Genomic DNA, 57671 nt, shown 5'->3' with positions numbered 1-57671 from the left:
CGCCGAACCTCGGCAACCCGATATCGGTAAGGAGATGCGCCTCCCATAGCCGGTCGAATCCTTCCGAAGACGCGCCGGCGGACAGGCTGACGATCAGGACAAGGATGAATACAGGCGACCGTTTGGCGAACGAAATCCCCTCGTTGAAGGTCGCTTTCATTTGTCCCCATGAATTCCGGTCCGCTTGCGGGACGGGACGGTAATTGGTTTCCCGCATGGCAGCGGCCAAGTAGATCGCCAGCGCGATATAGAGCGCCCCGCCCGTTACGTACGGCAAATTCAGACTGACGGAAGACAACAGCACGCTGGCGACGATGCCCGCAACGGAAGCCGCTTGCTGTACCTGGCTTGCGCGAAGGAAGACTTTGCCGATCCGCTCCTCGCCGAGCTCGTCGGTCACCCACGACTGCTCCGCGCCGCTCAGGAACGTTTCGCCGACGCCGCGGATCATTTCCGAAATGACGACCAGCGCGAACAGCGAGACGGCGCCGTTCAACAGTCCGTGCGAAATCCACATCGCTTGGCCTTCGATGATGTAGGCGACGCCCATAATGAAGAACGCGATGATCACGGACAGACGGCGGCTGTACGTGTCGGCCAGCACCCCTGTCGGAATTTCGAATACGAACACGACGATTTCGAGGAAGGAGCCGACCAAGACGAGCTGAAACGGGTTAAGTCCCAATGCCTGAATGTAATACAGGGCGTAGGTGGTGAACATGATAGCGTTCGCGAGCGCGATAACGGCGCTCATCGCGTAGTAGACGCGTTCGGTTTGACGTGAATGCAGATGTATCGTCCTCTCTTGGGCATATTCAAGTTATCGATTGCGGTTGAACGCAAAAAAACACAGACCGCGCGGGCCTGTGTCTCCAGATAAAAAGAATCGTATTCCAAAGGTACGGACGATCATTACGAAGACATCGGAACGACTGGCTTGCGCCAGCGGACTGATAGTCGTAAAATCGCTCGGTTACGATCATTCTTAAACGAAGTCCCAACGAGGCCGCGCAACGCAAATAACCGACGTGTTCTTCATTACGGCCGTGCTGACTCTCATGTGTGGACCTCCTCGGAATGAAATGGCTTACATGCATCATTTTGCCACAGACATCCGGAGCGTGTCAATCATGAATCGCTGCCGGACTGCGCGCCTCTGATCATGTTCGATGATCAAGGCCGGCGAGAAGCCCGCGGGCTCCGGACGGCCGTGGCTATACGGCTTACCGCAAATATTTCCCCGTGATCGACTGCTCCGCTTGAGGAATCTGCGAAGGCGTGCCCTCGAACACCACCTGGCCTCCCTTGCTGCCTCCGTCCGGTCCCAGATCGATGATCCAATCCGCTTGGCTAATGACGTCGATATTATGCTCGATGACGATGACCGTATTGCCGGCGTCCACGAGGCGATTCATGATGCCGAGCAGCTGGCCGATATCCGACATATGCAGGCCGGTCGTCGGCTCGTCCATCACGTAGATGCTGCCGTTCTTATGCAGCTCGCTCGCCAGCTTGATGCGCTGGCATTCTCCGCCCGACAGGGTGCTAAGCGGCTGGCCGAGCGTGATATAGTTGAGACCCACGTCGCTCAGCGCTTGCAGCTTGCGCGACACTTCTTTGAGCTTGAAGAACTCGAGCGCTTGCTCCACCGTCATTTCCAGCACGTCGGCGACGGACTTGCCGTTCAGCTTGTACGCCAGCACTTCTTCCTTGAACCGCTTGCCGCCGCACGCTTCGCAGGGCAGCTTCACGCTGTCGAGGAAAGCGAGATCCGTGTACACGACGCCGAGCCCCTGGCAGTTCTCGCATGCGCCTTTGGAGTTGAAACTGAACAAGCCTTGGTTCACTTTGTTCTCCGCCGCGAACGCTTTCCGCACGTCGTCCATAATGCCCGTATAGGTCGCGGGGTTCGAGCGTGTCGATACGCCGACCGCCGATTGGTCGATGACGATGGCATCCGAATGCTCGCCGAGGAAGATATCGTTGATAAGCGTGCTCTTGCCCGATCCGGCGACGCCCGTAACGACGGTCAGCACGCCGGTCGGAATATCGACGCTGACGTTCCGCAGGTTGTGCAGCGTGGCGTTCTTGACGGACAGCTTGCCGGACGGCCGCCTGCAGTCGTGCTTGAGCCGAAGCGGCCGCTTCATGTAATTGCCCGTCAACGTGCCCGATTCCAGCAAGCCGTCGAAGCTTCCTTCATATACGATGGTTCCGCCCCGGCTGCCGGCGTGAGGCCCGACGTCGACGATATGGTCGGCAACCTTGATGACGTCGGGATCGTGCTCGACGACGATTACGGTATTGCCTTTGTCGCGCAGCTTCCGAAGCAGCTCGTTCAACCGGTGCACGTCGCGCGGATGCAAGCCGACGCTGGGCTCGTCGAATATGTACGTGACGTCCACGAGGCTTCCGCTCAGATGCTTCACCATCTTGACGCGCTGCGATTCGCCGCCGGACAGCGTATCCGTCTCCCGGTCGAGCGTCAGGTAGTCCAATCCGATATCGACCAGATGCTGCAGGCGTTCCGTCAGCGACTTGACGACCGGCGCGGCGGCCGAATCGTCGATTTCGCGCACGACGCGAATGAGCTGGCCGACTTCCATGGCGGACAGTTCCGCGATGTTGAAGCCGTTAATCCGGCAGTTGAGCGCAGCCTGACTGAGTCTCGCCCCGCGGCAGCTGTTGCACGGGCCTTCGGTCATGTACGGGGCAACGGTCTTCTGCGTGCGCTCGGACATCGTCTTGATATCCCGCTTGATGTATTTGTTGGTGAACTTCTCGATGACGCCTTCCACGGTAAGATTGATCGTTTTCCCGCCGAACTGAGTCTCGAACTTCCGCGCTTTGCCGTACAGCAGCAGCTCCAGTTCTTCCGGCGAAAAGTCGCTCAGCTTCTTGTCGGGATCGAAGGAGCCCGACTGCACGACGAGCGACCAGTCCATGCTGTCTACTTTGAAGTCCGGCAGCATGACGGCCCCTTCGCTCAGCGACTTCGACATATCCACCGCTTTGCTCATATCGATGCCCAGGCTGCGCCCGATCCCGCTGCACTCGGGACACATGCCGAGCGGATCATTGAACGAGAACATGTTCGCCGATCCGACATGCGGCTGGCCGACGCGGGAGAAGAGCAGCCGGAGAATGGGCGAGATGTCGGTGATCGTGCCCATCGTGGAATGGGAACCGCCGCCGAGGCGTCTCTGGTCGACGATGACGGCCATGCTCAGGTTCTCGATCGCATCCGCGTCCGGCTGAGGCACGCGGGGAAGAAAGGTTCGCACGAATATGCTGAAGTTCTCGTTCAGCAGCCGCTGGGACTCGGCGGCGATCGTATCGAAGACGATCGATGACTTGCCGGAACCGGATACCCCGGTGAAAATCGTGATTTTCCGCTTCGGTATGCGCAAGGAGACGTTCTTGAGGTTGTTCTCCCTCGCGGCCGAGATGACGATGTATTCCTGATTTGCTTCGCTCATGCCTCGCATCCTTCCATAGATCGTATTCCGAAAGCAGGCATAACCGGCTGCATAGCGTCGCAGCCGGTTATGATGATTCGGTCGGTCTGAAATCTCTCTTCAAGCGGTCGCTTTCGTTCGTCTCGCAGCGCGCTTCGGTTATTGGGCAAGCAGCTTCTCAAGCTCGCCGCCCATGGCGTTCCAGCCGTATTTGGCGCCGTGAAGCGCTTGTACGTTGGAGATGCCGGATTGCTCAAGATGTAAATTCACCTTGCCGCCCCCCAACTCCTGCAAGGTCCAGACGACCGTGTGCTTCTCGCCCGCGCTCCCCCACATATAGGACAGCTTGTTCGGCTCGTCCACGATCAGCACTTCGCCTTCTACGATGCCGTCCCACCATTCGGTCGGCTTCTGGCGGAACTGAAAACGGTAGCCGACTTCGGGCTTGAAGTTGTTCTCCATCCCCCATTTCGCCAGCTTCTCCGGGTCCGTCAAGGCGGCCCGCAGCTTCTCGATCGTGGTCGCCGCGTATTGGAAATCCAGCGTCAGCGTCATCCTCATAGCTCATCCTCTTCGAACAGTTGGTTTAACGAAGCATGTTCGCGCTCCAGAATTTGCCGTAGAAGGAAACCCAATCCTGAATTTCCCGAAGCGGTTCGGCGTTCAGCCTGAATCGCGTTTCCCGGCCGACTTTGCGGTCAAGAACCAATCCGGCTTCTTTCAGTATGGTCAAATGTTTGGACACTGCCGTCCGGCCCATATCGAATTGTGGGGTCAATTCATGAAGCGGCAGCTCCCGGGCTTCTGCTAACAGATGGATCAATCGGCGCCTGGTCGGATCCGCTATCGCTTCAAATACATCCCGCGGCTGGCTGCTCTCGCTCACAACACCCTCTCCTAGATCTATCGATTGCTCCCATTGGACACCATTTAGTGACAGTTTCATTATAGGACACCTTTTGGTGTCGTGTCAATGAGTCATAGTATGCCCAAGCCCGGTATCAGGTATGTCTTGCTTGGTTCCGCGCCGGCTTCTTCCCGTATGGGCTTCCTTAGACAAAAACATAGACGGCCCCCGAGCTGTCGGCTGCAGGAACCGTCTATCCGTCATTCGGGTATTGACACGGAGAATGATCCCGTGGCAGCCGCATCGCTGATGTTCAGCAGGCCGATCGTCTGGATCTGATCGATGCTGACTCCGTATTCATTGCCTCCCGGCACGTCGAGCTGAAAAGGCGGCAGCCCGTTGTAGCGGGTGATGACCAGTCGAACGGGCCCAGTCAGACTATCCGTGCTAAGCGTCACCAGCCCCGATGCGCCGGGTGCTGCCACCGCGGAATAATACCCTTGTCCGACGCCTGCGTCCAGCGTATAAAACGTGAAAAATCCTAACGACATTCTCGTCCACCTCCCTCAATCCAGTTAATGAGAGAATGTGAGAATGCGTAACGGCAGTTGAACCCGGTTTACGATCCGATCGTCCGAAAATCGATCGGCGCGGGCGGCGGAAACAGCAGCTTCGCCTCCGCCAGAAGCGCCGGCGTAAGCGCAATGCCTCGACTGCCCGCTAGCTTCTTCGCGTTATACGCATACCAGAGCTCGATAACGAGCGTTTCGCCTTCGCGAATGACGGCGAATTCCGCGGCGAACAGCTTCTCCATGAACGCGTCATGCCCGAGTTCCAACGCTGCGGCGCCGACGATGATCCGAATGCGGTCGCTTCCTTGATCCGCCGGAGGCAGCGATTCATACAAGCGCCATGCAAGTTCATGCCGCTTGCGTTCGATCAGCAGGCTTAAGTACTCTTCCGCGAACGCGCGGTCCGGGAAGGCGCCGGAGACGGCATACGCTAGCTCGTAATGCGACAACGCGCGATCCGGCTCGCCTCGCCGCTTCATCGCGACGGCAAGATTCCGGTAAGCCCAGGCTGACGGGGCAAGGCGGAGCGACGTCTCCCAAGCCTCGATCGCTTCCGCTTCAAGACCATGCTCGTACTGCATGACACCGTAATGAAGATAAGCCGTCCACGTCGGGCCGCTCTCGCGAGACTGCCGGATGACGGAGCCCAGCCTGTTCATCCACTCGTCCTGGATCATCCAGGATACCGGGACATCCTCGACGGCATGGGCCGGCAGCATGCCATCCCGAAGCAAAGCCAGCCATGGCTGCTGCTGCGCGCCGAGCGTCGCATCGGCAAATTCGAAGCCAAGCGGAATGCCGCGCTCTCCCTCTTGCGCTCTGCGCAGCCGCTCCAATGCTCCCCATCCGGACCCGTCGTGCAGCGAAGCTTCCGGGGACCGGTCTGCCAGCGCCCGGTGCTTCGCATGCGCGTAATAAACCGCTTCCTCGCTTACCGCCTGATTGATCCGGCCTTCGATATATTGACGGGCGCTGTCCCAGTCGTCCCGATAGACGCTCGTCGTATCGGCATCCAGCAAGCCGATGACCTGCGTGAACGCCCATTCGGTATCGGCGGGCATCTCGATGCCGTGAAGCTGCGTCGGCGCAAGACCGGCCTGAACCTCGAGGTACCGGCCTTCGCCGGGCCTGGACAGGAAGTCGCACCAACGCCGGCCGCCGGCATGATGACCCCAGCAGAACATTTTCCGGTAACGAAGCATCGCGGTCGAGCGTTCGAAGAACACGCGGCCGTCCTCGTAGGCGACCGCTTCCCATGGGGACTTGGCGCGCGCTGGCGTCTGGAAGAAATATTCGCTCGCGTAAGGGAACGCGCTCGGATACGAGACGTCCGCGTTCGGCACGGCCGGGAGGACGGGCAGATCGCCGGCCCCGTAGCCGTTCTGGAGAGGATCGATATAAATTACCTCGGCGGTGCCAGAGAACACGCGGGCTCGTTCCGTCTCTTCGACGGCCGTATTCGTCCACCAGTACATCGGCACGGCCATCTGACGATCGTTCACGATGCGAACATAAACGCTCAACTGCCGCGCGCCGGGAGGCAAATGAAAATCGACCTGCCAGAATACGTTCTTGCAGCGCTCATATTCATAGATCCGCAGAAATTCGTTTCCTTCGTCATCGCGCATCCGCGCCGCATGCACGGGCGAGCATGTCGTGAACGCATGACCCAATTGACCGATGTTCCATTCAATGCCCCCGGAGAACCAGGCATTCAGAATCGCCAGGTTCGCCGGCTGAAGCACGGGATTCTTGTACAGCAATTCCCTGCCTGTCGGCTTCTCTTGCAAGGCGTACAGCCTTCCCCCGTATTCGGGCAGGAACACGGCTCTGAGCCTGTCGTTCTCCAGCACGATCGTCTTCAATTCCATCGTTTCGCGTTTTCTTGAATAGCGGTCCTGCATACGGTAAGGCAGAAACCGCTCCCCCGCGTTTTCGCCCATATGCGCCTTCAGCTCCGGCGTCAGGCTGCCGTTGTCGACCGCATGGCGGTGTTTGTTCCGGTTACGGAACATCGGCAGCGGATTCTCGCCTTCCAGGGCAGCGCCTTCGATCTGCATGTTCGCCACAGTCACTTTCATGCCGCGCACGATCCTCTCCGCTTATTGTCCCAGCGTAAAGCCAGCGGGTGAAGTCAGGATGATTCGTCGTCATGCAAGATTTACGCCAGCTAGTACTTGAAGACTTATTTCGGTTATGCGCTTCCGAATCCTGCATATGGAGGGAGAAGTATTCCGGTTAAGCGATTTCTAATCTTTTTCTAATAATCAGGGCGAATGCGAGTCTATGAGCGGGAAAGGCCGGCCGCTAGCAAATGATGGGTCAGAAAGGACATGCTATAGTAGTTGCAGGCGAACAACGCTCAGCCAAACAAGCTTAAAGGGAGGACATCATGAACAACAACTTCAAGCTTAATGGTCGTGCCAAGCAGACCTTCGCAGGCGCAGCGCTCTCGATCGCGATCGCGTTCACGGGGGGCTTGCTCGCCATGCCTCAGACGATGCACGCCGCTGCGATAGATTCTTCAAATAAGCAAACGACTATTACAGACACGCAGATGTCTACTACAGACAAGCAAACGACGACTACAAACAAGCAAACGACGACCAGCGCGAAGCAAGAGACCGCTGCCGACCGCGTCATTGCAACCGGCAAGCAATTCCTCGGCGTTCCGTATCATTTCGGCGCGGATGCCGGACGTACGGACATGTTCGATTGCTCCTCGTTCACGCAATATGTATTCGGACAGAACGGGATCGATATCCCGCGCTCGTCGAGACAACAGGCGAAGACCGGCACGGCAGTGGCCAAGGACGACCTGCAGCCGGGCGATCTCGTGTTCTCGGATACGAATCACGACGGCGTGATCAATCACGTGAGCATCTATATCGGCAACGGACAGTTATTGCACACGTACCGCGTCGGTGTCGGCGTCGCGATATCCGAGTTCGACGGCAGCGCGTGGGATCGCGGCTTCGTGACGGCGCGCCGCGTCATATCCGATAACGATCAGCCGGTCGTCGCCCCAGGCGAACCTTCGGCTTCGAATCCGGACTCCGATTCGGACGGACAAGCCGCTGACACGGGTCTCGATCGGCAGCAGGATGATTCGACAAGCCAGGATCAACAAGAATAGTATGTTCGAAACCGCAGCTCCTACGGCTGACGCTTCCTGCCAGCGGATCGTTCATGCGGGCCATACGAGAAATGGTCATACGAAAGCGAAGAGAACCCCGGTCCGGGGTTCTCTTGAGGCTGTCGAGAAAGTTCGATGCGGTGTATGCCGTATGTATGGAAAAAAGGATCCCCCTCAATGACCGGGCGGACAGAGGTTCCGTTATTTGGGAGAAATCAAGCTTTCGGGGGAGCGCACGGACACAGGATCCGTTAATGTCCCCGAATGACATCGCAAACAGGCTTGTCAGCCGATATAACGGATCTCCTGTCCGCGGGCACACGGAAAAACGTAATCAAGCAGCGACGGATCTTCTGTCCGCTTCCTAACTTCAACGGCCGGCGAAGCGGCAACAGGAGTTGTTCATGCGCCGGGGCGCGGTTTGCCACGAGCTCGCTCGAAGCAGCGTGTAATTCTCTACGACGTGTATTTCTCAACAACTTGTATTCTCAGCAACTTGAAATTCTCAATAACTTGTAATTCTTAGCAATCTGAAGGGAACCCCGAGCCAGGGTTCCCTTCTTGGCCGTTATGATCGTTTGCTCAGTAAGCGCCGCGAATATGGTCATGCACTTGCTCTTCATAGAATGTGCGCAGACGCTCATGCTCTTCCGCGCTGAACGGCTTCGCGGCGAGCACGCCGAGGTTGTCCTCGACTTGACGGACGTTCCTGAAGCCCGGAATGACGCATGTCACTTCCTGGAAATCCAGCAGCCAGCGAAGCGCCGCCCGCGTCATATTGCCGCGGCCATCCGCGATCCAGCCCAGCTGCGAGGCCAGCTCGACGCCTTGGGCGAACGGCAGGCCCGCGAACGTCTCGCCCACGTTGAACGCCGCGCCGTCGCGGTTGAAGTTGCGATGGTCTTCCGCGTCGAAGGTCGCGTTCGCCGTGAATTTGCCGGTCAGCAGACCGCTTGCGAGCGGCAGCCGAACGAGCAAGCCGACGCCGCGCTCGCTTGCCCGCGGAAGCAATTCGGCGATCGGCTTCTGCCGGAAAATATTGAAGATGATTTGCAGCGCCTGAACGCCGGACTGCTCCAGACAGAACAGTCCTTCTTCCACCGTTTCCACGCTGACGCCGTAAGCGCGGATCTTGCCTTCGCGTTGGAGCTTGTCCAGCACTTCGAACACGGCGCCCTGCTTCAGAATAGCAAACGGCGCGCAGTGGACCTGATACAAGTCGATCGTATCGCGCTCCAGCCGTTTCAGGCTATCCTCGCACCACCTGCGAATCTGCTGCTCCGAATAGGCCTGCGGGTCGTGAATATCCCCTTGCCGGCAAAACTTCGTAGCGACGTGAATGCGGTCCTCCTTGCCTTTCGTAGCGCGGGCGAGCAGCCGTTCGCTCTTGCCGCCGCCGTACACGTCGGCCGTATCGAAGAAATTGACGCCTTCCTCCATCGCCTTGTCCAAAGCGCGCAGCGACTCGGCGTCATCCGTCTGTCCCCACGAGCCTCCGATCGCCCATGTGCCGAAGCTCACTTCGCTGACCTGCAAGCCCGTCCTGCCGAGCGGACGTTTGTTCATCTCATCATCCTCCTAGTCTTGGCAACGATCATCCATCGCATGTATTGTAGCAAACATTCGCTTGAATGCGCTATCAGCGACCGAGTGGCGGTGCGGCGATCGCCTCGAACGAAGCGCGGCATCGCCATGAATAGGAAGCTTCCGCAGCCGCATACCATGGTATATAGCGTATGCCGTTCCAACGCCGGCCGGGCCATGTAACAAGCTGCATCCAAAAAGGAGGTTGCGCCATGCGTAACAATGAGAACCAGGCATCCGAATCCAACGAGGATCTGCTCGAGATCCAGGCTGCCAGGCTAGCCTATATCGGCGCATCGATTGCCGTGATCGGGGACGGCGTCTCCGCGATCGCCGCCCTGCTCGCGCTGCAGCTGCTCGAACGGCAAAAGGCGGAGGCGCAGCAAAAGACGCAGGCGCAGCAAACCGCGGCGTCTCAATCCCGTTACTACGGCTCCTTCAATCCGGGCGAAGTCAGGGACCAGATGAATTATTTCATCAATGAGCTGATCAAAGTAAAAAATACGATTTAACAACGCGCAAGCCCATTCTGCTCGCGGCGTTAGAAGCGATGCCGGAACCAGCTTTTACAAGCCGCCGCCGCTCGAAAACGAATGGCCTGAGCGGCAGGATAACGGCCTTTAATCAGGGATTCCGAGCAATTCCGGGATATCGTTCAGGAAGCGGCCGATCGGTTCGGCCGCGTAATCGTTCCAAGGCGCGTCGAAGCAGCCGTATTCGATAACCGCATGAACACTGCCGCGCCGTACGGCCGGCAGCCCCAGCCATGCCTCGCTCAAGGCGAGCCGGCGCCATGCGGCTTCCGCCGCTGCGCCCCCTTCCACGTGAACCAGGATGCGTTCGGCCTGAATGCCGGCAAGCTCGGAAGGCGTAATCTCCCGGTGCCACCCGGTGTCCCGCAGCTCGGGAGGCATCGCAATCTCCAGATCGCCGTACAGCACGCTGCCGGCTTGGCGGCCCCACACCGTTAACCGCTCCCCGCCGACTGATAGGACGAGCAGGCGGTCCGGCCCGATGACAGGCGCGATGCGCGCCCGGACGGCAGCCGCGTCCCGGTCGTATTTGCGCAGCCACGCCTCCGCCTCCTCCTCGCGCTCCAGAAACGCCGCCAGCTTGACGAGATGGGTGCGCCAATCGTCGTTCCAGCTCAAGAACAAGGTCGGCGCTAGCTGCTGGAGCTTCTTCTGCTCGGCCGGGGGAATGAGCTCGCCAATCGCCACGATGCCGTCCGGCTTGGCCTGTCGAAGCGCCTTCAGGTTGAATTCGTAATGATGGCTGAGCGGCGTTGCCACCTCGAATTCGTATTTATTCCGGTAACGGCTCGTCCAGTAGTGATCCATCGGCGCCGCGACGGGTATCGTCCGCAGCGCGAGCAGTTGACCGAGATTGATCCAGCTGTAGGCGGCGATTCTGCGCTGCCTGCTCCGCAAATACGCTGCCGGCGACATTCCGGTCTGCTTCTTGAACAAGCTGCTGAAATAGCTCTCGTTCGTATAGCCGATGCGCAGGGCGATCTCGGCCAGCGTCAAATTCGCGCTGCCCATAAGCCGTTTCGCTTCCCGCAGGCGCAGCTCCGTCCTGTATTCCACGACGCCTTTGCCGAAACGCTCCTTGAACAGCCGCATGAAGTGAAAACGGCTGAGTCCGGCGATCCGCGCCAGCGACTCGATGGCGATCTCGCTCGCATAGTGGCGTTCGAGCTCCAGACGGGCGAGTTCGAGCGCCATTTCGGTCAGCCGCTCCCGATGCGTCAAGGCATGGCTGAGCAGCTCCAGCAGCCCCGCTTCGCAACGCAGCCGCGCCGAATCGGTGCCCTGCTTCCAGCTCGTCTCGATGACGCCGAATAATTGGCTGGCCATCGCTGCCGAAGGGAGCAGCGCTTCGCCGAGAACCGGGAACGCCGGCTCCGTCCCCTCGGGCGGCATGTGCGCCGACGCTTGTCCGTTCGGCGTAACGAATGCCTGAAAATAGAGCATCAGCAGCTCCAGCGTCTGGCCGCCGAAATTCGTCACTTCGAGCAATTGGCCGGGCGCGCAGATGAACAGGCATCCGGGCTTCAGCACATGCAGACGCCCGTCGACGATAATACGGCCGTCGCTTCCGTTCGATAGCAGCAGGACATGCGACTTCGTCTCGATGAACGCCCGGTCCGACGGCGGCTGCTGCGCATCGTCCCGCAGCGCCTGAACGTCCAGCAGCCAATAACAAAGCCTGGCCGCAGCGGAAGGCTGCAGGCCAGGGAAAGGTCGATTATTCATGAACATCCTTCAGCACGTCGGCGATGATGAGTCCGTTCGCTATCGCGTTGGCATTGAACCAGTGGCCGGAATCGGCATCGAATACGCGGTTATTCTTGACGGCGGACAACGACTTCCAGAGCGTGTTGTCGACCGGCGGCTTGCCGCGGCCCGGACCGGAAATGACGAAGATGTAATCGACGTCCTTCAAATCCGCGAGCGACTCGATCGAATACGTATCGTAATCGCCTTTCAATACGGCAGGCTGCTGGAAACCGAGCGTCTTATAGAGCGTCTCGCCGCCGTAGAAGTTCGGGCCGAACAGCTTGAAGCCCTTCTCTCCGTCCGCTTGCATCAGCACCGCGGTCTTCTCGGACGGAAGGCTGCCGAGCGTGCTTTTCGCGTCGGCGACTTGCTGATCGTACGCGGCAAGCGCCGCTTTCGCGGCATCCTCGTCACCCAGCAGCGTTCCCAGCTTCTCGAGGTTGCCGCGCCAGTCCGCTTCATTGTCGGAGAGGACGAAGGTCGGCGCGATTTTGGCAAACTGGTCGTAGCTGCCGTTCGCAAGATAAGTCGGCGCCAGGAAAATAATCAAATCGGGCTTGTACGACAACGCCTCTTCCGGCTTCAACCCGCCTTCCATATTCAGGACGGGCACGTCCTTCAGCTTGTCTTGCAGGTACTGCTGCGGAACGCCGGCCGCGCCCCATTGCGCCACGGGCTGCATGCCGAGCGCCGCCAGCGGGTCTTCCATGAATGGCGCAAGAACGCGCTGCGGATGAGCGGGCACTTGAACTTCATGTCCCATGGCATCCTTCATGACGCGCGCCGCCGCGTCGTCTCCGGCGTTCTGCGCGGAAGAATCGTTCGACCCCGTATCGGCGCCGTTCGCGGCGCCTTCGTCCGTGGTTGTCTGCGACCCGTTCCCGTTGTTCGAAGCGGCTGCCGTCCCGCCGTCGTTCGAGGCGGCCGCGGTTCCGTTATTTCCGCCGTTGTCGGCATTGTTGCCGCTGCCGCAAGCGGCCAGCAGGGAAATCAGCAAGACGATGAGTGCGAGATGCGCAATGCGTGTGAATCGTTTCATGTTCGAGTAGCTCCTATTATTGAGATTGATTATCATTATCTATGAATAGTATAGTGCCTGGACCGCGCATTGTGAATCATCATTTGTGCTGTCTTTTTGACGATGGCAGCATTCTTGCTGAATCAGGAACAACGGCTGGTTACATTTGACCACGGTTTACTTTCACGTGCTTTAGCCAGGCGACGAGGATAACGCTGATAATGACGAGCAGGAACCATGAGCTGATTTTGCCGATTCCGACCGGATGCCAGGCTTGATGCTGGTTGGGATACGTCCAGGCGTGGAAGAACGTCGCGATATTCTCGGCCAGCCAAATGAAGAATCCGACGATGAGGAACGCGGCCGTCAAGGGCATCCGGTACGTTCTGTCCCGCACGCGATAGATGATCCACGTCCTCCGGAAGACGACAACCACAAGCAAGGTCAGCCACCACCGATAATCGGGGATATAATGATGCGTGAAGAAGTTCAAGTAAATGGCGGCGCCAAGCGATCCCGATTTAGCAAGTCCCGGCCAGCCCGTCATATCCATCCGCAGCCTGCGCCAGATCTGGCACAAATAGCTGGCTACGCTAGCGTACATAAATCCGCTGTAGAGCGGAACGCCCAACAGCTTCGTAAATCCGGGCTCAGGGTATGACCAGGAGCCGATCCGAACTTTATACAGTTCGAGCAGAAGGCCGATGAGATGAAACACGCCGATTACTTTCAATTCGTCGCGCGTCTCGATGCCGCAGCGATACATCAAGCCTTGCACGATCAGCAAAATCAGCAGCACGAAATCGTACCGATGCAGGAACGGCGGCGCGATGACATTCGACAGCGCCAGCGTTCCGAAGATGGCGACCGGGAACATGCAGCTCATTGCCTGATGATAGCCGAAGATCGCAAGCTGCGCGATCGGCTGATTCGCCTTACGCATGCGGCCGTTCATTAGCCCCTTCGCCTTCTCTGTATTCCAGAATATCGCCCGGTTGACAGTCCAGCGCCTTGCATATCGCTTCCAGCGTGGAAATCCGAATCGCTTTCGCCTTGCCGTTCTTCAAGATCGAGAGATTCGCCATCGTGATCCCCACCCTCTCCGACAGCTCCGTCACGCTCATTTTCCGCTTCGCCAGCATGACGTCAATATGAATGATCATCGCCATGGTTCACCTCAGACCGTCAAATCGTTCTCGGATTTAATCGCGATGGCATTCTGCAGCAGCTTCTGAAGGACGGCGGCGAACGCCGCGATGATTATCGATGCGAAAATAATAACCATGCCGATAATGATGAGGCCCGGGGCGTCGTCTTGATCCGCAATGAAGTACAAGAACGGCAGGCTTGCCGTAAACAGGACGGCGATCGCGATCGCGAACAGCTTAATTTTGCGCAATGCCAGCACGGAGCCATCGGAGAAAGCGTCGTTCCGGTCGATGAAGATCAGCAGCTTGAATGACTGGTACAGCGCCATGAAATACGGAATCGCGGACGCGTAAGCGATGACGATTAACGGATAGAGCCAATACGCCGGATACAGATCGGACGCGTTTCTCGCGAACAGGGGCAGCCCTACCAGGCATACGGCCAGAACCGGGAGCGCGAGCAGGCAGACTGTCGCCTTCAGCAGGAGTGTTGTTCCTCGTTCCACGACATGCACCTCATTTCATTAATCTCTGTTTGAATATACCATAAATTTATCGTTTTACAATATATTTTAATCGATAAATGGTTATTTCATATTGTTATCTTGATTCGTTCACTCCTCTATTCCGCTTTCGCTCCGGTCATGCAGCTCTCCATAACAGCAGCGAAATACATAGAATTCCCCTTTTATTGGCATGAATAAAGGATGCAGACAAGACGAAGGACATGAGGTGCTCGACCTTTGAATAAATCGACCAGCCAAATTAATTTTCTGCAATTATTCATGATGTTCTCGCTGATGAACGGACTGACCGATCACGTTATTATCAATCCGATGCTGCTCGGCAGCTCCGGCCGCGATGCCTGGATAACGACGCTGTCGACCGGCGCGATGTTCGTAGCGTGGTGCCTCGTGCTGTCATGGATCATGCGCAAGACCGGCCAAATGAACCTGCATGATTGGATATCGAAGAAGACGCATCCGGCGTTCTCCTGGACACTGCTCGTTCCGATCGCCGTCCTGTTGTACGCGATCGGCGCCACGACCGTGATCCATACCGTCAAATGGAACGCGGCCAATTACTTGCCGGCCACGGCCTCGCTCGGTACATCGTCGGCGCTGGTGGCGATCTGTCTCGTGCTCGCACTCTGGGGGATGAGCACGATCGCGATCACGTCCGGCGTGCTGCTGCCCGTCGTCACGCTGCTCGGCATCTTCGTCAGTACGTTCAATGCGCCGGAGAAGGATTTTCGGCTGCTGCGGCCGATGCTCGAACAGGGCTGGGGACCGGTATTCGACGGCGGGCTCTACGCGATCGGCGGCTACGCGGAAATAACGCTGGCGCTTCTGCTCCAGCATCGCCTGGTCCACAAGGTGAAGCCGTGGCATCTGCTGCTGCTGGGCTTGTACTTCGTCGTCATCATGACCGGCCCCGTCATCGGAGGCATCACCGAATTCGGACCGACCGAAGCCGCGAACCAAATGGCTTCTCCCTATGAGCAATGGCGCCTGATCAAAATCGGGCAGTATATCGAGCATGTCGATTTCTTCTCGATTTTCCAATGGCTGGCCGGTGCTTCCATCCGCATCAGCTTGGCGGTCTTCCTGCTTGCGGATCTGATGCCGTTCAAGAAGAACGCGCATCGCCAATGGATGATCGCGATCGTCATGTGCAGCTATCTCGTCTTCGCTATGATGCCGATGAACGATTACCTCTACTATCGCTGGCTGTATCATGTTTATATTCCCGTCTCGGTCGTTATCCTAGGCACGGTCGCTGCGGCATGGACAGCCGTAACGCTGTTCTCCAAACCGATCCGAAAGGAGGAATCGACATGAACGCGAACACCGAAGACTGGACGGAAGAAAGCTTGCGGCAGATCTACGGCGGTTCGGCGGACGTCTTCATCGAAGCTTGCCGGTATGGCGACCTAGAGCAGCCCGAGGCGCTGCTCATATATGCAATCGGCTTGTGCGACACGGCGATCGTGCACGAAGTCGTGCTGCCATCGCTCAGCCGGCATTTCGGAGCGGCGGAGCCGTCGTCCGCGCCGGAAGCGACGTCGCTGGATACGTTGATAACGCGGCTCTCGCTCGTGCCGATGGCTGGCAATTCATCCGTCCCATCGGTCGATACGCTGGACGAAATGATATTCGAAGGCAATCTCGTCCTCTTCTTCGTCCGGGACCGGCGCTGGTTCACGCTCGGCATCAACCGTCGGCCGCAGCGGTCTCCCGAAGAGTCCAACACCGAAATATCGATTAAAGGTCCTAAGGATGGATTCAACGAAGACTTGAGCACGAACGTCGCGCTCATCCGCAAACGCATCCGCAGCCATTCGCTGCACGTGGAATCGTTCACGCTCGGAAGGCGCACCAAAACGAAGGCGGCGCTGCTGTATTTCGACGACATCATCAATGTCAAAATATTGGCGGATGTCCGGAAGAAGCTGGCCAAGATCGATGTCGACGGCCTATACAGCATCAACCAGCTCGAAGAAATGCTGACGGGGTCGCGGCTGAAGCTGCTGCCGCTGCTCGATATGACGGGACGGGCCGATTATTGCGTCGCAGGACTGCTCGCCGGCCGGTTCGTCCTTATCGTGGACGGCAATCCGCTCGTCCTCATTGCGCCGGCAGGACTGAGCATCATCTTGAAATCGCCGGAGGACGTGCATTTCAATTATTCCTACGTGTCGTTCGCGCGGCTCATTCGGCTGTTCAGCTTGTTTCTATCCGTGTTTCTGCCGGCGATCTGGGTTTCATTGGTGGCTTTCCACCAGGATCAGATCCCGTTCCGGATCATGGCGACGATCTCCGTGTCCCGTCTCGGCCTGCCCTTCTCGTCGCAGATCGAGCTGCTCATTCTGATGATGATGCTCGAAATCTTCCGCGAAGCCGGCGTGCGCCTGCCAAGCGCGATCGGCCAGACGCTCACGTCGATCGGCGGTTTGATCATCGGCGACGCGGCCATCCGCTCGGGCCTGATTTCGCCTTCGGTCGTCGTCATCGGCGCCATAACGGCCGTATCGAGCACCACGCTCGTCAATCAATCGCTCAGCGCGGTCGTCAGTATCCTGCGCTTCTTCTTCTTCGGCCTGGCGTGTTATCTCGGGATGTACGGGGTGATTCTCGGCATCGTCGTGTTCATCGCCTATCTGTCCAGCCAACGCTCGTTCGGCGTCAATTATCTCGCGCCTTTGTCGCCGCTCAGCCTTCGGGAGATCATTACGTCCTTCCTGCGCGTGCCATGGTTCATGATGCGCCGCAGGCCTTCGGTCCTGCGGACGCAGGACGATGACAAATAAGGGAGTTGAGAGCATGTTCGACATGCGGCGGCGCCATCCGCTCACGCGCTTCGCGGCGGCATGCCTTGTGCTTGCCGCCGTGTGCACGCTGCCTGGCTGCGGGAGCGCGAAAGACATCCAGAGCTTGGCTTACGTGACGGCGATGGGGATCGATTACGTAGACGGCAAATACGTTACGTACGCGCAAGTGCTCAATTTCTCCAACGTCGCGCGGACGGAGAACGGCGAACTGGGCAAGAAAGTGCCGGTCTGGCTCGGAATCGGGCATGGCGTATCGATTACGGAATCGTTCTCCGATATGAACACGACGTCGCAGTTCCCGTTGTTCATGGGCCATCTGAAGACGATCGTCATGTCGGAGAGGGCGATGCGGCGAGGCGTCAAGGAACTGTATCTGACGTTGAACCGCTACCGCGAGATCCGGTATAACGTATACGTATACGGCACGAAAGACAACCTGTCCGACATCCTTACGCAGAAATCGATTTTCAACCTGTCCCCGCTGGATACGACCATGTTCTCGGGCACCCAAATGGACAGCGATCTGACGTTCCTGCTGCCGTTAAGCGGCAACCGAGGCATTGCGAACGTGAACGAACCCGGAATCACGGCGATGATTCCCGATATTTCCTCGTCCGACAAGACATGGCACGAGGACAAGCTTCCCCGGTCCATGTCCATGGTTAAAGGCGCTTTCTTCCTGGAGGAAGACCGCGCGTTCGCCTGGATGTCCGTCTCCGATCTGCAGGGCGTCAGATGGAGCAACAGAAACCTGAATCATACGCCGCTGCAGCTTCCCAGGGATGACGGATATAAGGATATGGTGATGTTCGTGCACCCGCGAATGAAGCTCAAGATTGTCAAGGCAAGCGGCGAACCGCGCTTCGACATTACCGTGCGGGTGAAAGGCACGGTTTATGAAATGCGCAATACGCCGATCGCCGAGATGGAACGGAGAGCGGAGAAGGCGATCGAGGACGAGATCCGCGAGACATACCGCAAGGCGCTGCGCAAGCGCTGCGATCCGTTCCAACTGGAGGAATTGCTGTATCGGAAGCATCCCGCCGTCTTTCGCAAGCTGACGAGCCGTGACCGCTTCTTCCTGGACGAAGCGTCGCTTCGCAGCGTGCACGTTCACGCGAGCATCACGAGCACGGGCAAGTACAACGGCAATATCAAATAAGCTTAAGCGGCGATGCGGCCAATCATGCCGCTGCCTTCATCGCTTGCCCGGTCCGTCCGCTTCTGCGTCGACAATCCATCTGTCCCGCAATCGAACGTCCGGCAGCTCGCATACATTTGAACCGCGGCCGCGACCGAAGATGCGGTAACGCGAGCGCGCGATAAGCTTGTAGACGCCGTCGCGGATGACAGCCGGCAGCATAACGGCCCCGTACATAAGCGGCCACAGGCCGTCAAGCTTGCGCAGCACCCGCAGCGCGCCCGTGGATCGGGTGAAACAACGCCCGTTCTCGATCAAGACGAACGTATCGGCAGCTTCTCCGCTCGTCGGACCGTCTGTCTCTCCATCGGCTGGATCCGCGAAGCCTCCGCTCATCCCGCATTCTGCCAGCAGTCTTCTTCCGGCCGTCGAACGGAGCGCGGCAAACCGGAATCGACCCGCGGCGTCACGCTTGCTGACGAACCGGGCCATTCGATGACAGAGCGGGCACTCCCCGTCTATGAGAATTACGCAATCGGTTTCCTCGCCGGAGCTTGTTCGTTTCATTGCGGTATCCCTCCTTCGCTTACCGATATTGTAAGCCGGGGAGCGGCGGCCGCTCAGTGCCAACTTTCATAGCCGGACGCCGAAGAAGGGTACTACGTGACGTAGTACCCTTCTTCGATAAGTGCAGTTGGAGCAGACCCCGCAGCTGTTCATCGCATGCGTCGTACTCAGCCGGCCTGATCCTGCGCGAATTGATTTCGGTACAGGCCGGCGTAGAAGCCGTCTTGCCGCAGCAGCTCGTCATGCGTGCCCTGCTCCGCAACCTGCCCGTCGTTGATGACCAGAATCATATCCGCCTCCCGGATCGTGCTCAGCCGGTGCGCGATCACGAAGCTCGTTCTCCCTTGCATGAGCGTCCGCATCGCTTCTTGAATATGGAGCTCCGTTCTCGTGTCCACGCTGCTCGTCGCTTCGTCGAGGATGAGAATCGCCGGGTTCGCCAGCACGGCGCGCGCGATCGTGAGCAGCTGCCGCTGACCTTGGCTCAAGTTGCCGCCTTCGGCGTTGACGGGGGTGTCGTAGCCTTGCGGCAGCTTCAGGATGAAGCCCTCGGCGTTCGCCAGCCTTGCCGCCTCCTCCACCTCATGGTCCGTGGCATCCAGCCGGCCATAACGAATATTGTCCCGGATCGTCCCCGAGAATACATAGGCATCCTGCAGGACAAGTCCGATTTGCCGTCTCAGCGTCTCCCTATCGATCTTCCGAATGTCCTCCCCGTCCAGGAGGATTCGTCCGGAGCGGATTTCGTAGAATCGCGTCAACAGGTTGATTACCGTCGTTTTGCCCGCCCCCGTCGGACCGACGAGCGCAATCGTCTGCCCCGGATGCGCATGCAGGTTGATGCTGCGCAGGACGTCCATATCCGGCTTATAGCCGAAATGCACCTGATCGAAAATCACCTCGCCGTTCAGACGGACATGCTTGGTCCCGGCCTCATCCGCATTTTCCGGCTCGAGATCCATGACCTCGAACACGCGCTCCGCCCCGGCAACCGCGGATTGGAACAGGTTGTATTGGTTGGCCAGCTGATTGATCGGTTGGCTGAACTGATTGGCATAGTTCAAGAAGCTGAGAATGACGCCGATCGTAATCCATTCGTGATAAGCGAACATGCCGCCGAATACCGCGATGACGACGAAGCTGATGTTGCGCATCGTGTTCATCATCGGCCCCATGGAACCGGAGAGGCTCTGCGCCTTGATGCCGATCGTGCGCAAGCGTTCGTTGATCTCATTGAAACGCTCGATCGACCGCTGCTCGTTTCCGAATACTTTCACGACCTTCATGCCGGAGATGATTTCCTGCACGTACCCGTTCGCTTCGCCGAGATGGCGCTGCTGCTCCGAGAAGTAATGGCGGGTATATTTCGTTATTTTCTTCGTGACGTAAGCAATGAGCGGTATCGTCAGCACCGTGATGAGCGTCATCCATAGGCTCAGGCTTAGCATCATCGCCACGCTGCCGACAAGCATCAGGACGCTTGAGATCAGCTGGATGACGGTTTGATTCAGCGTATTGGACACATTGGCGATATCGTTGGTCGCCCGGCTCATCAGTTCGCCGTGCGTTCGGCCGTCGAAGAACGACACCGGCAGCCGCTGGTACTGGTCGAACAAATCCTGCCGCATGTCCCGCACGCTGTTCAGGGAGAGACTGGAGGCAGCGTATTGCTGAATCCAGGTAAACGCCGCGCCGAGCGCATACACGCCGAGCAGCAGCATGCCCATGCGCGTGAAGCCGGCGTAGCGCTGCGGAACGATATAATCGTCGATCATCCTGCCGATCAAATACGGCGACAGCAGCGTGAGCCCCGTCGCAATGACCGTGCAGAGGATGACCAGCAGCAGCGAGCGGCGCTGCAGCTTCAGATACCCTCCGATTCTGCGCAGCGTGCCCGCGGTATTCTTCGACCTGACCTTCGGGGGTCCCCCAAGCTGCGGGCCGGGCCCTTGCCGGAAGCCCATCTGGTCCCAGTTGACCGCCGGTTTGTTCCCGTTAGCGGTTGGATTAGTGGTTGGAGTGGAATTGCCGCCCGACATGGGACACCTCCTGATTGCCGAATTGCGAACGATAGATATCTTGATAGACGTCGCACGAGCGCATCAATTCATCATGCGTGCCGCTGCCGGCGACGGCGCCTTCGTCCATCACCACGATGCGCTGCGCGCCGACGACCGTAGAGATGCGCTGGGCGATCAGGAACGTAACCGCGTCCTTCGTCAAACGCTCGAGCGCCGTGCGAAGCCGCCGCTCGGTGCCGAGATCGAGCGCGCTCATGCTGTCGTCCATAATGATGATCGGCGGCTTGATCAGCAGCGCGCGGGCAATGGCAATCCGCTGCTTCTGCCCTCCCGACAGGTTGACGCCTTTCTGTCCGAGCTTCGTGCCGTAACCTTCGGGAAGCTTCGCGATAAAGTCATGCGCTTGGGCGATCCTCGCCGCTTCCTCGATTTCTTCCTGCGTCGCATCGGGCTTGCCGAACGCCAGATTGTCCCGGATCGTGCCCGTGAACAGAAACGACTCCTGCAGGATCATGCCGATGCTGCGCCGGAGCTCGGCTAACGGAATGTCCCGAATATCCGTCCCGTCGATCCGAATGGAGCCTGACGTAACGTCATACAGCCTCGGAATAAGCTGGACTAGCGTCGATTTGCCGGAACCTGTGGCGCCGATGATGGCGATCGTGTCGCCGCGTTTCGCTTCGATGTCGATATTCCGCACTGCCAGCTCCTTCGGAGCGGACGAGCCGCCGTACGAGAACGATACGTCCTCCAGCTTGACGTGCCGGGCTGCGACAGCTGCAACGGAAGACGTCGCGGGATCCGTCATATGAGGCTGCGCGGTAAGCACTTCATCGATGCGTTTGGCGGATACGTTGGCCTGCGTGACGTTCATCAGCAATCCGCTGACCATGAGCAGCGAGGCGAGCGCTTGCAGGACATAGTTAACGAATGCGATCATGTCCCCCACCTGAACGGAGCCGAAAGAAACCGATCGTCCGCCGTACAGCAGGATAATCACGAGACACGCGTTCATAATGAGCGTGACGATCGGCGAATTCAGCGCGATCATGCGGGCCGCTTGAATGGAGCGATTCGTGTAATCCCGGTTCACTTCCCGGAAACGCCGTTTCTCGAAGTCGGACCTCGCGAACGCCTTGACGACCCGAATGCCGGCCACGTTCTCCTGGATTCGCGTATTCAACGCATCCAGCTTGGTTTGAACTTGCGCGAATAACGGCGATGAGTAGCGGATGAGGACGAACAGCACCGCCACGAGGATGACGAGCGTGCCGAGCAGAATGAGCCCTAGCCGCAGATTCATCAGCATCGCCATGATGACGCTGCCGACGAGCAGGCTCGGCGCCCGCACCAAGCCTTGCAGCAGGATTTGCACCAAGTTCTGCACCTGTACGACGTCGCTTGTCATGCGGGTAATGAGCGAGCCCGATTTGAAATGCTCCAAATTCTCGAAGGAGAAGGACTGCACCTTCGTAAACAACGCTTCGCGGATGTCCGCGCCGAAATTCTGCGAGGCCCGGCTGGCGAACAGGTTGCAGCCGACGCCGGTCGCCAGCGAAAGCAGCGCCACGGCGGCCATGATGAACGCCGTCTTCTCGATCACGCCGAAATCGCGCTCGACGACGCCGAAATTGACGATATGCGCGGCCAGCCGCGGCTGCAGCAAATCGAAGAAAACTTCCATGATCATGAACAGCGGCCCGAGGAGCACGAATTTCCGATACGGCTTGATATACGCGCTCAACGCCCACATAGGATCGGCTCCCCTTCTTCCGTTATGGACGGATGCTCCGCTGCGTCAAACCGTCTCATGCCATGCGCAACTTTCATGAATGCCCACTCCTTATGCATACAAATGTATACGAATATCGTATACGCTCGTATGCATTGTGTCAATTGCGAAAATACGAAAGCTCCCCGATTTCGAGGAGCTTAGCGTGTGGATAAATGCCAGCCGATTTTGGCATTCTTATTTTTATTTATGAAAACCGATGCGAGCGCGACTTTTCGAATGAACGATCGGCGATTTATAATTCTCTCAGGAAACATGGGGGTCTCTATGGCCTGCGGTCTGCTTGGGGGACCATTGATTGTCTTGGATGGGATCAATGGGCCATTGAAGCGGACAAGAGATGCGTTATTAGCCGGCGTTCCTTGTCATTCCGTGTGCTCGCGGACAGGAGATGCGCTATTTCACCCCACAGGCAGCCATTCGGCGCTATCCGGAGGCAATAACGAATCCTGTGTCCGATCGCCAGCCCAAAACACCGATTTCCATACAAATAGCGGCTCCTGTGTCCGTTGCCTATTGGGGGTTATCCCGTTCAGGCGGTGCGGCTTCATCTATTTACTCGACTGCCTGAGCCCCCGATTTCGTAATTGGGGAGCTTTCACTTTATTCGCTAGCGGGTCATGCCGGCTGCAATTCCTCCGGAATCCGTCCAAACCGTCCAGACCTGGGCCACATTCGTCCGTTAGGCGGCGGCGCCTGCTCCGCAGCTTGTCCGAGCAGGTTATTCCTTGTCCGGCAAGCTCCATACCTCGATGAAATTGCCGTCCAGATCGTAGAACGAGAAAGATTGACCTTGATAGTCGAACAATTGACCGACCTCGACGCCGCGCTGCCGCAGCTCGTTATGCACCGCCTCGGCATCGGCAACGATAAATCCCTGAACCGGAAACGGCCCGTCCGGCAGCTGCATATGGGAACGGAAGGGCGGATCATGCTTGCTCAGGCAGATGGTTACGCCTGTCTCGGTTAGCAGCTTCAGGAAGATCGGGTCTCGCGTGACGACCTTGAACCCGAAATGCTCCCCGTACCATTCGGCCGCAGCCTCCAGATCGCTCACGGGAATGCCTAGATAAGCGCTCTTCAACGTTACCACTGGAGCTCCCCCTTCCTCATCTTCGCGATGTAGATGATTTGCCCCAGATGGCTCGGCAAGTGTCTGAATTGATGCAGCAGCATCTCCAGTATGGTCGCATTGTTGTCAAGCCCGCCGTTGAAGGGCGGATAAGCGAGGTACGGCTTCTCCAGCAGCCTGTCGGGGTCGGCCTGCATCATCTCGAGAACCCGCACGATGCTGTCGTACGATCGCTCCGATAATTCCAACGCCTGCGCTTTGCTCATCGGCAGCCCGCGTTCGAACTCTTCGCTGCGATCCTCGATGTAAGCAGCGCCGAAATACGCAGCATCAAACCATTGGCGAGCGGCGCCCGCAATGTGCGCGACCAAATTGGCGATGCTGTTGCTCTCGGGGGTCGGCGACCACCGGATGTCTTCTTCGGATAACTGCTCAAGCACGATGCGCGTCCACTTCCGGTCCGCCTTGTACTTCCTTAACAGCAGATCAATTACAATCGTTGCCTGATCCAAGCGACTCACGCTCCCAATATTTTACTGCATGCTCATGAATCGATCATACCAAACGTACGTTCCCTCGTAAATAAAATTCTCAACAAAAAAGCGATGAACCCCGTTCACCGCCGCAAGCGCATTTTCATCGCTGTTCCAGTTCATTAACACTATTAATTAGTTGCATTAAATACATGTCCAATCGATCGGTCAATCAGAAGCGCGCAGCTACGATCGCCTGCAGCTCCTGACGATAAGCTTGCGGATCGAAGCAGGAATTGTTCACTGAAAGCTTACCGAAAGGGATGCTTTCGTAGATATCGGCTTCCAGCCTGCGCCTCGCTTCGAGCACTCGAATCGTGCCTTCCAGCCCTTCGCAGCCATGTTCTCGCCCATACCCTTGTCCGGTATAGTAGGCCATAAAACCGTCCGCCCATTCCTTCGGCCTCTCCGCGACGGCTTTGCGGAACGAATGGTCCAGATCGTCCTGATCGACGTACAGGAGCAGCGGATTTAACGGCTCCACGATCGAAGCCAATTCGGCCACGTAGCTCGCGACCTCTCCCGGGGCCTCGCCATGCTTGATCATGCCGACGGTGACGGGATTTTGAATGAAACAGCATTCGAACACGAACGTATTGTCCGGGCCGCCCATCGCGCGCTCGGCAAACGACCGCCAGCGATTCGTAATCAATGCGCGATTCTGCGCGAACGGCAGTTCATAGATGTCATTGGCCGATACGGCGGCCAGCAGATCTGCCGGAAATCCTCCCGCATGCTGCAGCTTGCGATACTCCAGCACGTAACCGCCGGATTCCTGCCGGGCATGGCGAGCCAGGAAGCCGCAGTGTTCCCCGCTCGACTGCAGCAGCCGTTCGAATGCTTGCGGTTCAAACCAGGCGGCGCCTTCATAATCGGCGGGATGATCCGGATTTCCTTCCGTATACAGCCGCGCCGGTATGCCCTTCTCGCCTAATAGCTCATGCACCAGCCGAGCGGTCGTCGATTTGCCCGATCCCGGCAGCCCTTCGATCAGCACTAACTTCGGATGCAAAGCAAGCCAACTCCTTTCCCGTATCGTTTCCGGCGGGCCCTTCGATCAGCACCGTACATAGCTGCGCTTGAAGCCGAGTCTGCCTTTCTCGATTTCCTTCTTCAAATTCTCGTATGCATCAATGAACTTGCTCTTCTTCTTGTCCTTGTTCACTTCGACAGGGCCTACGGCTCTCGCGGTCTCTACCGCTTTATCGTGAAGCGGAAGATACGATACCCCAACCGTGTAGATAAAGAAGTTCATCGCGTATTTGGCTCGTTCGGGCGCGTCATGAATCGTCTCGGCAACCTGATCCAGCATCCGGGACAGCTTGCTTTCGTCGAACTCGCCGTCCTTCCGGCTGCCGAGCAGCCAGCAGTAACAGTTCCACCCCGCGGACATTCGCAGTTCGTCGCCGCTCGCGATCCATTTGTCGGCGACCGCTTGCGCGATATCCGTCTCCGCCAGCGTCACCGCCACGACGTAATCGGACAGCATGTAGAAATACGCTCCCTCGATCCAACGCTCGAAATCGGCTTCGGTCATCGCTTTCGGATCCGCTATGACGCCCGCGAAATACATGGCATCGTAGTTCCCGGTCGCATACAACTCTTCGGCCAACGGCTGATTTCTCTTGATAAGCTTGGCTAGCGGCTTCATCGCTCCCGTCGCTACGCCGAAGAGAGGCTCCCGCGCGCCGTTGGAGCCGTACATCTTCTTGAGGCGATCCTTGCCGAGCGTTTCAAGCTCCTGCATGACCTCTGCTGCATTCATGGGCATGCCTCCTTATATGGATGATCGGTTATTTCGTTCGAAGAGTCCGTACGAGGACTCCCTTCAAATCATAACAGCGCCGGCACTGGAATAGCCAGCGCATCGCCGCATTTCCCGACTCCCCGTCTCCTTGTCTATTCATGAGCTGCCATGAGAAAGTGCGGCGCCCCGGCAAACGCTCTGCGCGATACATATCAATGCCCGCCTTCCTGCCGCAATTGCGCGAGATATGCCGCTGCTTCGCGATCCGACCGCAGCCGTATGATCCGCTTACCCGAACCCTCGCCTGCTAATCGCCGCAGCTTCCCTTCGATGCCGCTTGCCTTCGGGAAATTCCAAATAAAGCGGAGGAAGGCGACGAACTCGCGGTCGACGAGAAGCCGCTCGACGCAGTCGTCCCCCATATCCGAGCGCACCCGGCCGATAGCGGTGACTCTGCGTTTGATGACGCGCCACTCGCATAATAAGCGAGGCTTATCGAGCAAGATAACCGTATCGGCCGCCTGAATGCGAATGTCTAGCGTCCGTCCGTAATTGCCGTCGATAATCCACGCCGGTTCCGCGACCAGCCGCCGCAGCAGCTCGTCCCATTCCGCATTCGGCGTCTTCGCCCAGTTCGGCTTCCAATACAGCGCGTCGAGATGATACAGCGGCAAGCCCGTGAGCCGGGCCAATGCTTTGCCGAGCGTGGATTTGCCTGCGCCCGGCGAACCGATCACAAGAACTTTGCGCATGCGGTCTGTCTCCTTATTCCTCGGGATTGGCCGCCATGGCCCTGTATTCCTGCTCCAGGATGCTCATGATGATATCCGTCTCGAAGCGATCCTCAATGAAGGCGCCCTCCCGTTCCTTGCCTTCGATGACGAAACCGCATTTCTCGTAGCACCTGATTGCGCGGCGGTTATATTCCAGCACCTTCAGATCGACCCGGTGAAGGCGCAGCCGTGCGAACGCATAACGCAGCACCATCGTCGTTGCTTCCGTCCCGATCCCCTTGCTCCAGCAGCCGGGGTCGAAAATGCCGACCGCGTACCGGGCTTTGCGGTCCTCGGCTTCCACCGTCAGCCTCGCCTCGCCGATGCACCGTCCTTCCCATTCGATGCACCAGTTCAACGGCTGCGACCGGATACGGTCGATATAAGCCGTCGCCGTCTCCAGCGTGAGCGCCTTCAGCTGCCTGGTGTCTCCGCCATACATGCGCGTCAGCTCCGCATTCGTGCCGCATGCCAAGTAATCCAGAACGTCTTGCTCGATCGGCGGCCTTAACGTAATACGGCGCCCCGCGAGGACAGGAGATTCATTCCTCACCGTAATCCCTCCTTATGGATAACTGCATTCGAATGCCATGGCTTCAACAGAAAAAGCCGCCTTGCGGGCAGCCCTCTGTTAATTGATATGGAAAATAATAACACATAACTAATAGCGCAGCCAGACGTTCATTTCGCCCGTCTTCCGGTTGCCCCACAGATAATAAGGAATGGCGCGGAAGCGAACCGGCGCGCTCTCCTTGCGCAGCGGCCGATACGGCTGGTCCCCGGTCCATCCCGAAGCCGAAGGCGCCGCGGTAAGCCCCTCGCCTTCGACGACGACGCAGCCGCCGAGCAGCCCGTCATCGGGAATCGCCTGCAAATCAGGCGCCGCGGCCAAGGACAGCGAGGCGAGCGGCGCGCCGTTGTCCGCTTCTTCGACGCAGTACACGAGCGGTCCCCGCTGGATCGCGGCTTTGCCCGCGTTCGCGCGGATGAGCGGATTGGCCGCGATCAAGGCGCTCTCCAGCGGCAGCAGCCATTCGGCGGCATCGCCGTCCGACCAGCTCCGCGCGATGAGCGCATAGCCGTTCGCCACGCGGTAATCCTGCGGCTCTCCGTTGATCTTCAAGACGGGACGGCCGTGCTGATACCAGTTCGGCACGCGCAGCGCGAGCTCGAAGGCGACGCTCTCTTCGCCGTCCGGCAACGACACCGAGAACGCGACCCGGCCATCCCACGGAAGCGCGGACCGCTGCCGCAGCGCGACCGATCCGCCGGCAAGCCCGAACGTCGCCTCGCTGCCGATGAACAGATGCGCATACAGCGTCCGGCCGTCTTCGGATACGTCGTAGATATAATCGTTAAGCGAGCTGAGCAGCCGGGCTACGTTAGGCGGGCAGCAAGAGCACCCGAACCATTTTTGCCGAACCGGCTTGACATGGCGTTTGTCCGGATTTTTGTCGCTGGCCTCCGGCCATACCTCCAGCGGGTTCACATAGAAGAAGTGCTTGCCGTCCCTGGACATGCTGCCGAGCACGTTGTTGTACAGCGCGCGCTCCATCACGTCGGCATATTCGCTCTTCGCCTCCAGCTGCAGCATGCGCCGTGCCCAGAAGATCAGCCCGATCGAGGCGCAGGTCTCCGCGTACACCGTATCGTTCGGCAGATCGTAATCGAACGAGAACGCTTCGCCGTTATGCGTCGAACCGATGCCGCCGGTAATATACATCTGCTTGCCGGTCGTGTTCGCCCACAGCCGTTCGCATGCTTCCCGCAGCCCGGCATCGCCTGTCAAGCGGGCGAGGTCCGCCATCGCCGTGTACATGTAAACCGCCCGCACCGAATGTCCGACGGCGGCCGTTTGCTCGCGCACCGGCAGATGGGCTTGATTGTATGCCGGACTCGGCCTGCCGTTCGACCAATGGCCAATCCTGCCGCGGCGCTCCCATTCGTCGATGAAGAAGTTCGGCATGCTGCCCCGTTCATCGATGAAGTATTGGCTCAAGCTCAGATACCGCGCCTCGCCCGTAACGGCATACAGCTTGACGAGCGCCAATTCAATCTCCTGATGGCCGCAATAGCCCCGGATCTGACCCGGTTTCGCGCCGAACAGCCGATCGATCAAATCGGCGAACCGGCACGCGATGTCCAGCAAGCCGCGTTTGCCCGTCGCCTGATAATAGGCCGCGGCCGCTTCGATCATATGACCCGCGCAGTACAGCTCATGGGCTTCGTGCAAATTCGTCCACTGCTTGCCGGGCTCTTTGATCGTGAAATACGTGTTCACGTAGCCGTCTTCGTGCTGGGCTTGGCCGATCAACGCAATGGCGTCGTCCGCGATCCGCTCCAGCTCCGGGTCGGGATGGCGCTTCAGCGAATAGGCGACGGCCTCCAGCCACTTGTAGAGATCGGTATCCTGAAAGATAAACCCGCCGAATTCGCCTTCCTCCAGTCCGGCCGCGATACGGAAATTCCGGATGGCGTAGCTGGGCTCCGCTCCTTCGATCCGGTCGTTCAGCGCCTCCCACTGATAAGGAATCACGGTCTCGCGAACGAGCTCCATGTAGTTATTCCAGAAGCTGTCGTTAATCCGAGTATGCAAGGTATGCATAGCTCCACCTCATTTATATAGAAATTGACACTTCATGGCCTCCAGTTTATTCTTTTTAGAGCAGCTGCAACAGCAATAGAATCAACTTAAACTTATACAAAATAACACAGTCCATGGAGGGATCGATCATGAGCAAATCGGCCATCGTCGAATTGCAGACGCCGCCGCTGCCCTATTATTGGGAGTCCGGACGTTCGGACTTCCGGGTCGGCGAGCGCCATCCGAACCGCAGGAATCTCGGACTGTACGATCTCTTGATCGTGATCGGCGGAGCGCTCCACATCGGCGAGAACGGACAGGAATGGACGCTCGGCGCCGGCGATACGCTGCTCCTGCTGCCGGACGGCGAGCATTACGCGGTCAAGCCTTGCGAACGGGAGACGAGCTTCTACTGGGTGCACTTCGAGCATTGCGAATGGAACCGCGGCTCCCGCGATACCGCGGCCGACGATGCCGCGTCATCGCTGCCGTTCGGCAATCCCTACGCGATGCGGCTCGTGAAGCAAGCCGCGCTGCCCGTTCCGCAGGAAGCGTTCGGGCTGATGCGCCGCCTGCTCGCCCTGCCGGTCGGCGACTCGTTCTGGGAGGAGCAGCGCCTGCTGTCCCGGCTGCTCTCCCTGCTCGAAGAACGGAATATCGGCGGGACGCAGTCTCCCTCGACCAAGCTGGCGGAGCAGGCGGCCGCTTATTTGCAGCAGCATTATCAGGAAGAGCTGACGAACGAATCGGTGGCGGCCGCGCTTCACTTTCATCCGAATTACGTCGTGCGCTGCATGAAGACGAATTACGGCGTCACGCCGATGCATTATTTGCTGCAATTCCGGCTGGACCGGGCCAAACGCCTGCTTGTCTCCACCGAATGGCCGATCGAGCGGATTGCCGAAGAAGTCGGATTCCGGTATGCGCCCTATTTCTCCACCTGCTTCAAGCGCAGCGTCGGCGTCACGCCCCTCCAATTTCGCCGGCAGGTGCTGAGTTGATTGCGCTCACCGGGCGCCGTTTCGGCTGTCCTGCTGCCACAAGGCTTGGAAATACCCGCTGGTCTGGATGAGCTCGGCGAAAGAGCCTTCACCGACGACTTCTCCGTCCTTGACGAGAAGGATCGTGTCGACATTCGCGATCGCATGAAGCCTGTGCGCGACGATGACGAGCGTCCGGCCGCGGAACAGCCGCAGCACCTCATCCATAATCGTCTTCTCCGTGATGTTATCGAGCCCGGAGACCGGCTCATCTAAGATGACGACGTTCCGCCGCTGCGCGATGATGCGAGCGAATGCCAGCCGCTGCCGCTCCCCGCCCGATAGCTTCATGCCCTTCTCGCCGACCAAGGCGTCGAGCCGGTCCGGCATGCGCAGCACTTCCTCCTTCATGCGAACCAGCGTCAGGATGTCGTAAATGAGCTCATCGGGCAGCTCGCGGTCGAAGTCGATATTGCCGCGGATCGAGTCGGCGAAGATCGGCGCTTCCTGCGAAATATACGACACATGATCGTACAAGCTGTTCAGCTTGAGCTCGTCGATATCGGAGCCGTCCCACCGGATGCTGCCGGACTGCTTCTTCAGCAGCCCGAGCATCAGCTTGATGAGCGTCGATTTCCCGCTCCCGCTTAAGCCGACGATCGCCACGGAGCTTCCGCGCTTGACGGCAAACGTTACATTCCTCAGCGCCTCCGTGCCGCCGTATCCGAATGTCACATGCTCGAAGGCGAGGTCCCCTTTCAGCTCTCCGACCTCCCTCCCTGTCTCCAGGTTCATGTCTTCAGGCGCGTTCGCGAACCGTTCAAGCCGGGCGAAAGCGACGCGGTTCAGCTTGTAGTCTACGAACAGGACATTGAATATCGCAATTGGCGAGTATACATGCTCAATGAACAAGAGCAGCGCGACGATTGCGCCGATGGACGTGTCTCCCTCCAGAATTCGTTTAATGCCATAAACTAATACAACAATCTTAATGCCATTAACTAACAGGGCGAACACCGCGAAGAACGATTCGTGAATCATGCGGATCTGCGTGCTCTTCGACACGATGTCTTCTGCCGTGCGCTGCATGCGTTCCATTTCCTTCCGGTAGCGCTTGTTCAGCCTGAACACGACCAGCTCCATGAAACCGCGGACCGATTGCGCGGACATCTTCTCCTGGCTCTCCAGAAGCGCGGACTTGAACCGGTACAGCACGCGAAGCAGCACGTGATTCATGCCGAAGATGACCGCATAGCCCGCTCCGATGATCAGCATGACGGTCGGGCTGTAGCGGCTGATGAACAATAGACTGAAGAGCACCGTCGGCAGCAGCTCTTGGAGGATGCGCAAGTAGAAGGCGTGGATGATTTGCGTCCCGGCGGCGGCGCCGTTCTCGATCACTTTGATCATTTCGCCCGTGCCGATGTTCTGGTAGGCGGCGTAATCGATTCGGGACACTTTGCCGAACGCCAGCAGCTTCAGCTTCTCCATGATTCCGGCGGACAGATAGGTTTGGGGATATAGTATGAGGTAATTGACGATCGTCGTTACGGCCAGCATCGCGCCGTACAGCATGACCAAGGGGAGCGCGGCGTTGAAACCGCTGGCAGCCGCGACGTTGTCCAGCAATTGTTGAAAAAGCGTGATGCCGTACGCGCTGCAGAATTGAACGAGAAAACCGAGCACGACGTAGAGCAGAATGGTCCGCTTGAAATAGACCAGGCAGGTTTGAATCATCGTTATCTTCCTCCGGTTGAGAGAATAAAAGAAAGCCAAGGCGCTTCAGCGATGGAATAGCGCGAAGCACGGACATGTCGATACGCATGTCGGTACATGGCTATGCTGACGCCGGGTCCCTTGGCTTTCAAGCAGGATCGATGCCGTCCGAGACCGTTCGCAGGTATGTTTTCGCGTGGCCAAAAAGGGCAGAGAACCCCCTTGGCGGCTGGTACGCGTTTTGTCCAGCCCGAAAACTAGCTACCTCGAACGATTCGGACGTTCATCCTGTTCACCTCGTGTCGGAAGATATCCCCATTATAGACCGGCTGGCGGCTGCGCGCAATGCGTGCGGCCGCCAGCCGGTCTGGCGATCGTCTACGCCGTAATCTCCACGGAAGCCGGCTGCTGCACGCCCGGCTGCTGCTCCTGCTTCTTCGACATGTTGCGCTGCGCATGGATCAGGCCGTAGTAGATACCCTTCTTCTCCAGCAGCTCCGTATGCGTGCCGACCTCCGCGACTTCGCCTTTCTCCAGCACGATCAGCCGGTCGGCGTGGCGAAGCGTCGACAACCGGTGCGCGATCGCGATCGTCGTCCGGTTCTTCGTCACCCGCTGCAGCGCTTCTTGAATTGCCGTCTCCGTGTCGATATCGAGAGAGGCCGTCGCTTCGTCCAGGATGAGAATGCGCGGGTTGTTCAGGACCGCCCTCGCGATCGCAATCCGCTGCCGCTCGCCGCCGGACAAGTTGTTGCCGTTCTCGTCGAGCATCGTGTCGTATCCGTCCGGGAAATTGATGATGAATTGATGCGCGTTCGCGACCCGCGCCGCCAGAATGATTTCCTCATAGGTCGCATCCGGCTTGGCGTAGCGGATATTCTCCATGATCGTCCCCGTGAACAGGAAGGTCTCCTGCAGCACGACCCCGATCTGGGAGCGAAGCTCCTCCTGGGCGATCGACCGAATATCGACGCCGTCGATCAGTATTTGGCCGTCGGTCACGTCATAGAAGCGCGAGACCAAATTGATCAGCGTTGATTTGCCGGAGCCCGAATGGCCGACAAGCCCGATCATCTCGCCTTGCTTGACCTCGAAATTCACTTCTTTGAGCACGGGCTCGTAGGTCTTGTAGCCGAATATCACATCGCGGAACGCGATATGCCCTTGGATTCGGTGCTTCCCGCTGTCTTCCGAGTCCATGACCTCGGGCTGCTCGTCGATGACCGAGAATACGCGGTCAATCGAGATGACGGCGTTGGCGACCCACCTCGGCATGAACATCAGCCATGCGATCGGACCGAAGATCATGGACGCATAGGAGCTGAATTGGATCAGTTCCCCGATATTCATCTGCTTGTCGAGAATCATGCCGCAGCCGATCAACAGAACGAAATATTGCCCCATCTCGATGAGATAGTTCGTAATCGGCGACAGGATGCTGAAGAGCTTCTCGCTGTTCACCGTCGCCGCCGCGAATTCGCTGTTGTAGGCGCGGAACTTCTTGATTTCCCGCTCCTCCTTGCCGAACGCCTTCACGACGCGAATGCCGCTCAGCACGTCATGCAGGAACGAGTTCGCCTTGTCGTACACGCGCCACTGCTTGTGGAACAGCTTCCAGAGCACCGATTTCCATATATACCGGTGCAAGTAAGCGACAATCGGCGCCGGGATGAGAACGACGATGGCGAGGCGCCAATCCGCATGGAAGAGCAGATAACTCGCGCAGACCAGCATGATAAGCTGGAAGATGGCCGTCGTGCACAATTCCTGGATGAGCTGCCGGATCCGGTCGGTATCGGAGGTGACGCGGTTCATGATATCCCCCGCCCGCTGCGAGGTCAGAAAGCCGAGCGACAGCTGCTGCGTCTTGTCGAATACCATCTTGCGCAGATCCGCCGCGATGCCCGAGCTCACGCCGGCCATGACGCGGTTCTTCGAGATGTTCAGCAGCTCGCCGAACAGCAGCACGCCCAGCAAGCCGGCAATGGCCGCGTAGAATATCGTCTTGTCCGCGTGACCGTCGAGCGGCTGGAGCGCGGAGTTGACCAGCAGCTTCTGAAAATACGGCCCGACCAGCGCGATGCCGGAGGAAGCGAAGAGGATGACGAGTCCGAGCGCGAGCTTCTTCCAGTGCGTACGGGATACCGCGAACAGCCGCTTGAGCGCCGCGGACTTGTTCATGCATCGCGGACAGACGCGCGTGCCGCGAATGAGCGGGCCGCCGCAATTGGCGCAGAGCGGCTCGTCTTCGGTGTTGAAGATGCGAATCTGCCGCTTCGCCGACATGTCGTTCAGAATTTGAGCGATGAAGCCGTATCTTGCCGCATGCTGCATCGTGACGCGGACGATGATCCGTTTGGTGCCGTCGACTTCGGCTTCCAGCACCGCGTTGCCGACGAGCGGAAGGATTTTGTATTTGGAAGCTTCCGCGATATGGCGCTGCTCGATGACGCGTCCTTGCTCGATATACGCCCATTTCTCATCCCCGATGACGAGAAATCCCGACATTCTGCGACCGGTCAGCGATAGATCGGCAGGCACGCTGTAACGAACGTTCTGACCGACAGCCTGCCTGGCAGCGATAAGATCCTGCTCGGCAAGCTCGAAATTGAGATTCATTTCCGGTTTCTCCCCTTTTAGCAAGCACTGCCTGGCTTACATGCACATTTCAACCATTCGGTATTCTTTGTCCGTGAGGCTGCCAAGGTCCGGAATGACGAAGCGGTTGCCGTCCACGTCCGTAATGAGCAAGCGGGCCGCGGTGATCAGCTTCGTGTTGCCTCCGCCTCCGCGCACCGTAAACCGGCATAAACCCGCCGTCGTCTCCGCCTCCCAATAGGCGTAGCCGAATTCTTCCTTCACGCGCACCACTCTCGTAATCTCCGGCGCGAAATAGCGGATCAGCACCTGCTCCCCCAGAAGCGCCGCCGTCTCTGCGGGGAAATCATCCAGCGAGCGGATCATCCCGATCTCCTTGTTGTCGATCGTCCGCACCGACAAGTAGATGCTGCGGTCCGTATGCGGGAAGGAGCAGTGCACGTAGACGGCCTTGTGCTCCTCGCCGTCGACCTTGACATTGAGCATCTGGCCGTCGGTCTTCGTAAACACGGTATTGGACGGCGTCAAGTACTTGATATTCGCCGCATCCGACAGGTCGGAGGTCGGCTTCGCCGCCTTCGCTTCTTGGCCGGCTTCAATCGCCGAAGCCGTATGTGGACTTGTCATGCCGATATCACCTCGTTCATTTTGAGCGCCTCGTCATGCTTCTTCACAAGGCGGTAATAAGCCCCTTCGCTGGTCATCAGCTCGTCATGCGTGCCGTTCTCCACCACTTTGCCGTTGTCCATGACGATAAGATAGTCCGCGTTGCGGAGCGTCGACAGCCGGTGGGCGATCGCGATCGTCGTTCTGCCCTTGATCAAGGAATCCAGCGCAGCCTGGATCTGCAGCTCCGTCTCGGTATCGAGCGAAGCGGTCGCTTCGTCGAGAATGAGAATGCGCGGATTATGCAGCACCGCCCGCGCGATGGATAACCGCTGCTTCTCGCCCCCGGACAGATTATGCCCGCCGGTGCCGACGACCGTATCGTAGCCGTCAGGCAGCTTCTCGATAAAGTCGTGCGCGTGCGCGATGCGCGCCGCATAGACGATGTCTTCGACGCTGCATTCCGGATTGGCGTAGGCGATGTTCTCGGCGATGCTGCCCGAGAACACGTAGACGTCCTGCGACACGATCCCGATGTTATCGCGCAGCGACGCCGACGATAAATCCTTGACGTTGACCCCGTCGATGCGCACTTCGCCTTCGTTAACGTCGTACAGCCGCGAGATGATATTGACGAGCGTCGATTTGCCCGCTCCGGAATGACCGACGACGCCGATCATTTGACCGGGCTTCGCGCGCATCGACACCTGTTTGAGAATCGCTTTGTTCGGCTCGTAGCCGAATACGATGTCGGACACCACAATGTCGCCGTTCATGCGCTCCAGATGCACCGCGTTCGGCTTCTCCGCCACATCCGGCACGGAATCCTGGATTTCGAAGATCCGCTGCGCGGCCGACATGCAGTACGACCACCAGCCGACGATATTGTTCATGAACTGGATCGGTCCGTAAAGCATGTGCATGTAGCTGACGAAGGTCAGCACCTTGCCGAACGAGATCGTTCCGCCCATGACCATCCAACCGCCGAACGACCAGATCAGAATGCCGCCGGTTTGCGTCAGAATATTGAGGACCGGGAACACGGTGCCGCCAAGCTTGTTGAACGACTGATCGGCGTTCGAGTACGCCATGTTCGACTTATGGAAGCGGTCGATCTCCTTCTGTTCCTTCCCGAACGCCTTGACGACCCGCGTGCCCCGGATGGTGTCGCTGATGATCGCGTTCATCCGGCTGACCGTGCGGTGCCTTCTCCAGGAGAGCCGCCACAGTCTCGGAAAGACGCGCCGGATCAGAATGACGACGATCGGCAGCGGAAGATAGCAGAGCAGCGTCAGTTTCCAGTCCAGCACGAGCAGGATCGCCGTGATGCCGATAATGTTCATGGCATTCACGACGAAGTAGGATAGTCCGTCGACGAAGAAATATTGCAGCTCGGTCGCGTCGTTGTTCACCCGGGTCATCAGCTGTCCGGTCTGTTTGCGCTGGAAGAAGCTGAGCGACAGCCGCTGCATCGCGGAGAATACGCTCGTCTTCAGATCGAACGCGATATTCGCCGACATTTTCGCGTTGATGACGCCGTACAGCACGCCGAACAGGAGCGACAGCGTACGGAAACCGATGATGAGCAGCACGATCAGGCCGATGCGGTGCGCGAACGTTCCTACGCCGCCGAGCCCTTGATCGATCAGCACGGTGCCCTGCAAATAAGGGATGACCAGCCCAGTTCCCGAGTTCAGCAGCATGAAGAGAATGATCAGGAAGATCGATTTCTTGTACTGCCCCGCGAACGAGAGCAGCCTGGCGAAGATCGCATGCTTCTTCATGCATTTCGGGCACACCTTCCTGCTTTCCTCCGGGAAGATCATCCCGCACTTCGGACAAGCGGCTTGCTCGTGATCGTCCAGCCGCAGCTCGTCAAGCGATTCCTTCTGCTTCAGCTTCGTGAACGCGGACGCGAATTTCGAGGCTCTGCCCATCTCGCCGTTCGTGAAGGCCGCGATCGCGCGTTCTTCCGGCGCTTTCATGACCACAAGCCCGGATGCGACCAGATTCACGATGAAAACGGATTCAATTTTGTCGATATCGATTGCTTCCACAGACCAGCCATTCGCGGTTCGCGCTTGTGTCCGGTCGCGATGCGAGCCGGATTGTCCTCCGTATCCCTTGTAAACTTTCTCTTGCGCAGGCTCCTCCAGGCTTGTCGCAATCAAGAGTCGCGTATTCGTCAGGATCAGGTACGTATCCACGAACGCGCCTTCGGTCGTACGATCGCAAAGCATGCTGTATACGACCTCTTCTTCCGTTACGCCGTGCTGCTTCAAAACATGCTGTAAATCCTCTGCAAGCATTGTGATCAGCTCTTTCGAAAAAAAGTAATGGTAACGCTCCCATTATGTGGGATACGAAACGGCATAGATCATCTTAGTTTGTCGCAACAGGGTTTGTCAACGGTTTACTTTGACTATATTCGTTCTCGGACGATATGAAATTGTTCCGTCTTCGCGCGTTCATCTGCGCGGATGCCTGTACGAACATGCGTACGAAGACGCATGGGAACACGCATGCGAACGCTTATGGGAACAGATTCGCCAATCCCCCCGCATTCTCCTGCACCAAAAGAGGCCGTCCCAGAAGTCATCGTCGGATGACCATGGGAAGCCTCTTCTGAAGGATAGCCTTCTTCGTCCTCCGCAGGCTGTTGACAAGGTGTTCGGATGGAGGCCCGCGGCTGGCAACATTACCGCTAGGTCATCATGCATCGTCAGACGCGTTCCTCCCCCACGAACAGACCGCGAACAGACATAGGCGGCGGACAGAGGATCCGCTAGTTGATCGAAATCGGCGTTGTGGAGGCAGCGAACGGACATCGGATGCGTTATCGGCTTCGGAATGCAGCCAAAAAACGACTTTCGGCAGCAATAGCGGATCTCCTGTCCAGCTGAAGATGGCACGGTCGATGCAAAAAGACCCAAGAGGATGCAGAGCAAGGTCTGCCCATCTTGGGTCTTTGCGGTTGTACTGTGTAGAGCTGTCCCTGACTTACTTAGGGGACAGCCCCTGTTCCTGCTATGCGTTCAGCCGTGGATAGCCGCCCGGATGCTCCGCTCGAGCGGCGAGTAGTCGTCCGGCGCGCTTCGGTCCAACGACAGCCGTTCCTTGAGGGGCGACGTCCGGTTGCACATGAACCGGACGTCGCCGCTAAGATTCGGCGATGCGGCGTGAACCAGGAACGGATGGCACAGGATGACGTCGCCCGCTTCGCCGGTCGTCTCCACGACTCGCAGGCGCGTACCGTCTTCGTCAATATAAGCCTGTTCGAGGAAATAGGCATTGCGTTCCTCCGGCGTCATCGGCGCGCCGGCATTCCCTGTCAGCCTCGCGAAGTACGGGTGGCCGGCATGCAAGCCGCGAATTCCGTCGCCCAGCGATACGCCGTCCGGGAATTGCGCCAAATGGCGGGCAACCGGCCGGTGCGAGCCTTCGACGACGAGCGTGCCCCCTCCTTGAGGACCGATATCAGAGAACAGGCACAAGCAGAGCAGCCCTTGCTCCGGCGAATCGACGTAATGCCTGAAATGAATGCCGTCCCAGTGCCAGCCGTTCGTCGGAACGAACCAGGGCTCGTCGCGTCCGACGAAGAAGTTAACGGGCCACCAGCCCCAGCCCGGCAGCTTGTCGGAATCCGTCTCGCCGGCGACGAAGCGGTTAATGGTGCGGTCCGCACCCGTCAAATCATCGATGGCATCGGCGAATACCGCCGTATTGCAGGCATCGAACGCGGCGTGCCGGTAATTTTCCCGCAAGTTGATCATCGGCTCCTGCCAAGTCGACGTATCGGCGCGGACGATGCCGGCGACCTCATCAAGCTTATCCCAGAGGAACGACTGCGCATCCAGAGCCGCCGTACGGGAGAACGCGCCTTTGATCTGCACGTAGCCTCTCTCGACGAATTGTTCGATCTGCTCCGGCGTCAACGCTTTCAGACTCATGCTTCCTTCAACTCCTTCATCGCTTTCGGCTTCGCGTACCATTCCTTCACGATCTGCTCGGCTTTTTTCCCGTAGATATCGAACCCGACGTTGGATCCGGCCGACTCCCGCTCGTAGAGCTTCACGCTCCAGTCCCACCAGAAGAACCCGGCGAACCAAGGCTCATCCCAGAACACCTTCATGACCGAGCGGTAGAAATTCGCCTGCTCGTCCTCGCTGAACGGCAGCTCCGTATGCGTGAAGTCCCACGGCATCGTCGCGCAGCCAAGCGCGCTGCGGCAGCCGATTTCCATGAAGAGGATCGGTTTATTGAATCGGGCGTGCAGCTTCGCCATCTTCTCCCGGACCGGCAGCCAATTCGCGATCATCGCTTCCTCGCTGTCGCCGGGCTCGTTCGCAACCGGATAATAGGCGCTCGTGCCGATCACGTCGACGCGATCCAGCCATTGGATCCGCTCCTCCGCGCCGTGATTGGCGTTGTAGACGATCGGCCCGCCGTAGAGCTTCCTTACGTCCGCGATCAGCGCCGTCCAATGCTCCGCCTTGGATTCGGTCTTCACCATCTCGCAGCCGATGCAGAACATCTCGCACTGCAATTCTTCGGCAAGCTCCGCGTAATGCGAGAGGAAATTGGTATACGAGCGGAACCATGCGTTCCAATAAGGCTCGGCTCCCGCCTCCTCCGGAAATCCGATATGCGCCCGCCAGATGCCGTCCGCGGAATTGACGACAGGCTTCAAGCAGACCTTCAGGCCAAGCGCCTTCGCTTCCTTCACGGCGAATTCGATGTCTCTGTCCGTCATCGTGTACCCGTAATCGAACGGGATTTCCGTCGCGTGCGTGTTGGCCTGATGCGTATAGAACGACAGAGCGATCCATTCGCTCCCGGTCTCCCTGAGCTTGCGGAGCGAGTCAACCGCATACGGCTGCCTGTATGCGCCGCGTTTGCTGTTCCAGCCGTACGTCATGCCTTTCACGAAATTCATCGTCGACCTACTCCTTTAATCGGTATGTTAGGCTTGCGGCAGGGCAATCGTTATCGCCGCGTGATCGTAAAGGCCAGATCGGGCTCTGTCGACGCGGGCGCCGACACGGTCAGCGAGCCGCCCGCGGCGTTCGCGCCGCTCTCGCCGATCGACGCTCCGGTCCACGGATCGTACCAGGCGACGGTATAGGCGCCGTCCGCCCAGTTCGCCAGCGTCACCGGCTTGCCGCCCGCTCCGCCCTTCTCGGCCAGCAGCCAGCCGAACGACCGGCTCTCGCCCTGCATCGCCCATGCCTGCGCCTTCGATGCCTGATCCGCTTCGACATGGACGGGCGTGCGAGGTTCGCGGAAATCGATCGTTGCCGCGAAGGCAGCCAAAGCCTTCATCTGCGTAAACATCTCGTCGCTCATATGATCGAAATCCCACCAGACCGGAATGGATGCCAGCCCGTTCGCGAGCGACACCCAGATCGCTTGATGATACTTCTCCGTATCGGTTATATTGCCGGTCTCGCCGATCATGAGCGGCTTCCCGTAGCTGTCCCAACGTTTCTGGATGTCCTTGGCATATCCGTCGTAGGTGAAATTATAGTAATTCTCCCGATCGGCGAGATCGAGCGTGCGATATGCGAAATCCCAGTAATCCTGGCGGCTGCCCGCCATGGAGCCCATCGTCGGATGGCCGTAAGGATCATGCGCCTTGAAATACTTATGCACCTTGGCGACCCAGGCATCCGTTACGTCCGTCGGGTTCTGCGCCCAGCCGTCCGTGCCGTTGATCTCATCGACCAGATCCCAGATGCCGAGCGCCTGGCTGTACCCCCATCGCGCGATCATATACCGGTAGAGCCGTTCCTGATACTTCCACATCGCTTCGCTCGAATAGAACTCCTTCGCGGGCCCGATCGCCGAATAACCGTTCTGCGACCAGGCGTTAGGCCAACCTTCCAGCTGATCGGCCAAGGAATCATGCGGCCAGATGACGAAGCTCATATGCAGTCCCCGCCGCTCGAACGCCGCGAGCAGATCGTCCACCCGCTGCGCCTTCAGCGGATCGATCTTGTCGACGCCGGCTTCGTACGACTGCAGCTGGTTTCTCCCGCCGCCGTTCCCTTCGCCGTCGTAGTTGCCGTTCCAGTACGTAATCAGATTGCCGCCGCTGGCCGCGATTCTGTCCAGGTTCTCGTCCGTGATATTCCACGGATACGCCAGCCCGATACCATAGAAGGAAGATCCGTCGCGGTACTCCAGGTACCGCTTGTTCGTCTGCGACACCTGAATCCAGCCCCGCGATCCGGAAGCAACGGCGTTGAATTCTCCTGCGGTCTCCTTGCTCTTGTCGGCGCCGCCATGACCGGCCGCTTGGAACCGATAGCGCCATGTCCCCTTCTCGTCCGGAGCGAACCGGATCTTCCACTTCGACCCGGTCGTCTCTGTTGGATCATAGAACCCGTCGATGTTCCACTTCCGGCCCGAAGGCGACGTCAGCTCCATCGACAGGCTGATCTGGTCGGGGTCATAGGGATTATCGAAGTCCCCGTCCATCTCGAGCGCAAGCTCGAACTTCTCGTACAGGCCGACTTCCGTCGCATTCGCTCTCGCGCCGCGAATGCGCGGCGCTTCTCCCGCTGCAGTCTGAGCCTCCCCGGCCCGGGCTTCAGGCCCGGACGGGGGAGACTCGCGATCGCCGTTCATGGCCGGCATTAATACGGGAAGCGCCGCTGCAGCCAGGAGGAGTCCGCCGATCGCGGCGAAGATAAGCGTTCGTCGGTTCATGCCGTTCTCCCCTCCCTCGGCCCGCGCTTAACCGACGACGCCCGAGCGCTCGACGCTCTCGACGAAGAAGCGCTGAACGAAGAGATACATCGCAATAAGCGGGGATATCGCCAGCAAGATGCCGGTATCCACGATCATGGACACCTGGTTCGGATCGACCTTGACGTTCGTGCCGGTACCGATGCCCATAATTTCCGGCAAGTATTGATTCACGTCCGCGGGCAGCGAAGAGACTTTGATCGACATCAGATCGCTCGAGCTGTTGAACAGCGAGGCGTAGAAGATATCGTTGTACTGCCATACGAACGCGAACAGGATAACCGTGATGAGCGGCGGAATCGCGTTCGGCAGCATGATCGTGAAGAACGTGCGGATGCCGCCGGCGCCGTCGATGAGCGCCGCTTCTTCGATTTCCCCGGGCATCCCGCGGAAGAACTGCCGGAAGATATAAATGTACAAACCCGATTTCAATCCATTGGCGAAGGCTGCCGTAATGAGCGAAGGCCCGTACGTGTTCAACATATTGATGCCTTCTTTGCCGGTAATCAGGTGGATGACGCCCAAGAGGTCGAACGAGCGGAAATGGATGTACATCGGCACCATCAGCGTGCTGGACGGAATCAAGATCGTCAAGACGACCAGCGTGAACAATATATTTTTGAACGGAAAGTTGAACCTGGCGAAGCCGTAGCCCGCGAGCGAGCATGAAGCGGCCTGCAGGAGCGTCGTGGACGCGGCGAATAGAAGCGTGTTCTTCAGCAGCGGCCAGTAATGCAGAACCGCCATCGCATACCGCACGTTCTCCATCGTGAAATGCACGGGAACCATGTAGATCGTCGGATTATAAATATCGATCTTATCCTTGAAGGCAACCGACAGCTGCTGAAGGATCGGATAGAGAATGATGAACGAAATCCCGATGATCAGAACGTAGCGAAAAATCAGCCATAATAGCGAGACCGATCTGTTTCGCGCCTTCTGCATTTGAATGATGACGGCTTCGCTTTGCATATTGGGTACTTTCATTGCCGTTCGCCTCCCATCTCGTCAATTGTAGTAGAACACTTTTCTGGACACCAGGATGCCTACGATTATGAGAACGACGCTGATCACGGCGGTGTAGATCCACGACATCGCGGCGCTGAGACCGAAGTTCTGCGCCTGGAAGGCCGTGCTGTAGATCGTTGTCGTCACTTGGCTGTTCGTGAACGAATCGATAATCGTATAGATGATGTTCGTCAGAATGAGCGGGCTGACCATCGGGAACGTGATCTTCCAGAACGTCTCGTACGCCGTCGCGCCTTCCATCTTGGCGACCTCGTACATCGAGATGGGAACGGATTGCAGCGCCGCCAGGAAGATCAGAATTTGCACGCCGGAGCTCTTGATGATCTCGTAAATCCGCTGTACGGCGCTGATAATGTACTCGATAAACCACATCGGAAGTCCCGCGTCCGACAGGGTGAACGCAAGCGACAGCGGGTCGAAGCCGTTCTGCTGCTGGCCGAGCTCCTTCGCGATCTCGGAGCTGCCGGTCAGTTGGATGAGGCCCGACGTTTGCGCGGCCGCGATGGCCCCGGACGCCAGAATGACCGGCAGGAAGAAGATCGCGCGCGCGAACGGGCGTCCGACGAACTTGGTGTTCAGCAAGGCCGCCGTGAACAAGCTGAAGAACAGGATCATCGGCACGTTCCATGCCATCTCGGACAGGGACTGGGTCAGAATGCGGTTGAAGTTCGGATCGACCGACAACGCGTTCTTGAAGTTTCCCCAGCCGATGAAGTCCAGCGTGTAGCCGCCTCCCGGCGAGATCTTCATATCGCTGAAGCTGAAGTGGATCGATTGGAACAGCGGCGTCGCGAACAGGAAGACGAAGCCGAGAAGCCAAGGCAGAATGAATAGGATGCCGAGAAGCGAGCGTTTCTGCGATAAGGTCAATCGTTTCAAGTTCACTGGCCGTCACCACCCACGGTATAATTTTTCGCGCCGATTCGAACGTTGTTCACAGTGACCGGCTGATCCGTATAGTTCACATAAATCGAAGTCCCATTGCTGTAACGCACCTCGGCAACGCCCGGCATATGCTGGACATGCTCCGTGATCGTCTGATTCTGCAAGCCGGCAAGCACGCCGTTCAACTTGCCGTACAGGTCCGCCGCATCCTTGAGCCAATCCGAATAATGCGTCGAGAACAGCGTTTCGTAAGTCGTCAGCTTCAGCTTGGACGACGATTCGTACGACCAGAAGAAATGCGGCGCCGTGCCGTACTCGAGCGAATGCAGCAGATGGTACGTCAGATCCTGCTCGTCGTCCAGGTTGATCGGATCGCCCGCGTAATCCATATAGCCGTGGATAACCATTTCATAGAAAGGAACGACCGCGTCCTCGATGCTGAAGGAGCTGGAAGACGTCGGCACGTTCAGCAGCTGATCGGCGTATTTCAACGCGTATTGATTGCCGCCGGTCATCATGACGTTCGGATAGCGCTCCTCGATCTTGCCTAGCTCCGCGGACACGATGTTTTTGGCGACGTCGCGGAATACGACCCTGCTTACGCGATAATCGGCCGTGAGCGTATCGCCCAGATCGCGCAGCGCGACGGAATCCATCTTGTATTTCTTGTAGCTGTCGACGAAGCGGTCGACGAAGTAAGGAAGCTTCGCCGGCGAGAGCAAATAGAAGGATCCCCATTCGGTGTTCATCGCATTGAAGGCGCGGTCGTACGGCTGGAGCAGCGCCTGCTCTCTCGTTACGAACCGGGCCGCGTCGGAAGCCGGCTTGAAGTCGTGGTTCTCGCGAAGCACATGCTGGAACGCCACGTCGGGATACAGATTGCCGCCCATCGCTTTCAACTGCTCCGCCAGCTTGGCGAGCTCCGACTTGCTGCCCAACTGGCCGTCGAGCTTGACGGTCTCCGGAATTTTGTGATCGATTCCTTCATTAAACCAGCCGACGTAGCGCATTTGCACGTTGGACATGCCGGCATTCTTGATTTCGGCCGCGATCCGGCTCGCTTGTTCGATCGTCGTCATCGGCATCAAGCCTTTATACGGAACGCCGAGGAACGATTTGCGTTTGTCCACCGCTCCTAGCAGGTCGACGTAGAACGGCAGCTCCGCTTTCGCTTTCAGCGGCTTCAGCACGCCTTCCTTCACCAGATTGTTCCGGTACAGCGCGGCCATGCCCGAGTACGAAGCCTGGTCGCCGGAGAGGAAGTTGTACCGCACCTCGATATCGCCTTCGAAGCGGGCGTCGGTCAGCAGCTGGAATTCGTCGACCTTGTTGCCCTTGTACAGCTCGAGCTCGTCTTCGCCGCGGATGGCGAAGCTGGCGTACGCGCTGTTGTACGAGTTCTTGCGGCCGCTAATGTCGGCGTTGATGCTGGCGATGCCTTCGCCCTTCTCGATCGTGGCGAACCATGCTTCGTCGCCCGTCTTCATGCCGAATACCGGCAGCCGCGCAGCCTCGGCGATTTGGCCGCGCCGTTTCGAATTGTCGTTCTCGTCGTCGCCGTATACCCGCTGGACGTAGATCTCTTCCTTAACCTTGCCGTTGTTAAGGTTGATCAGGCTGCCGGAGCCGTCGGGAACGAGCATATACCCTTTGTCTTCCGTGGTTGCCGCGCCGAAGAAATCAAGCAGCTCGACCGAACGGATCTGATAGCCCTTGCCTTCCTGGATATCCTTCACCGGCACGTGAACGAGCAGCGAATCGCCGTCAAGCCGGTACTCGACCGGTATCGTGAAATTCGGCTTGGTCGAAGCGCTGCCGCCGGACGCGCCGTTCTCGTCGTTGTCCGCCTTCAAATCCTCCGCCGTGTAACCCGCCTTCTCGAAGGCATCGAGCATTCGCTTGAGCACGAGCGCCCGCGATACTTCCGCATCCAGCCGTTCGAGCACGTCAGGATTATTATCCAGCGGATAATACCGGTTCGTGACGTAGGCCGCAGACTTCTCGTCCAGCTTGCTCAGCACCTTCTCTTCGAGCCGTTTCTTGCTGATCCGCTTCGGCAGCGCGTCGATCCCGAGCGACGTATCCCCGATCGTATACGTGATCCGCACGCCGTTCTCGATGCCCTCCGCTTTGAATTGTTTGCGCTGGATGCTGTCCGTGAAGTTGGTGATCTGCCCGAGCGTTCCGATCGAATCGCGGTAGTTCAGCGTGACTTGCGCGGCCAGCCGGTCTTTCTCGAAGGGCGACGCTTTGGCATCCGAGCCGATATCCCCCGGATTGCTGTTCCAGATCTTGCCGGTGGCCAGATTGACGACGGCGATATCGGTCGTATCCGGATTCATGTAGAGCGCGAGCGCATCCGTCTTCGCAACCAGCTTCATGCCCGGAACGGCGTTCGGGCCGGCCGCCAGATACTTCAGCTCGGTCGCTGCGGCAGGCTTCATGTCCGATCGCGCAAAAGCAGCTATGTCCGCGGACGGCGCGCCTTTCGTATACGCGCTATAGGCGAACGCCCCGATGCCGACGATCCCGATACAAGCCAGCGCCGCATACCATTTTGTTCGTCTATTCAAAGGTGCGGCCTCCTTTAGGTCCGGAATATGATTTCGCGATAAACGTCGTAGATGAACCAGTACAGCTGCGAACCGAGGCTGAACGCCAAGGTGGCGATGAAGACGACGAATCCCATGGCGACTACGGTCAGCACCATCGTCAGCACCGTCTTGGCCGGCGTGTATTGATGGACCGTCATGATCCCGACGAACAGCAGGATGACGAACCATAAGCTCGAGATGCTGTTCAATAGATAGTAGAACGCCGTCTCCTCCTGCGTCATGAACCGGCTGACGAACGTCATCGGCAGGTTGATGAGCACGATCGGCAGCAGGGCATACCCGGTCGCCATCACGATCTCTTTGAACTTCCCTTCTCCTTCCATGAGCGTCGTAATCGACCAATTCGCGACGCAGAACAATAAGAAAGGAAGCACCGTGAACTGCAGATCGTCAAGGCTGTTCAGCGAACGCGGATCGACCATGTTGACGAGAAATCCGGCGAATTGCTTCTGCAGGATGGTCGTAAGGACGACGGCGAGCAGGATGATCAAGGCGACCTTCATTTTCCCTTTGCCCTCGTATTTCATATCCCAGAACCCGTCGAACGGACGCACGATCAGATGGAGCGGAAACTTAAGAAAGTCCTGCTTCACGTTTCACAGCCCTCCTTCTTATGACTACTCTTGCTATGCGGTACGCGATGAACGCGATAAGGAGCGAGAGCACGATGGTCATCGCCGTGCCGAACTGTTCTTTCAGCACTTCCCGGCGATAGCGCTTGTACGCGACCGAATAGTTCTTGCGGCTCATGCCGAGCTTGAAGTATTCCATCGCCTTCTCGTTCTCCTTCTGCATCAGCAGCGATTTGCCGATGCCGAGGTAGGCGATCTCGTAGTTCGTGTTCAACCGGAGCACGTCGCTCCATAACTTGACGGCAACGTCGTCATTGCCGTAGTAATGCTCCGTCGTCGCCTGCTGAACCAGCGTGCCGAATTCGGTCGGCCGGAAGACGACGATGTTGTTCTTGCCGCTGTCCAAGACGGCCAGCTTATCGCCGATCTTCTCGACCGCGGCAGGATTATTGAAGACCCCCAGCTGATTGCCCCGTCCGCCGAAGGCGTACAGCAGATCGCCTTCATCGTTATAGGTGAACAGCCGCGCGCGGTTGCTGTCGAGCGCGACGTACATGCCACCGCCCAGCACCTTGATATCCGTGAACTTGGACGGACCGGAATTGTTGCCGAACATCCGGAAGCGGATATCGCCCTTGACCGCCCAATAGCCGAGACGCTTGAGCACGTCGTCGCCGGACGGATTCAGCCGCTTGATCGGCGTATCGGACGTGATATCGATCGCCGTCGCGTACACGAAGCCTTTGCCGTCGATATCGATATTCGAGAATTCGGTCGGGATGAACAGCTGCATTTGCGCCTTCTGCGCTTTCGTGGACAACGACTTCCATAGCCGGTCCCAGATCGTAGGCGTTACGTTAATCGTACCGACGTAGCCCATGAAATTGTTCTTGTCGTCGAACTGCATGATCCCTTCGAACACGCCGCGCGCCACGACGAATACGCGCCCCGCCGCGTCGACCGTTACTTTGAGCGGGACAAACTTGAAATCCGCGGGCAGGATGTCCGATTGCGGATTCGCGACAACGCGAATCAATTCGCCCTTGCCGGATAGCACGACGACGCGGTTATTGTCCGTATCCGCCACGTAGATCTCTTGGTTCTCGGATACGAACAGCCCTTGCGGAGCCGCGAACCCGTCTTCCTTGCCTTTGTTCCGGAACGTCTTGATGACGCGATCCACTTGCATGTCCGGATTCAGCACGATGATCCGCGCGTTGCCGCTGTCCAGAATGTACGTCGTGCCGTCCGTCGTCACGTACATGTCGTTCGGCTCTTTGAAATCGCCGACGCCCAGACTTGCGCCCGTAATGGCGGTATCCGGCAGATAGGGGGCTGGCAGCGGCGATGAATCCCCGTAGTAATCGTACGTATAGGCTTCGTACGGCGAAGCTGCCGATGCCGCCGGAATGCCGACCGAAGCCGCTAACGATAGAATTGCGATTAGCAGCAAGACCCTCTTCAATTGCACGCTTCCACCTCCCCTAGTCCTTCATGCCGGACGTCGTCATCGTTTCGATAATGCGGCTTTGCGACACCACGAACAGCGCGATCGGCACGCTCATCAGAATCAACGCGACGGCCGAGCCGACGCCGGCGCGAGCGATGCCGCCGAAGATGATCTGGTTCGAGGCGTAGTGAAGCGTCTTCAACTGCTCGCTGTAGATGAAGCCGTTGCCGTCCGTGCCCCACAGCATCTGGAACAGCAGAATGACGAGCGTGAGCCAGGCCGGCTTCACGTTCGGCATGACGATTTGCCAGAAAATCCGGTATTCGTTGGCGCCGTCGATCTTCGCCGATTCCAGCAGCGCGTCGGGAATTTGCTCCATGAACTGCTTCATTAAATAGAGGCCCAGGGAGAACGCGAAGGCAGGCACGATAACGGCCCAATACGTATCGATGAGCCCGATCCAGGACATGACCATGTAGTTCGGAATCGCCGTAACCTGCGGCGTGAACATCAGGGAGAGCACGACCACCGTGAAGATGATCCGCGATCCCGGAAATTTATGCTTCGCGAGCGGATACGCCGCGGCCGAGGCCAGCAGCACGTGTCCGACGACGCCCATGCCGGTAATGAAGAACGTGTTGAAAATATACCGCGAGAACGGTACCCAGGATTGACCGAGCAGCGTCATCAGATCGATGAAGTTGCTCGTCGTCGGATGCCGGACGAACAAGGTCGGCGGGAACAGGAAGATTTCGTCGAGCGGCTTGAACGCCGCGTTGATCGCGTACACGAGCGGCAGCGCCATGAAAGCGGCGACGGCTGCGAGAAAAATAAACATCCAGAACGTTCCGGCGAACGAACGGTTTACCCTTTTCTTGCGAATTGGAAGCGCTAACCTCATCGGACTATTCCCCCACCCTCCTGAGAAGTCGTTGAACGACCAGGTTCGTGCCCACCATCAAGGTGAACAGCACGGTCGCGATCGCGGATGCGTAGCCCATCTCGAATCGGATCGTACCGAAGTCGATCAAGTGCGTGACGATCGTTTCGGCAGCGTAGTTGACGCTCGGGAAGCCTGCCAGATAGATCGACACGTCCGCGATAGCCAGGGACGAGGTGATCTGAATGACCGCGCCGAACATCAGCTGCGGTTTCATCGAAGGCAGGGTAATGTACCACAGCTCCTGCCAGCGGTTCTTGATCCCGTCGACGGCGCCCGCTTCGTACAGCGTCTTGTCCACGGTTTGGAGACCCGCGATGAAAGCGAGGAAGCCCGTGCCGAGACTGAGCCAGAGCTGGACGAGGATGATGATCGGCATGATGTATGCCTCCGTCTTCAGCCACTGGATCGGGTCGAGCAAGACGCCCATCTTGATCAGGAAACCGTTCGCGATTCCGTAACGGTCCCCCGAGAAGATCATCTGCCAGAGGAAGTAGACGTTCCCCGAAATCGAAGGCGCGTAGAAGATCAAGGTCATGAACGCGCGCAGCTTCGGCCGAAGATCGTTAATGATCCAGGCGAAGACGAAACACGCGATATAGCTGAGCGGCCCCGTAATGACCGCGAAGAGGATGGTGTTCTTGATCGCAATCAAGAACACGTCGTCTTCCAGGAACAGCCGGGAATAATTCTGCCATCCGATAAAGCGAGGGAATTGCAGCATGTTGAAGTACGTAAAACTGATAATGACGGACATGACCACGGGCAGTACGGTGAAGACCGCAAAGAGCAGCATATAAGGAGACATCAGGATATAAGAATGCTTATGCGCTTTGATCTCCTGCCATTTGATTGCCCACCAGCTTGACGTCTTCGCCGCTGGCTTCCCGGTTGTCACGGTCACTGAAGGCTGACTCGGTGTACCGATCGTTGACACATGGATCCCTCCTTATTCCGTCAGGCCGAATTCTTTGCGCTTGGCTTTGATCTCGTCTTGAATGTATTGGGTATAGTCCAGAATCGCTTCGCGCGCTTCCGTATTCTTCTCGACGACGACTTTCAGGAACGCGTTCTGAAGATGGCGTCCGGTGAAGTAACCGCCCGGTACCTCCGGCACGCCTCGAACGTATTCGAACTGCGCTTTGAGGTTCTCGTAGTCGGCTACCGGCCAAGGCAGGCTGTCGAGCGCTTTGATGTTCGCCGTCGGATAACGCGCGGAAGCTCCCATGAGCGCCTCCATCTCCCGGCCGAAGCTCGTCTGCGTCTTCTCGCTCGTCCACCATTTCATGAAAGCCCAGGACGCGTCTTTGTCTTTGGCGCTGTTCATCATCAGCGTACCGTTGCCTGTGCTGGGCGTGTCTCTGCGAATCGTGCCGTCGGCCTGCTTCGTGCCCGGAATCGGAGCGAATCCCCACATGCCGCGAATTTCCGGCGCGAAGACGGTGAGCTGGTTATAGGTCGTGTAATCCACGACGCCGATCGGCATTTCGCCCGTACGGAAACGGTTAGCAAAATCGAATTCGCGTTCCAGCTTGTAGTCGCTGTACAAATCCGTCCATTCCTTGAACGTTTCCACGCCGGTTCTCGAATCCAGATCGGACTCCTTGCCGCCGTTGCGGTAGAATTGGCCGCCGTTCTGCATGAGCAGCGAGCCGTAGATCGAGTTCGGCGGAATGTTCTGGCCCGGCACCGGCACCGACGTTTGCGGAACGGTGATCGGCATGCCGAACTGCATGCGGTTCTTGCTGAGAACGGTCAAGATCTTGTACACGTCGTCCCAGGTTTGCGGCACCTCGAGACCGAGCTCCGCGAGCACGTCCTTGCGGTAGAAAAGCATGTTGAACGTTTGCGTCTCCGGCAGCGCGTACACGCCCTTCTCGTACGTGTACGGCACGAGCGCGCTATCCCGGAACCGCTTCGCCACTTCCGGATAATCGGAGAACTGCGTCAGATCGGCTGCCGCGTCGCGCATCGCGTAGTTGACCGGAATATCGTTGCTGATCTGCATCGCGACGTCCGGACCGCGGCCGGCCAACGTCGCCGGCAAGAGCGTGTTCATCTGCACGAGCTTCAAGTTCACGTTAATGCCCGTTTCCGGCGTAAACGTTTCATCGATCATCGCTTTCAAGGTATTGGCCTGGTCGCGGCCGCTGCCGATCCAGACGGTAATCGATTTCTGATTCTTCTCGTCGGAATCGTTGCCGATCTGGTTGTAATCGATAACGAACGAATACATGAACGTCGCTAGTTCATGCTTCAGCTTGGAGAAGAAGCCTTCGCCGGACGACGGAAATTTCTTATCCGGCGAAGCGACGTAGATTTCATCGAGCTGCAGCGGCATCTCGATCGCTTTCTGCAGCCAGGTGCCCAGTCCGCCCGCGTTGCTCTTGAACGCGGCAAGACGGCGCGGAATCGTATCGGGGTCCTTCACCAATTCGTTCAACTGCAGCGCCATCGTCTTCAGAAGCGCCTCGGAATCGCTGCTCCCGCCCGACAGCCGCTTCAGTTCCTTGCTGACGGCGGTCAGCCGGTCGCTCTCGGTACGGAACGTTTCCAACATTTTGGGCACTTGCTTATCCAATCGGTAATCGCGGTATTTATCCGGCGAAGCGCCGGTAATCATAATGATTTTGCGATACATGGCATTGAGATTGTACAGACTCTCTTTCACTTCGCGGATGAGCGGCGCGAATTCGCCAAGCGTGTCTTCCATGCGAATGATGTTCTTGCCCTTCTCCAGCTTGAACAGGTACGGCTCGTCGCCGCCCATGACATCGATGCGGTAACCGTTCTTGTAGCGGAACGGAATGCGTTCGGCTTCCCTGAACGGCACCTCGCCGTTAATCAGCAGCCGCCGCGTCGAATACAGCCCGCGCACGAATTCCTGCTTCGACTTCATGCCGATTTGGTAAAGACCCGCTTCCGGCACGTCGACTTCCCATTCGATCCACTGCCCGGGCAGACGCCAGTTATAGCCGCCGATCGTATTGACGCGGATCAGCTTCGGGCTGTACGGCGTGACGGCGCCTGTCGAGCGTTCCGTCTGCGGATAGAGCGTCGGCGACGACTTCGCAATGGCCGCCTCGCCCTGTACGGTGATCAGCTGGCCGCCGGTTTTCTTCAATCCGTCCTGCTCGTACCGCTTCAGCGTTTCCTCATATGCAGCAGGCTGTTTCTCTTGATACAGCTTCACTTGATGGATGACCATCGGCTCGCGCTGCGAAACGAAAGCAATCGTATGCTGACCGGCGCTCAAATAAAATTTGAACGGATCGGCATAATAACCGTCCGAATCTTCGAGTATCGCCTCGCGCCATGCCGGTTTCTCGATTTGCTCCGGCCGCAGATCATTGCCTTGATTGTCCTGTTTGATATGATCAAGCTCGTTATCCCACACGCGGTCGAACTGCAGATAGGACGCTTCCGTGAACGGTACGGCGCCGTCGATCTCGAGCGAACGTTCGATGCTGGAGCTCTTGCCTGCGATCGGGAAATACTGCAGCCCGATGTTGTAGAAGCCCGCTTGCTTCACATCGACGTTCCATTCCACGCGTCCTTGCTCGCCGGTCTTAAGGGATGAGCCGGTCATGCCCTCGTAATTGTCCAGCTTCCCGAAGCCTTCCCCCTCCGTCTTGGCGTAATTGGAGGCATCCAGGATGATTTCGCCGTCCGCGAAGACAGCGCTTGCATTCTTCGCCAAATATTCCGCGTAATCACCGCGTCCGTCCTGCTGCGTCGACCAGGCGCTCTCGTCGAATTCCGACCGGCTTCCGGCGGATGCCGTTCCGTCATTGCCCGTCCGCGTCCATACGACGAGCAGCGCTGCCGCGATGACGACGCATGCCGCCGTCATCATCCATTTCTTTAGCCGTTTTCTCCCTTTCAATGTCAGCCCTCCTAGGCGGCGACTTGATCTGCGGAACAATCAACCTGACGGCGATAAACTGCGCATATGCGCCTATCGCCCTGCCTGCGCATAACAAACCTATCAAAACACCAAACACCGTACGGGCATGTTTGATATGTATTATCGATTTCGCCTGCCGCTTGTTAGGACCGGTTTGAATAGAAAAGGAGGGTTGTACCGGCACATCCGGCCTCCCCTCCCTTCAATACCTTTTCGAACCTTATTTCAATTTGGCAAGAGCGGCTTCTGCAGGCGCTTTGTACTTCTCGACGGTTGCGGATACGGATTGGTTCTTCTTGATGATGTCGTCCATGACCGAGAACCAAGGATAATCGGCAACGCCTTCTTCAAGCGAGATACGGCCCGTGCCGTTGATGTGCTGAATCGCCATATCGATGTCCTGCTGGTTTTTGAAGAGGGCTTCCAAGCCGTTCTGGCCGAGATATTCTTCGGTCGAAGGCAGGTCTTGCAGTTCTTCATAGATTTGATACACGATTTGCGGATCCTTTACGCCCTTCGGAATGACCCAGCCGTTCTGGGCGGTATTGGCATACGTGTACTTGCCGTCGCCGCTCGGGCCTTGCGGATTCGGTACGACGCCGACTTCGAACGGCAGACCGCCGACGTTCCAGTCGAAGTTCGAGGTCATCGCAACATCGCCGTCCTTGAACGTGTTCACTTCATCCCAGCTGTTCTTGTCGCCTTTCTTCACTTTGACGACGTTCTCTTTATTATAGAGACGGTTGATGAATTCCAGCGTTTCGATCATCTTCGGATCCGTAAAGCCGACCGTCAGATCGTCGTTGACGAACAACGCCCCGTTCGTTACGCCGAAGTCGCGCGCTGCGCCCGGCGCCCAGTCCGCGAAGCCCCATGTGTCCGGCTTGCCGTCATTGTTCGTGTCGGTCGTGGCTTGTTTCGCCACCTCCAGGAATTTATCCCATGTCCATTGGCCGTTCGCGTACAGCTCTTGCGGGTCCGGCAGGCCCAGCTTCTTGAACAGGTCGCGGTTGTAGAACATGCCTACCGTCGATACGCCCTGTCCGCCGAAGAAGTACTCGTCGCCCAAAATCGGAGGAAGCTTGACCGTGTGTTTCTGTTCGTTGTTGATATCGCTGGTGCCTTGCGTGTATTGGCTGAGAGGAAGGATCAGGCCTTGTTTGATCGGCGCAAGCGCCCGCTTGAATTCAAGAATGGAGATGTCGGCCATTGGCGTTCCGGCCAGCGCGGATGTCGTGAACTTATCCATGTATTTATCGAACGGAATGTTATCGTACTTGATCTTGACGTTATACTTCTTCTCGACCTCGTGCAGCTTGTCGAGCGCTTTCTTCGAATCGGCCGTATCGCCCTGCGGCGTTCCGTCCCACCATGCGGAGATATGAATTTCTCGCCCGTCGAGATTGACCGCTGCCGGCGCCGCTGCATCGTCGGCCGCAGCCGCGTCATTGCCGGCAGCGTCATTGGCAGGCGCGGCATTGTTGCCCGTTGCTCCCGCGTTGTTGGTCGCGGCGTCGCCGGCGCCGTTATTACTGGCAGCGTTGCCACCCGAGTTGCTGGTGTTGTCGCTGCTGCTGCCGCACGCCGTCAATGTGACCATCGTAGCGGCTAACAACAATGTAAGTGCTTTCATATTTTTCATTCGCAAAACAACCTCCCGTTTTTTTATGAGCATTTCTTCTCTGCTCCGGCAAGGTCCACCGGTTTACGTGTTGCGTTTTTCTTTACCTAACAGCTTCGTAACCGTTTTCAATTTTAGCTTTTTAGTATTCCGCCATCACCACCGGTTTGCGAAGTGTTAGATGACTTACATGTCAATAATAGCATCCGCAGCTAAATTCAGTCAATTAGGTTTTTGTAATATCCACAACATTTTTGCAACATAATTGAAATTTGTTTTTATTTTGTTATGTTAAGGGTTGCGGCGTTCCATAACCGATGCGCAGACAAACAAGAGCCGTCCCCTTTCAAGTCATCTGTTTGCAAGCTACAAACAACCCGAAAGGCGACGACTCCTGCAAGCCGCAATCATTCTGCAATGCCATACTGCTATGTCATGCTGGAACGCCATACTACAATGCCCTATAATGATAATTTTCGCGCAGTCGTCCGTACGTTATGATCTATGTTGAACGATGAATAGGATCGATTTGAAGCGAACCTGGTGAAGTTGCAGCGATCTTCCGTTGAAATCATACAGGGACCGGACGGCAGAGGCAATGAAGGATATCGATGATCGCAGCAGCAGCGCAACAACATGCGGCACACTGGTAGTGATCACCTCTTGCTTTTGCTAACATTAGGCTGTCGACATGCAATCGCTTCCCTATCAGCCTAACTACCTAACAGCCTAACTTATACTTAACGGGTTTCCGACTCCGCTTCGTCGCGCTTCGTTTCTCCATCCGGCAGATAGGCATAGTTTTCCCGCAGGATAACGTCCGCGTAAATCAGTTTTTTCTCGTGCGCCGTTCCCGGATTTTGAATACGCCATAACATTTGGTCCACGGCCCGCATGCCGAGCAGCTCCTTGTTCACGTTGACGGTCGCAAGAATCGGATGGGAATGGCAGGTATTGTCGAAGCCGGTAACCGCGCAGCGGGCAGGCACCTCGATATCCAAATAACCTAATTGCTCGATAAGAAACTGCGCGTTGACATCATGCGCGCACACGTAAACTTCCGGAAGCTCGACAGGCTTAGGCTTGTAGTGCTTGAACAAGAGAAAGATGTCCTGGGCCTCGGGTCCGATCAGCATCGGATCCTGCTGCAATTCGATCTGACAGCTTTCCAGCGTCGAGCGGAATGCAAGCCAGCGATCGAAGTAGCTCTGCGCATCCTTGATGTTGCCGACGAATTGAAACTTGCGGTACCCTTTGCTGATCAGCTTCATCATCATCTGCTGCATGCTGTTGAAATTATCCGTGAAGATCGTGTCGCACGCGAAGACCGGATCGCTGTGGTCGACCATGACGACGGGAATGTCCATCTCCTTGATCTTGAGCAAAATTTGCGTCGTCACCGTGCCGATCGTAATGATGCCCTGGATGGCCTCCGGATTCAGCAGCTTGAACACGTTGTCGTCGGACGGCTCCGTTATCGTAATGATGTCCAGCCCGCGCTGACGCAACCGCGAGGATACCCCTTCGAACACGGGTCCCCAATAGATATGATCGCGATTCTGGTAACGCAGATTAGGGAACATGACCACGATCGTGCCGTCCCACTTGACCTCGTCGTATTCCTGCAATTCGCCCGTGAATCGCTGCTGCTGCTGCTCGTTGTTCTTGAAGTAGCCCAATTGGCCCGCGACACGCAATATTTTCTCCCGCGTCTGTGCGCTCACGCCGCTTTTGCCTGATAAAGCCCGAGAAACAGCGAACTTGGACACACCCGCTAAATCGGCGATTTCTTGTATTCTCACTTTTCCTCTCATGATGACCCGTCCGTTTCCCGTTTATTTAATCGTTATTCCGATCGTTCTCCCCCCCGTTTTGCCTCCGGCGCAATCGGGCGCAAAACGATGTGGTCCTCTTCGAGCCGCAGCAGCACTTTGTCCGCATCCTTGGCGCCGACCGCCTCCAAGTAATGCTCGGGCACTTGAATCCTTCCGGAACGATCCATGACGGCGTATTCGATATGGGTATCGAGCCCCGCCGCTTCGCCGGAAGTCTCTTCGCCCTCTTCTTCGTCCGTTCTTCGGATCATCTCCGAAGACGTCCGGCCGTCGCGGATGAGCACGACCCGCTGCACCTGCTTCGCAAGGTCCAAATCATGCGTCACGATAACGATGGTCAGCCCCAGCTCGGCGTTCAATTTGCGCAGCAATGCCATGATTTGATCCGACGTGCCCGTATCGAGCGCGCCCGTCGGTTCGTCGGCCAGCAGCAGCTTCGGCCGGTTGGCCAGCGCGATGGCAATCGCCACGCGCTGCTGTTCGCCGCCCGAGAGCTGCTGCAGCTTGTGTCCGGTCCGCGAGCCGAGGCCGACCGCTTCCAGCAGCTCGATTGCGCGCAGC

45 protein-coding genes and 1 pseudogene (2 of these 46 cut by a window edge) are annotated in these 57671 nt (G+C 57.8%); 6 read left to right on the top strand and 40 right to left on the bottom strand.

Annotated elements, in window-relative coordinates:
* From GXP70_RS13985 to GXP70_RS13960, 6 genes and pseudogenes are all read right to left on the bottom strand, one after another.
* Positions 1 to 754, bottom strand: the 5' portion of a protein-coding gene (locus tag GXP70_RS13985) for an MFS transporter (RefSeq protein WP_162357382.1). 467 nt of this gene lie to the left of the window's left edge; only the first 754 of its 1221 coding nucleotides appear in the window; the start codon lies at positions 752 to 754; its stop codon lies beyond the left edge, outside the window.
* Between the two features lie 469 nt (positions 755 to 1223).
* Complete coding sequence (locus tag GXP70_RS13980) at positions 1224 to 3479, bottom strand: ATP-binding cassette domain-containing protein (protein WP_162357381.1); 2256 nt, start codon at positions 3477 to 3479, stop codon at positions 1224 to 1226.
* Positions 3480 to 3617: 138 nt separating this feature from the next.
* Positions 3618 to 4019: an SRPBCC family protein gene (locus GXP70_RS13975; RefSeq protein ID WP_162357380.1), complete on the bottom strand. Its 402-nt coding sequence runs from the start codon at positions 4017 to 4019 to the stop codon at positions 3618 to 3620.
* A pseudogene (locus GXP70_RS13970) lies at positions 4016 to 4344 on the bottom strand (ArsR/SmtB family transcription factor). Before GXP70_RS13970 ends, GXP70_RS13975 begins: the two are co-directional and overlap by 4 nt.
* A 221-nt stretch (positions 4345 to 4565) precedes the next feature.
* Positions 4566 to 4856, bottom strand: coding sequence for a hypothetical protein (locus GXP70_RS13965; protein WP_162357378.1), 291 nt, complete (start codon positions 4854 to 4856; stop codon positions 4566 to 4568).
* Positions 4857 to 4924: 68 nt separating this feature from the next.
* A complete protein-coding gene (locus GXP70_RS13960) occupies positions 4925 to 6958 on the bottom strand; it encodes a DUF5107 domain-containing protein (RefSeq protein WP_162357377.1) in 2034 nt (677 codons plus the stop codon).
* Between the two features lie 311 nt (positions 6959 to 7269).
* On the opposite strand from GXP70_RS13960, the gene GXP70_RS13955 reads away from it, so the two are divergent.
* Positions 7270 to 8013, top strand: a complete 744-nt coding sequence (locus GXP70_RS13955; RefSeq protein WP_225442798.1) for a C40 family peptidase — start codon at positions 7270 to 7272, stop codon at positions 8011 to 8013.
* Positions 8014 to 8595: 582 nt separating this feature from the next.
* Here the strand turns inward: GXP70_RS13955 and GXP70_RS13950 are convergent.
* Positions 8596 to 9579 carry an aldo/keto reductase gene (locus GXP70_RS13950; RefSeq protein ID WP_162357376.1) on the bottom strand — a complete coding sequence of 328 codons (984 nt, stop codon included), beginning with the start codon at positions 9577 to 9579 and terminating at the stop codon, positions 8596 to 8598.
* A 230-nt stretch (positions 9580 to 9809) separates the two neighbouring features.
* Between GXP70_RS13950 and GXP70_RS13945 the strand changes: the two genes are divergently transcribed.
* A complete protein-coding gene (locus GXP70_RS13945) occupies positions 9810 to 10109 on the top strand; it encodes a translation initiation factor 2 (RefSeq protein WP_162357375.1) in 300 nt (99 codons plus the stop codon).
* Positions 10110 to 10217: 108 nt separating this feature from the next.
* Here GXP70_RS13945 and GXP70_RS13940 read toward each other — a convergent pair whose 3' ends face one another.
* The 5 genes from GXP70_RS13940 to GXP70_RS13920 all read right to left on the bottom strand — a co-directional run bounded on the left by GXP70_RS13940 (position 10218) and on the right by GXP70_RS13920 (position 14551).
* Complete coding sequence (locus tag GXP70_RS13940) at positions 10218 to 11855, bottom strand: AraC family transcriptional regulator (RefSeq protein WP_162357374.1); 1638 nt, start codon at positions 11853 to 11855, stop codon at positions 10218 to 10220.
* Complete coding sequence (locus GXP70_RS13935) at positions 11848 to 12918, bottom strand: ABC transporter substrate-binding protein (protein ID WP_162357373.1); 1071 nt, start codon at positions 12916 to 12918, stop codon at positions 11848 to 11850. The genes GXP70_RS13940 and GXP70_RS13935 overlap by 8 nt, the downstream gene beginning before the upstream one ends.
* A 139-nt stretch (positions 12919 to 13057) precedes the next feature.
* A complete protein-coding gene (locus tag GXP70_RS13930) occupies positions 13058 to 13852 on the bottom strand; it encodes a DUF817 domain-containing protein (protein WP_225442797.1) in 795 nt (264 codons plus the stop codon).
* Entirely contained in the window at positions 13833 to 14066 is a 234-nt protein-coding gene (locus GXP70_RS13925) for a helix-turn-helix domain-containing protein (RefSeq protein ID WP_162357372.1), read from the bottom strand. The genes GXP70_RS13930 and GXP70_RS13925 overlap by 20 nt, the downstream gene beginning before the upstream one ends.
* An 8-nt stretch (positions 14067 to 14074) precedes the next feature.
* Positions 14075 to 14551, bottom strand: a complete 477-nt coding sequence (locus GXP70_RS13920) for a DUF2975 domain-containing protein (RefSeq protein WP_162357371.1) — start codon at positions 14549 to 14551, stop codon at positions 14075 to 14077.
* Between the two features lie 237 nt (positions 14552 to 14788).
* Between GXP70_RS13920 and GXP70_RS13915 the strand changes: the two genes are divergently transcribed.
* Genes GXP70_RS13915 through GXP70_RS13905 form a run of 3 tightly spaced genes read left to right on the top strand, consistent with a single transcriptional unit; the run spans position 14789 to position 18538 of the window.
* Positions 14789 to 15886 (top strand): GerAB/ArcD/ProY family transporter, encoded by a 1098-nt coding sequence (locus GXP70_RS13915; protein WP_162357370.1) that lies wholly within the window; start codon positions 14789 to 14791, stop codon positions 15884 to 15886.
* Positions 15883 to 17355: a spore germination protein gene (locus GXP70_RS13910; RefSeq protein ID WP_162357369.1), complete on the top strand. Its 1473-nt coding sequence runs from the start codon at positions 15883 to 15885 to the stop codon at positions 17353 to 17355. The genes GXP70_RS13915 and GXP70_RS13910 overlap by 4 nt, the downstream gene beginning before the upstream one ends.
* 13 nt (positions 17356 to 17368) lie before the next feature.
* Complete coding sequence (locus GXP70_RS13905) at positions 17369 to 18538, top strand: Ger(x)C family spore germination protein (RefSeq protein WP_225442796.1); 1170 nt, start codon at positions 17369 to 17371, stop codon at positions 18536 to 18538.
* 36 nt (positions 18539 to 18574) lie between these two features.
* On the opposite strand, the gene GXP70_RS13900 is transcribed toward GXP70_RS13905, so the two are convergent.
* The 10 genes from GXP70_RS13900 to GXP70_RS13855 all read right to left on the bottom strand — a co-directional run bounded on the left by GXP70_RS13900 (position 18575) and on the right by GXP70_RS13855 (position 29627).
* Positions 18575 to 19084, bottom strand: coding sequence for a thiol-disulfide oxidoreductase DCC family protein (locus GXP70_RS13900; protein WP_162357368.1), 510 nt, complete (start codon positions 19082 to 19084; stop codon positions 18575 to 18577).
* A 167-nt stretch (positions 19085 to 19251) separates the two neighbouring features.
* Complete coding sequence (locus tag GXP70_RS13895) at positions 19252 to 21123, bottom strand: ABC transporter ATP-binding protein (protein ID WP_162357367.1); 1872 nt, start codon at positions 21121 to 21123, stop codon at positions 19252 to 19254.
* Positions 21092 to 22858: an ABC transporter ATP-binding protein gene (locus GXP70_RS13890; RefSeq protein ID WP_162357366.1), complete on the bottom strand. Its 1767-nt coding sequence runs from the start codon at positions 22856 to 22858 to the stop codon at positions 21092 to 21094. Before GXP70_RS13890 ends, GXP70_RS13895 begins: the two co-directional genes overlap by 32 nt.
* Before the next feature lie 760 nt (positions 22859 to 23618).
* Positions 23619 to 23990, bottom strand: a complete 372-nt coding sequence (locus tag GXP70_RS13885; protein WP_162357365.1) for a VOC family protein — start codon at positions 23988 to 23990, stop codon at positions 23619 to 23621.
* Complete coding sequence (locus GXP70_RS13880) at positions 23984 to 24481, bottom strand: DinB family protein (protein ID WP_162357364.1); 498 nt, start codon at positions 24479 to 24481, stop codon at positions 23984 to 23986. Before GXP70_RS13880 ends, GXP70_RS13885 begins: the two co-directional genes overlap by 7 nt.
* A 193-nt stretch (positions 24482 to 24674) precedes the next feature.
* A complete protein-coding gene (locus tag GXP70_RS13875; RefSeq protein WP_162357363.1) occupies positions 24675 to 25514 on the bottom strand; it encodes a P-loop NTPase family protein in 840 nt (279 codons plus the stop codon).
* Between the two features lie 45 nt (positions 25515 to 25559).
* Positions 25560 to 26267 (bottom strand): DNA alkylation repair protein, encoded by a 708-nt coding sequence (locus GXP70_RS13870; RefSeq protein ID WP_162357362.1) that lies wholly within the window; start codon positions 26265 to 26267, stop codon positions 25560 to 25562.
* Positions 26268 to 26461: 194 nt separating this feature from the next.
* Complete coding sequence (locus GXP70_RS13865) at positions 26462 to 27001, bottom strand: P-loop NTPase family protein (RefSeq protein ID WP_162357361.1); 540 nt, start codon at positions 26999 to 27001, stop codon at positions 26462 to 26464.
* A 13-nt stretch (positions 27002 to 27014) separates the two neighbouring features.
* Positions 27015 to 27575: a GNAT family N-acetyltransferase gene (locus GXP70_RS13860; protein ID WP_162357360.1), complete on the bottom strand. Its 561-nt coding sequence runs from the start codon at positions 27573 to 27575 to the stop codon at positions 27015 to 27017.
* A gap of 108 nt (positions 27576 to 27683) precedes the next feature.
* On the bottom strand, positions 27684 to 29627 hold the full coding sequence (locus GXP70_RS13855; RefSeq protein ID WP_162357359.1) for a glycoside hydrolase family 127 protein: 1944 nt from the start codon (positions 29625 to 29627) through the stop codon (positions 27684 to 27686).
* Between the two features lie 128 nt (positions 29628 to 29755).
* On the opposite strand from GXP70_RS13855, the gene GXP70_RS13850 reads away from it, so the two are divergent.
* Positions 29756 to 30607 carry an AraC family transcriptional regulator gene (locus GXP70_RS13850; RefSeq protein ID WP_162357358.1) on the top strand — a complete coding sequence of 284 codons (852 nt, stop codon included), beginning with the start codon at positions 29756 to 29758 and terminating at the stop codon, positions 30605 to 30607.
* 6 nt (positions 30608 to 30613) lie between these two features.
* Here GXP70_RS13850 and GXP70_RS13845 read toward each other — a convergent pair whose 3' ends face one another.
* The 18 genes from GXP70_RS13845 to GXP70_RS13760 all read right to left on the bottom strand — a co-directional run.
* Positions 30614 to 32323: an ABC transporter ATP-binding protein gene (locus GXP70_RS13845; RefSeq protein WP_162357357.1), complete on the bottom strand. Its 1710-nt coding sequence runs from the start codon at positions 32321 to 32323 to the stop codon at positions 30614 to 30616.
* Between the two features lie 357 nt (positions 32324 to 32680).
* Positions 32681 to 34921 carry an ABC transporter ATP-binding protein gene (locus GXP70_RS13840; RefSeq protein ID WP_162357356.1) on the bottom strand — a complete coding sequence of 747 codons (2241 nt, stop codon included), beginning with the start codon at positions 34919 to 34921 and terminating at the stop codon, positions 32681 to 32683.
* A gap of 36 nt (positions 34922 to 34957) precedes the next feature.
* Positions 34958 to 35527 carry a DUF1854 domain-containing protein gene (locus GXP70_RS13835; RefSeq protein WP_162357355.1) on the bottom strand — a complete coding sequence of 190 codons (570 nt, stop codon included), beginning with the start codon at positions 35525 to 35527 and terminating at the stop codon, positions 34958 to 34960.
* Positions 35524 to 37815, bottom strand: coding sequence for an ABC transporter ATP-binding protein (locus GXP70_RS13830; RefSeq protein ID WP_162357354.1), 2292 nt, complete (start codon positions 37813 to 37815; stop codon positions 35524 to 35526). The genes GXP70_RS13835 and GXP70_RS13830 overlap by 4 nt, the downstream gene beginning before the upstream one ends.
* 726 nt (positions 37816 to 38541) lie before the next feature.
* Positions 38542 to 39456: a phytanoyl-CoA dioxygenase family protein gene (locus GXP70_RS13825; RefSeq protein WP_162357353.1), complete on the bottom strand. Its 915-nt coding sequence runs from the start codon at positions 39454 to 39456 to the stop codon at positions 38542 to 38544.
* Positions 39453 to 40442, bottom strand: a complete 990-nt coding sequence (locus GXP70_RS13820; protein WP_225442794.1) for a glycoside hydrolase family 113 — start codon at positions 40440 to 40442, stop codon at positions 39453 to 39455. The genes GXP70_RS13825 and GXP70_RS13820 overlap by 4 nt, the downstream gene beginning before the upstream one ends.
* Before the next feature lie 50 nt (positions 40443 to 40492).
* Entirely contained in the window at positions 40493 to 42217 is a 1725-nt protein-coding gene (locus tag GXP70_RS13815) for a DUF5060 domain-containing protein (RefSeq protein WP_162357352.1), read from the bottom strand.
* Between the two features lie 27 nt (positions 42218 to 42244).
* Positions 42245 to 43243 carry a carbohydrate ABC transporter permease gene (locus GXP70_RS13810; RefSeq protein ID WP_162357351.1) on the bottom strand — a complete coding sequence of 333 codons (999 nt, stop codon included), beginning with the start codon at positions 43241 to 43243 and terminating at the stop codon, positions 42245 to 42247.
* 21 nt (positions 43244 to 43264) lie between these two features.
* Positions 43265 to 44170, bottom strand: a complete 906-nt coding sequence (locus GXP70_RS13805) for a carbohydrate ABC transporter permease (protein ID WP_404822339.1) — start codon at positions 44168 to 44170, stop codon at positions 43265 to 43267.
* Positions 44167 to 46743, bottom strand: coding sequence for a DUF5696 domain-containing protein (locus tag GXP70_RS13800; protein WP_162357350.1), 2577 nt, complete (start codon positions 46741 to 46743; stop codon positions 44167 to 44169). The genes GXP70_RS13805 and GXP70_RS13800 overlap by 4 nt, the downstream gene beginning before the upstream one ends.
* Before the next feature lie 14 nt (positions 46744 to 46757).
* A complete protein-coding gene (locus GXP70_RS13795) occupies positions 46758 to 47378 on the bottom strand; it encodes a Yip1 family protein (RefSeq protein ID WP_162357349.1) in 621 nt (206 codons plus the stop codon).
* Positions 47359 to 48828 carry an NHL repeat-containing protein gene (locus GXP70_RS13790; protein WP_162357348.1) on the bottom strand — a complete coding sequence of 490 codons (1470 nt, stop codon included), beginning with the start codon at positions 48826 to 48828 and terminating at the stop codon, positions 47359 to 47361. Before GXP70_RS13790 ends, GXP70_RS13795 begins: the two co-directional genes overlap by 20 nt.
* Positions 48829 to 48841: 13 nt before the next feature.
* Complete coding sequence (locus GXP70_RS13785) at positions 48842 to 49708, bottom strand: carbohydrate ABC transporter permease (RefSeq protein WP_162357347.1); 867 nt, start codon at positions 49706 to 49708, stop codon at positions 48842 to 48844.
* A gap of 4 nt (positions 49709 to 49712) precedes the next feature.
* Positions 49713 to 50600, bottom strand: coding sequence for a carbohydrate ABC transporter permease (locus tag GXP70_RS13780; RefSeq protein ID WP_404822358.1), 888 nt, complete (start codon positions 50598 to 50600; stop codon positions 49713 to 49715).
* Between the two features lie 96 nt (positions 50601 to 50696).
* Positions 50697 to 53603: an extracellular solute-binding protein gene (locus GXP70_RS13775; RefSeq protein WP_162360469.1), complete on the bottom strand. Its 2907-nt coding sequence runs from the start codon at positions 53601 to 53603 to the stop codon at positions 50697 to 50699.
* Positions 53604 to 53874: 271 nt separating this feature from the next.
* Positions 53875 to 55296, bottom strand: a complete 1422-nt coding sequence (locus tag GXP70_RS13770) for an ABC transporter substrate-binding protein (protein WP_162357346.1) — start codon at positions 55294 to 55296, stop codon at positions 53875 to 53877.
* A gap of 719 nt (positions 55297 to 56015) precedes the next feature.
* A complete protein-coding gene (locus GXP70_RS13765; RefSeq protein WP_162357345.1) occupies positions 56016 to 57089 on the bottom strand; it encodes a LacI family DNA-binding transcriptional regulator in 1074 nt (357 codons plus the stop codon).
* Between the two features lie 32 nt (positions 57090 to 57121).
* Positions 57122 to 57671 carry the 3' portion of an ATP-binding cassette domain-containing protein gene (locus GXP70_RS13760; RefSeq protein WP_162357344.1) on the bottom strand. 356 nt of this gene lie beyond the right edge of the window, so 550 of the gene's 906 nt are visible here — the last part of the coding sequence; its start codon lies off the right edge, out of view; the stop codon is at positions 57122 to 57124.

Origin of the sequence: Paenibacillus lycopersici (assembly GCF_010119935.1) — a bacterium.
GTDB lineage: Bacteria > Bacillota > Bacilli > Paenibacillales > Paenibacillaceae > Paenibacillus_Z > Paenibacillus_Z lycopersici.
Note: the sequence above shows the minus strand (reverse complement) of the source record. Positions and strands in the feature narration are given on the sequence as shown.

Excerpts from the sequence above, each read along its gene's own strand:
- GXP70_RS13765 (WP_162357345.1), bottom strand. The coding sequence starts at position 57,089 with ATGAGAGGAAAAGTGAGAATACAAGAAATCGCCGATTTAGCGGGTGTG.
- GXP70_RS13840 (WP_162357356.1), bottom strand. The coding sequence starts at position 34,921 with ATGAATCTCAATTTCGAGCTTGCCGAGCAGGATCTTATCGCTGCCAGG.
- GXP70_RS13770 (WP_162357346.1), bottom strand. The coding sequence starts at position 55,296 with ATGAAAAATATGAAAGCACTTACATTGTTGTTAGCCGCTACGATGGTC.
- GXP70_RS13825 (WP_162357353.1), bottom strand. The coding sequence starts at position 39,456 with ATGAGTCTGAAAGCGTTGACGCCGGAGCAGATCGAACAATTCGTCGAG.
- GXP70_RS13960 (WP_162357377.1), bottom strand. The coding sequence starts at position 6,958 with ATGAAAGTGACTGTGGCGAACATGCAGATCGAAGGCGCTGCCCTGGAA.
- GXP70_RS13955 (WP_225442798.1), top strand. The coding sequence starts at position 7,270 with ATGAACAACAACTTCAAGCTTAATGGTCGTGCCAAGCAGACCTTCGCA.
- GXP70_RS13830 (WP_162357354.1), bottom strand. The coding sequence starts at position 37,815 with ATGCTTGCAGAGGATTTACAGCATGTTTTGAAGCAGCACGGCGTAACG.
- GXP70_RS13850 (WP_162357358.1), top strand. The coding sequence starts at position 29,756 with ATGAGCAAATCGGCCATCGTCGAATTGCAGACGCCGCCGCTGCCCTAT.
- GXP70_RS13890 (WP_162357366.1), bottom strand. The coding sequence starts at position 22,858 with ATGTGGGCGTTGAGCGCGTATATCAAGCCGTATCGGAAATTCGTGCTC.
- GXP70_RS13965 (WP_162357378.1), bottom strand. The coding sequence starts at position 4,856 with ATGTCGTTAGGATTTTTCACGTTTTATACGCTGGACGCAGGCGTCGGA.
- GXP70_RS13935 (WP_162357373.1), bottom strand. The coding sequence starts at position 12,918 with ATGAAACGATTCACACGCATTGCGCATCTCGCACTCATCGTCTTGCTG.
- GXP70_RS13905 (WP_225442796.1), top strand. The coding sequence starts at position 17,369 with ATGTTCGACATGCGGCGGCGCCATCCGCTCACGCGCTTCGCGGCGGCA.
- GXP70_RS13775 (WP_162360469.1), bottom strand. The coding sequence starts at position 53,603 with ATGATGACGGCGGCATGCGTCGTCATCGCGGCAGCGCTGCTCGTCGTA.
- GXP70_RS13895 (WP_162357367.1), bottom strand. The coding sequence starts at position 21,123 with ATGTCGGGCGGCAATTCCACTCCAACCACTAATCCAACCGCTAACGGG.
- GXP70_RS13910 (WP_162357369.1), top strand. The coding sequence starts at position 15,883 with ATGAACGCGAACACCGAAGACTGGACGGAAGAAAGCTTGCGGCAGATC.
- GXP70_RS13925 (WP_162357372.1), bottom strand. The coding sequence starts at position 14,066 with ATGGCGATGATCATTCATATTGACGTCATGCTGGCGAAGCGGAAAATG.
- GXP70_RS13845 (WP_162357357.1), bottom strand. The coding sequence starts at position 32,323 with ATGATTCAAACCTGCCTGGTCTATTTCAAGCGGACCATTCTGCTCTAC.
- GXP70_RS13975 (WP_162357380.1), bottom strand. The coding sequence starts at position 4,019 with ATGAGGATGACGCTGACGCTGGATTTCCAATACGCGGCGACCACGATC.
- GXP70_RS13820 (WP_225442794.1), bottom strand. The coding sequence starts at position 40,442 with ATGAATTTCGTGAAAGGCATGACGTACGGCTGGAACAGCAAACGCGGC.
- GXP70_RS13940 (WP_162357374.1), bottom strand. The coding sequence starts at position 11,855 with ATGAATAATCGACCTTTCCCTGGCCTGCAGCCTTCCGCTGCGGCCAGG.
- GXP70_RS13980 (WP_162357381.1), bottom strand. The coding sequence starts at position 3,479 with ATGAGCGAAGCAAATCAGGAATACATCGTCATCTCGGCCGCGAGGGAG.
- GXP70_RS13930 (WP_225442797.1), bottom strand. The coding sequence starts at position 13,852 with ATGAACGGCCGCATGCGTAAGGCGAATCAGCCGATCGCGCAGCTTGCG.
- GXP70_RS13855 (WP_162357359.1), bottom strand. The coding sequence starts at position 29,627 with ATGCATACCTTGCATACTCGGATTAACGACAGCTTCTGGAATAACTAC.
- GXP70_RS13810 (WP_162357351.1), bottom strand. The coding sequence starts at position 43,243 with ATGAAAGTACCCAATATGCAAAGCGAAGCCGTCATCATTCAAATGCAG.
- GXP70_RS13785 (WP_162357347.1), bottom strand. The coding sequence starts at position 49,708 with ATGAGGTTAGCGCTTCCAATTCGCAAGAAAAGGGTAAACCGTTCGTTC.
- GXP70_RS13950 (WP_162357376.1), bottom strand. The coding sequence starts at position 9,579 with ATGAACAAACGTCCGCTCGGCAGGACGGGCTTGCAGGTCAGCGAAGTG.
- GXP70_RS13945 (WP_162357375.1), top strand. The coding sequence starts at position 9,810 with ATGCGTAACAATGAGAACCAGGCATCCGAATCCAACGAGGATCTGCTC.
- GXP70_RS13815 (WP_162357352.1), bottom strand. The coding sequence starts at position 42,217 with ATGAACCGACGAACGCTTATCTTCGCCGCGATCGGCGGACTCCTCCTG.
- GXP70_RS13865 (WP_162357361.1), bottom strand. The coding sequence starts at position 27,001 with ATGCGCAAAGTTCTTGTGATCGGTTCGCCGGGCGCAGGCAAATCCACG.
- GXP70_RS13835 (WP_162357355.1), bottom strand. The coding sequence starts at position 35,527 with ATGACAAGTCCACATACGGCTTCGGCGATTGAAGCCGGCCAAGAAGCG.
- GXP70_RS13900 (WP_162357368.1), bottom strand. The coding sequence starts at position 19,084 with ATGAAACGAACAAGCTCCGGCGAGGAAACCGATTGCGTAATTCTCATA.
- GXP70_RS13870 (WP_162357362.1), bottom strand. The coding sequence starts at position 26,267 with ATGAATGCAGCAGAGGTCATGCAGGAGCTTGAAACGCTCGGCAAGGAT.